At 62.4% G+C, this 57671-nt stretch carries 46 protein-coding genes, 1 tRNA gene and 3 riboswitches (1 of these 50 running past the window's edge); of the genes, 25 read left to right on the forward strand and 22 right to left on the reverse strand.

Annotated features, from left to right (window positions below; all coding sequences use genetic code 11):
• Window positions 1–60: 60 nt before the first annotated feature.
• Both PQR32_RS34395 and PQR32_RS34400 read right to left on the reverse strand, forming a co-directional pair.
• Window positions 61–882, reverse strand: coding sequence for a Cof-type HAD-IIB family hydrolase (locus PQR32_RS34395; protein WP_408237954.1), 822 nt, complete (start codon window positions 880–882; stop codon window positions 61–63).
• A 131-nt stretch (window positions 883–1013) separates the two neighbouring features.
• Window positions 1014–1895: a glucosamine kinase nucleotide-binding domain-containing protein gene (locus PQR32_RS34400; protein WP_408237957.1), complete on the reverse strand. Its 882-nt coding sequence runs from the start codon at window positions 1893–1895 to the stop codon at window positions 1014–1016.
• Between the two features lie 140 nt (window positions 1896–2035).
• Here PQR32_RS34400 and PQR32_RS34405 point away from each other — a divergent pair, with 140 nt between their 5' ends.
• Together PQR32_RS34405 and PQR32_RS34410 are read left to right on the forward strand one after the other, a co-directional pair.
• A complete protein-coding gene (locus PQR32_RS34405) occupies window positions 2036–2632 on the forward strand; it encodes a DNA-3-methyladenine glycosylase I (RefSeq protein WP_408237960.1) in 597 nt (198 codons plus the stop codon).
• A gap of 398 nt (window positions 2633–3030) precedes the next feature.
• The gene (locus tag PQR32_RS34410) at window positions 3031–3456 is read left to right on the forward strand and encodes a hypothetical protein (RefSeq protein WP_408237963.1); all 426 of its coding nucleotides are present in this window, start codon (window positions 3031–3033) and stop codon (window positions 3454–3456) included.
• Between the two features lie 199 nt (window positions 3457–3655).
• Here PQR32_RS34410 and rpsU read toward each other — a convergent pair whose 3' ends face one another.
• Window positions 3656–3868: a 30S ribosomal protein S21 gene (gene rpsU, locus PQR32_RS34415; RefSeq protein WP_006050883.1), complete on the reverse strand. Its 213-nt coding sequence runs from the start codon at window positions 3866–3868 to the stop codon at window positions 3656–3658.
• A 360-nt stretch (window positions 3869–4228) separates the two neighbouring features.
• The gene (locus PQR32_RS34420; protein ID WP_408237966.1) at window positions 4229–5170 is read right to left on the reverse strand and encodes an aldo/keto reductase; all 942 of its coding nucleotides are present in this window, start codon (window positions 5168–5170) and stop codon (window positions 4229–4231) included.
• 267 nt (window positions 5171–5437) lie between these two features.
• On the opposite strand from PQR32_RS34420, the gene PQR32_RS34425 reads away from it, so the two are divergent.
• From PQR32_RS34425 to PQR32_RS34470, 10 genes are all read left to right on the forward strand, one after another.
• On the forward strand, window positions 5438–6583 hold the full coding sequence (locus PQR32_RS34425) for a flagellin (protein WP_408237969.1): 1146 nt from the start codon (window positions 5438–5440) through the stop codon (window positions 6581–6583).
• A gap of 157 nt (window positions 6584–6740) precedes the next feature.
• On the forward strand, window positions 6741–8258 hold the full coding sequence (gene fliD / locus PQR32_RS34430; protein ID WP_408237972.1) for a flagellar filament capping protein FliD: 1518 nt from the start codon (window positions 6741–6743) through the stop codon (window positions 8256–8258).
• A gap of 3 nt (window positions 8259–8261) precedes the next feature.
• Window positions 8262–8576 (forward strand): flagellar protein FliT, encoded by a 315-nt coding sequence (gene fliT, locus PQR32_RS34435; RefSeq protein WP_408237975.1) that lies wholly within the window; start codon window positions 8262–8264, stop codon window positions 8574–8576.
• Window positions 8577–8842: 266 nt separating this feature from the next.
• On the forward strand, window positions 8843–11215 hold the full coding sequence (locus PQR32_RS34440) for a tetratricopeptide repeat protein (protein ID WP_408237978.1): 2373 nt from the start codon (window positions 8843–8845) through the stop codon (window positions 11213–11215).
• Window positions 11212–12357 (forward strand): dTDP-4-amino-4,6-dideoxy-D-glucose aminotransferase VioA, encoded by a 1146-nt coding sequence (gene vioA / locus PQR32_RS34445; RefSeq protein ID WP_408237981.1) that lies wholly within the window; start codon window positions 11212–11214, stop codon window positions 12355–12357. The genes PQR32_RS34440 and vioA overlap by 4 nt, the downstream gene beginning before the upstream one ends.
• Before the next feature lie 5 nt (window positions 12358–12362).
• Window positions 12363–13061 (forward strand): WbqC family protein, encoded by a 699-nt coding sequence (locus PQR32_RS34450; RefSeq protein WP_408237983.1) that lies wholly within the window; start codon window positions 12363–12365, stop codon window positions 13059–13061.
• Window positions 13058–14035 (forward strand): hypothetical protein, encoded by a 978-nt coding sequence (locus PQR32_RS34455; RefSeq protein WP_408237986.1) that lies wholly within the window; start codon window positions 13058–13060, stop codon window positions 14033–14035. Before PQR32_RS34450 ends, PQR32_RS34455 begins: the two co-directional genes overlap by 4 nt.
• The gene (locus tag PQR32_RS34460; protein ID WP_408237989.1) at window positions 14032–14556 is read left to right on the forward strand and encodes a GNAT family N-acetyltransferase; all 525 of its coding nucleotides are present in this window, start codon (window positions 14032–14034) and stop codon (window positions 14554–14556) included. The genes PQR32_RS34455 and PQR32_RS34460 overlap by 4 nt, the downstream gene beginning before the upstream one ends.
• 33 nt (window positions 14557–14589) lie before the next feature.
• On the forward strand, window positions 14590–15375 hold the full coding sequence (locus PQR32_RS34465; protein ID WP_408237992.1) for a phytanoyl-CoA dioxygenase family protein: 786 nt from the start codon (window positions 14590–14592) through the stop codon (window positions 15373–15375).
• 5 nt (window positions 15376–15380) lie between these two features.
• Window positions 15381–16118, forward strand: coding sequence for a class I SAM-dependent methyltransferase (locus tag PQR32_RS34470; RefSeq protein WP_408237995.1), 738 nt, complete (start codon window positions 15381–15383; stop codon window positions 16116–16118).
• 129 nt (window positions 16119–16247) lie between these two features.
• On the opposite strand, the gene PQR32_RS34475 is transcribed toward PQR32_RS34470, so the two are convergent.
• The 4 genes from PQR32_RS34475 to PQR32_RS34490 all read right to left on the reverse strand — a co-directional run bounded on the left by PQR32_RS34475 (window position 16248) and on the right by PQR32_RS34490 (window position 21073).
• The gene (locus tag PQR32_RS34475; RefSeq protein ID WP_408237998.1) at window positions 16248–17222 is read right to left on the reverse strand and encodes a SphA family protein; all 975 of its coding nucleotides are present in this window, start codon (window positions 17220–17222) and stop codon (window positions 16248–16250) included.
• A 100-nt stretch (window positions 17223–17322) separates the two neighbouring features.
• On the reverse strand, window positions 17323–18831 hold the full coding sequence (locus PQR32_RS34480; RefSeq protein WP_408238001.1) for a DUF1254 domain-containing protein: 1509 nt from the start codon (window positions 18829–18831) through the stop codon (window positions 17323–17325).
• Window positions 18832–18838: 7 nt separating this feature from the next.
• Entirely contained in the window at window positions 18839–20254 is a 1416-nt protein-coding gene (locus PQR32_RS34485) for a DUF1254 domain-containing protein (protein ID WP_408238004.1), read from the reverse strand.
• 24 nt (window positions 20255–20278) lie between these two features.
• Window positions 20279–21073, reverse strand: coding sequence for a hypothetical protein (locus PQR32_RS34490; RefSeq protein WP_408238007.1), 795 nt, complete (start codon window positions 21071–21073; stop codon window positions 20279–20281).
• A gap of 535 nt (window positions 21074–21608) precedes the next feature.
• Between PQR32_RS34490 and PQR32_RS34495 the strand changes: the two genes are divergently transcribed.
• On the forward strand, window positions 21609–22682 hold the full coding sequence (locus PQR32_RS34495) for an HAD family hydrolase (protein WP_408238010.1): 1074 nt from the start codon (window positions 21609–21611) through the stop codon (window positions 22680–22682).
• A gap of 82 nt (window positions 22683–22764) precedes the next feature.
• On the opposite strand, the gene PQR32_RS34500 is transcribed toward PQR32_RS34495, so the two are convergent.
• Together PQR32_RS34500 and PQR32_RS34505 are read right to left on the reverse strand one after the other, a co-directional pair.
• Complete coding sequence (locus PQR32_RS34500; RefSeq protein ID WP_408238013.1) at window positions 22765–23775, reverse strand: sodium:calcium antiporter; 1011 nt, start codon at window positions 23773–23775, stop codon at window positions 22765–22767.
• Between the two features lie 96 nt (window positions 23776–23871).
• A riboswitch (yybP-ykoY riboswitch) is annotated at window positions 23872–24047 on the reverse strand.
• Window positions 24048–24145: 98 nt separating this feature from the next.
• Window positions 24146–24334 (reverse strand): outer membrane beta-barrel protein, encoded by a 189-nt coding sequence (locus PQR32_RS34505; protein ID WP_408238016.1) that lies wholly within the window; start codon window positions 24332–24334, stop codon window positions 24146–24148.
• 108 nt (window positions 24335–24442) lie between these two features.
• Here PQR32_RS34505 and PQR32_RS34510 point away from each other — a divergent pair, with 108 nt between their 5' ends.
• Window positions 24443–24631, forward strand: coding sequence for a hypothetical protein (locus PQR32_RS34510; RefSeq protein WP_408238019.1), 189 nt, complete (start codon window positions 24443–24445; stop codon window positions 24629–24631).
• Between the two features lie 189 nt (window positions 24632–24820).
• On the opposite strand, the gene PQR32_RS34515 is transcribed toward PQR32_RS34510, so the two are convergent.
• The 6 genes from PQR32_RS34515 to PQR32_RS34540 all read right to left on the reverse strand — a co-directional run bounded on the left by PQR32_RS34515 (window position 24821) and on the right by PQR32_RS34540 (window position 30353).
• A complete protein-coding gene (locus tag PQR32_RS34515; protein WP_408238022.1) occupies window positions 24821–25909 on the reverse strand; it encodes a DUF4062 domain-containing protein in 1089 nt (362 codons plus the stop codon).
• Between the two features lie 352 nt (window positions 25910–26261).
• On the reverse strand, window positions 26262–26735 hold the full coding sequence (locus PQR32_RS34520) for a hypothetical protein (protein WP_408238025.1): 474 nt from the start codon (window positions 26733–26735) through the stop codon (window positions 26262–26264).
• 229 nt (window positions 26736–26964) lie between these two features.
• Entirely contained in the window at window positions 26965–27969 is a 1005-nt protein-coding gene (locus PQR32_RS34525) for a DUF4062 domain-containing protein (protein ID WP_408238028.1), read from the reverse strand.
• Window positions 27970–28155: 186 nt separating this feature from the next.
• Window positions 28156–28767, reverse strand: coding sequence for a hypothetical protein (locus PQR32_RS34530; protein WP_408238031.1), 612 nt, complete (start codon window positions 28765–28767; stop codon window positions 28156–28158).
• Between the two features lie 442 nt (window positions 28768–29209).
• Window positions 29210–30205, reverse strand: a complete 996-nt coding sequence (locus PQR32_RS34535) for a site-specific integrase (protein ID WP_408238034.1) — start codon at window positions 30203–30205, stop codon at window positions 29210–29212.
• Between the two features lie 72 nt (window positions 30206–30277).
• A tRNA-Arg gene (locus PQR32_RS34540) sits at window positions 30278–30353 on the reverse strand.
• A 276-nt stretch (window positions 30354–30629) separates the two neighbouring features.
• Here PQR32_RS34540 and PQR32_RS34545 point away from each other — a divergent pair.
• Window positions 30630–31529 (forward strand): c-type cytochrome, encoded by a 900-nt coding sequence (locus tag PQR32_RS34545; protein WP_408238037.1) that lies wholly within the window; start codon window positions 30630–30632, stop codon window positions 31527–31529.
• A 165-nt stretch (window positions 31530–31694) separates the two neighbouring features.
• Here PQR32_RS34545 and PQR32_RS34550 read toward each other — a convergent pair whose 3' ends face one another.
• Window positions 31695–33785, reverse strand: a complete 2091-nt coding sequence (locus PQR32_RS34550; protein WP_408238040.1) for a UvrD-helicase domain-containing protein — start codon at window positions 33783–33785, stop codon at window positions 31695–31697.
• A 299-nt stretch (window positions 33786–34084) separates the two neighbouring features.
• Here PQR32_RS34550 and PQR32_RS34555 point away from each other — a divergent pair, with 299 nt between their 5' ends.
• The 8 genes from PQR32_RS34555 (at window position 34085) to PQR32_RS34590 (ending at window position 45483) form a co-directional block, all read left to right on the forward strand.
• A complete protein-coding gene (locus PQR32_RS34555) occupies window positions 34085–35134 on the forward strand; it encodes an oxidoreductase (protein ID WP_408238043.1) in 1050 nt (349 codons plus the stop codon).
• A 197-nt stretch (window positions 35135–35331) separates the two neighbouring features.
• A complete protein-coding gene (locus tag PQR32_RS34560; protein WP_132376550.1) occupies window positions 35332–35682 on the forward strand; it encodes a hypothetical protein in 351 nt (116 codons plus the stop codon).
• A gap of 155 nt (window positions 35683–35837) precedes the next feature.
• Window positions 35838–35937, forward strand: a riboswitch (glycine riboswitch).
• Between the two features lie 34 nt (window positions 35938–35971).
• Window positions 35972–36125: riboswitch (glycine riboswitch) on the forward strand.
• A gap of 80 nt (window positions 36126–36205) precedes the next feature.
• The gene (gene gcvT / locus PQR32_RS34565; protein ID WP_408238046.1) at window positions 36206–37324 is read left to right on the forward strand and encodes a glycine cleavage system aminomethyltransferase GcvT; all 1119 of its coding nucleotides are present in this window, start codon (window positions 36206–36208) and stop codon (window positions 37322–37324) included.
• A 143-nt stretch (window positions 37325–37467) separates the two neighbouring features.
• A complete protein-coding gene (gene gcvH / locus PQR32_RS34570; protein WP_091797895.1) occupies window positions 37468–37848 on the forward strand; it encodes a glycine cleavage system protein GcvH in 381 nt (126 codons plus the stop codon).
• Window positions 37849–37921: 73 nt separating this feature from the next.
• Complete coding sequence (gene gcvP, locus PQR32_RS34575) at window positions 37922–40858, forward strand: aminomethyl-transferring glycine dehydrogenase (RefSeq protein WP_408238049.1); 2937 nt, start codon at window positions 37922–37924, stop codon at window positions 40856–40858.
• 139 nt (window positions 40859–40997) lie between these two features.
• Window positions 40998–42128, forward strand: a complete 1131-nt coding sequence (locus PQR32_RS34580) for an alginate lyase family protein (RefSeq protein ID WP_408238052.1) — start codon at window positions 40998–41000, stop codon at window positions 42126–42128.
• A gap of 30 nt (window positions 42129–42158) precedes the next feature.
• Window positions 42159–43547 carry an L-serine ammonia-lyase gene (locus PQR32_RS34585; RefSeq protein WP_408238055.1) on the forward strand — a complete coding sequence of 463 codons (1389 nt, stop codon included), beginning with the start codon at window positions 42159–42161 and terminating at the stop codon, window positions 43545–43547.
• A 217-nt stretch (window positions 43548–43764) separates the two neighbouring features.
• Window positions 43765–45483 (forward strand): thiamine pyrophosphate-binding protein, encoded by a 1719-nt coding sequence (locus tag PQR32_RS34590; RefSeq protein WP_408238058.1) that lies wholly within the window; start codon window positions 43765–43767, stop codon window positions 45481–45483.
• Between the two features lie 140 nt (window positions 45484–45623).
• On the opposite strand, the gene PQR32_RS34595 is transcribed toward PQR32_RS34590, so the two are convergent.
• Window positions 45624–46772, reverse strand: a complete 1149-nt coding sequence (locus PQR32_RS34595; RefSeq protein WP_408238061.1) for a branched-chain amino acid ABC transporter substrate-binding protein — start codon at window positions 46770–46772, stop codon at window positions 45624–45626.
• A gap of 87 nt (window positions 46773–46859) precedes the next feature.
• Window positions 46860–50789 (reverse strand): trifunctional transcriptional regulator/proline dehydrogenase/L-glutamate gamma-semialdehyde dehydrogenase, encoded by a 3930-nt coding sequence (putA, locus tag PQR32_RS34600; protein ID WP_408238064.1) that lies wholly within the window; start codon window positions 50787–50789, stop codon window positions 46860–46862.
• A 311-nt stretch (window positions 50790–51100) separates the two neighbouring features.
• Here putA and PQR32_RS34605 point away from each other — a divergent pair, with 311 nt between their 5' ends.
• Window positions 51101–51271, forward strand: coding sequence for a hypothetical protein (locus tag PQR32_RS34605; RefSeq protein WP_408238067.1), 171 nt, complete (start codon window positions 51101–51103; stop codon window positions 51269–51271).
• A gap of 365 nt (window positions 51272–51636) precedes the next feature.
• Here the strand turns inward: PQR32_RS34605 and PQR32_RS34610 are convergent, their stop codons facing one another.
• The 3 genes from PQR32_RS34610 to hemE all read right to left on the reverse strand — a co-directional run bounded on the left by PQR32_RS34610 (window position 51637) and on the right by hemE (window position 57040).
• Complete coding sequence (locus tag PQR32_RS34610; protein WP_408238070.1) at window positions 51637–53058, reverse strand: YeiH family protein; 1422 nt, start codon at window positions 53056–53058, stop codon at window positions 51637–51639.
• 170 nt (window positions 53059–53228) lie between these two features.
• Window positions 53229–55475: a primosomal protein N' gene (locus PQR32_RS34615; protein WP_408238073.1), complete on the reverse strand. Its 2247-nt coding sequence runs from the start codon at window positions 55473–55475 to the stop codon at window positions 53229–53231.
• A 464-nt stretch (window positions 55476–55939) separates the two neighbouring features.
• Window positions 55940–57040: a uroporphyrinogen decarboxylase gene (gene hemE, locus PQR32_RS34620; RefSeq protein ID WP_408238076.1), complete on the reverse strand. Its 1101-nt coding sequence runs from the start codon at window positions 57038–57040 to the stop codon at window positions 55940–55942.
• Between the two features lie 218 nt (window positions 57041–57258).
• Here hemE and PQR32_RS34625 point away from each other — a divergent pair, with 218 nt between their 5' ends.
• Window positions 57259–57671, forward strand: the 5' portion of a protein-coding gene (locus tag PQR32_RS34625) for a transporter substrate-binding domain-containing protein (protein ID WP_408238079.1). Its footprint extends 385 nt past the window's final position; the window shows 413 of its 798 coding nt (coding positions 1–413); it begins with the start codon at window positions 57259–57261; its stop codon lies beyond the right edge, outside the window.

A 57671-nucleotide genomic window follows, 5' to 3' on the forward strand; every position in this document is an offset into this window, starting at 1 on the left:
CGGGCCCCCACCACCCGCCCCGCGCCCATGAAGATGGACGCGGGCCGTTTTCATTTCCACTCAGGACATCAGTTCGTCGTCGAGCGAGAATAGCTTGCGCAGATGGTGCGCGACACCCGCTTCGAAGTTGTTGCCGATGCGCGGCACGTTCGGCAGACGCGTCATGAGGTCGGGATTGGCGTTGTTCATCATGAACGGATGGCCGGCCGTTTCCAGCAGATCGATGTCGTTCATGTTGTCGCCGAAAGCGACGCATTGCGAAGCATCGACGCCGAGGCGCTCGAGCACGATCTGCAACGCGCGGCCCTTCGATACGTTCGCGGTCATCACTTCCAGACAGTCCGGCAGCGAATAGGTCACGTACAGGGCGTCGCCGAATTCGCGCGCGAGATTCGCCGCGACCAGCGCGAGGTCGGCAGGCTCGCCGATGTAGAGGGCCTTCGCGATGTCGACGCCATCGTGTTTCGGCAAATCGGTCACCTCATAGGTGAAGCCCGAATCCTGGTGAAACTTCAGCAGATCCGGTGCGTCGCGGTCGATCAGCCACGCCTGATCGGCGAACAGGTTGACGATCACGCGGCCATGCGTGCCGGCGATTTCCGGCTGCACCAGTCGTTGCACGATGGCCGGAGGCAGGTCGTCGGCGTGAATCACCGTGTTGTCCGGCGCGTGGATGCGCGCCCCGTTCGACGTAATCAGATACGGATTGATGCCCAGCACGTCGCGGATACCGGCGACATCGCAATAATGGCGGCCCGTTGCAATCACGAACCGGAGCCCGTCGTTTTCAAGTTTGCGCACGGTGGCGACCGTGAACGGGTCCACCTGGTGATCCGCGTTGAGCAGCGTGCCGTCGAGATCCGTGGCGATGACTTTATACATAGTGTGAGCAGGCAGGCGGCGTCGAAGCTGCGTATTTTACCGTTGCCCGCCGCCTTCGCCGGAACGCGCCGGCCATACCGACGATTTTCAGCCGTAATCGCACGATTCGCACGCGCCGCGACTCGCCGTTTTCAGCCGTCGACGCGGAGCGCTTCACGCTGCGCCAATCGCAATCCGCCGTGCGCGGAGTCTGCCAGCGGTTCGCGTAACCGCGCCTGATAGATCTGCGGCACGTACTCGCGCAACGGCGCGCCGAGGCCGCCGCACAACGCGACCGGCAGGCTCGCCGACGGGTCCAGCGCGGCGATCATCTTGCCCACTTCGACGCCGGCCTCGCCGAGCAAACGCGCCGCGAACGGATGCGTGCGGTAAGCGATAAGGATCGGCGCGAGCCTCGCATAAGCTGTCTGATTGGCTTCGCAGAGCCAGACGACGAGACTGTCGCGGTCGTGCGCGCCGGTGTGGGCGACCAGCGCCTGGGCCAGATCGTCGTGGGTGCCGCGACCGTCGAGCGCCTGCTGTGCATGCACGATGGCCCGCAATCCGAGCCACGCGCCGCTCGCTTCGTCGCCCGATGGAAAACCGTAGCCGCTCACGAGGCGGCATTCGCCGTCGCCATCCAGCACGGCCGCGACGCTGCCGGTGCCGAGCGCGACGATCACACCATGCGCGCCGCCGTGCGCGCCCAGCAAGGTGGTGTAGGCGTCGCTTTCCACGGCGAGTCCCGCGAGCGCGGGCGCTTGTGCGCGAAACGCGGCCAGCCAGTCGCGATTGTTGACGCCTGCCAATCCGCAGCCGAGCACGCAGCGCGACCAGTCCAGCGCCATGCCGGCACTTGCAAATGCTTCGCCGCAGCCGGCCGCGATGGCCTGCCACGCACGTTCGACGCCGAGTCCCAAACCCGACGGCCCGCTTGCCGCCTGCGCCAGCTCGCGGCCTTGCGCGTCGCCGAGCACGACCCGCGTGCCGCTGCCGCCGCCGTCAATGCCGATCAGAAAGAAGTCTTTGTTCATGGAATCGAGTGAGTTCCGTGGATGAATAACGCATAGCGTGGCAGGTCAGTTTCAATCCGGCAATTAGCCGAATGGCCAGCTTGCAGTGCGCACGGCTTCGGCTATGCTGGCGGGCGACATCACAACGCAGGAGCGCGACAGTGACACAGCGATGCAACTGGGTATCGAGCGAAGCGCTCGCACAGTATCACGACACCGAATGGGGCGTACCCTCGCGCGACGACCAGCATCTGTTCGAAATGCTCGTACTGGAAGGCACTCAGGCAGGTTTGTCGTGGTCGACGATTCTCAACAAACGGGCCGGCTATCGCCGCGCCTTTGCCGACTTCGATATCGACAAGGTCGCGCGGTTCACGCCGAAACACGTTGAAGCGCTGGTGAAGGACGAAAGTATCGTGCGTCACCGCGGCAAGATCGAAGCGGCCATTACCAACGCCCGCGCCGTCCAGCAGATTCAGGCGGAGCACGGCTCGCTCGCCAACTTCGTGTGGTCGTTCGTCGATCAGACGCCGATCCAGAATGACTGGGCTTCCTACAAGCAGGCGCCTGCGTCGACCGACGTTTCGGACGCGCTGAGCAAGGGGCTGAAGCGTTTCGGCTGCAAGTTCGTTGGCTCGACGATCTGTTATGCGTTCATGCAGGCGGTCGGCATGGTGAATGACCACGAGGCGAGTTGCATGTGCCGCGCGCGATGCGCGGCGCTCGGCAAGAAAGGACGTAATCGCAAAGCGGGCTGAGGCGACCCGGATTCACCAGCGCTTAGTGCCGCTGTTCTAACAAAGGACGGCAACCCAGGGAAACTCCCAAGTACCACAGCGCGTGTCCGGTCATTACCTCGCTGCACAAGGCCAGGAGGACGAGAACGTGACGCGCCACGACGCCGGATTCCTCCCGATGCGCCCATCCGGTAAAGCCCTGCTGCGCTTCCTGGGCATCTCGGTCGTTATACGGTTATGAGTTGCGGCAGTTGGCGAACCCATACGGCATGGGGAGCATCGCGGAAAACGAGCCAAACCCGGGAATTGGCGGCTTTTCGCCGTGCTAGTCCTGGCTTCGCCGAATGGAGCACGCCCGATACTGCCAGTCATGCGCTCAAATAACGAATAACCGCTGCGTAACGCGTGGGAGACCAACCATGAAAACGCTCAACTTCCTGACGCATCAGGAGATTTTCGACCAGGCCGTGGGGCACTTGTTGGGCCAGAAGCGCGCCGCGCTGCTGCCGCGCGGCGGCGGCGCTTATCGCGGCTATTGCGGCGGCTGCCCGGTCGGCAGCTTCATCAAGCCGCGCGACTACATGACGGCGATGGAAGGCATTCCAGTGCGCTTCATCGGCAAAACGCCTGCTGAGATGCCCGCGTATATGGACGTCGGCGTGTCCGCGCTGAAGAAGGCGCTGCTGCGCTCGCGCATCAACGTGTACGACGCGGCCACCGTCGACCTGCTTAGTTGCCTGCAAAACGTACACGACGTATTCGGCACCTGGGAATGGCTTGAGCGTCTGGCCTCGATCGCCCGCCAGTTCAGCCTGTCCGCTGAACGGCTGAAGAGCGCGGCGTAAGCAGGACACAACTCGCCAAGATATCACTGCGGCGGCGCACTCCGGTGTCGCTACGCGCACCGTCAATCTTCCACTCACCGCGCCCCAAGGCGCGCAGCCCGCATTGGCCTGAGCGCCCACCTGAAGCGCCAAAAGCAAAACGGCGGTGTGGCTTCTTTCGAAGCTCACACCGCCGTTCGGCCGTGCGGAAAAGGCGTGCTTAGTGCAGCTTTTTCGGCAGCATCTGGCTGCGCAGGCGCTTGTGCAGGCGCTTCACAGCAGCAGCCTTCTTGCGCTTACGTGCCGTGGTCGGCTTTTCGTACGATTGGCGCTCACGCAGTTCAGCGATCAGGCCATTCTTTTCGATTGCGCGACGAAAGCGGCGAATCGCCACTTCGAACGGCTCGTTTTCTTTCAGAAGAATCGTCGTCATTTAATTCCTAACTCAATCACTTGATAGGGGTAAATTGCGTGGCGGCATACCGCTCACGCGCCGGCCCTCCGGTCGTTACGATTCATGGCCAGTAACAGGCAAACGCGGGCAGAACCCGGCCAAACCACGAATGAAACGAGAGGCAATGCGGCCACGGAGGCCGGAAAAGAGAGGTGGGGAGTTCACCGCGGAACGCGGACAGACATCATGCAAAAGCCGCGTCTGCTGCTGTTTCGCCAACCTTTCATCAACGAAAAGCATTGACGAAACAGGCAAAGATCTCAATTCACTCCCGATGATATCAGGAAACTCTCCATCCTACCAGGGGTTTAGGGATTGCGCCAGGTCACCGGTTGCGCGTCAGGCGCTCGCTTCATCCAGTTCGCGGAGATCGGCGCCCGTTAGCATCAGATGGACGGACGCCGCGAGGCTTTTGAGCTGGTCGACCGATGTCGCGCTGGCAATCGGGGCCGTAACACTGGGCCGCGCGATCAACCAAGCCAGAGCGACGGTGGCCGGCGTGCTGCCATGCGCGTCGGCAACCCGGTCTAGCGCGGCGAGAATTCGCAAACCGCGTTCATTCAGATATTTTTCGACCCGGCTGCCGCGCGCCTTATTGGCCAGATCCGCCTGCGAGCGGTATTTACCGGACAGAAAGCCGCTCGCCAGACTGTAGTACACCACCACGCCGAGCTGATTGGCGAGCGCCACCGCTTCGATATCGCGTTCATATTCCGCGCGGTCATACAGGTTGTACTCCGGCTGCAGCAGTTGATATTCGGGCAAGCCGTGCTGGCGGGAGACGGCGAGCGCCTCCTCGATCCTTGCGCCGCTGTAATTCGAAGCGCCGATCACCCGCACCTTGCCCGCCTCGATCAGCTTCTGATACGCGCCGAGGGTTTCGGCGAGCGGCGTTTCGGTGTCGTCGTCGTGAGAAAAATAGACGTCGATGTAATCGGTTTGCAAGCGCCTCAGCGAATCCTCGACCGCCGCCTGAATGTTGGCCGCCGACAGCCCCTTGCGTTGCGGATGCTTCGAGACCTTGGTGGCGAGCACGATCTTGTCGCGCTTGCCGCTCTGACGGAACCACTTGCCGATGATGCTCTCCGATTCGCCGCCCTGGTTGCCGGGCACCCACGCGGAATAGACATCGGCGGTATCGATAAAGTCGAGACCGGCATCGACAAACGCATCCAGAATCGAAAACGAGGTGGCTTCGTCGGCGGTCCAGCCGAAAACATTGCCGCCGAACATAAGCGGCGCGACCTGTAATTCCGAACGCCCAATCCTGCGCTTTTGCATGATTTCTCCAAGGTTTGTCGCAAGAGAAAAAGAGAATACGCCGTCTTTTCAATACCTGCAGTGAGTCCGCCGAGCAAGGCTGCAAGCGGCTTTCAGCGGCATTGCAATAAACCCGCATGGAAAACGTCTGGCGCGCCATTGCACAAAGTTCCTCAAGTTTTTTTTAGGGACGCCGTCAACCTTCACTGAGGCGGCCAGCAATGAACGAGTGCTTCCGCCGATGCCAACGTGGCGTATTGGGCTCAAGGCTTATTTAGGAGATTTTCCATGCTCGGAATCAATAGCAACATCAACTCGCTGGTTGCACAGCAAAACCTTAATGGCTCGCAAAGCGCCCTTTCGCAAGCCATCACCCGTCTGTCGTCGGGCAAGCGCATCAACAGCGCGGCTGACGATGCAGCAGGCCTGGCAATCTCGACGCGTATGCAAACGCAGATCAACGGCCTGAACCAAGGCGTGTCGAATGCGAATGACGGCGTGTCGATGATTCAAACCGCATCGAGCGCACTGTCCTCGCTGACCTCCAGCCTGCAACGTATCCGCCAGCTGGCCGTGCAAGCATCGACCGGTTCGCTGTCGTCGAGCGACCAGGCAGCGCTGCAGAAGGAAGTGTCGGCGCAGATCGCTGAAGTGAACCGTATCGCGTCGCAAACGACGTACAACGGCACGAACATTCTGGACGGCTCGGCAGGCAGCGTGACGTTCCAGGTCGGCGCGAACGTCGGTCAGACGATCAGCCTGGATCTGAGCCAATCGATGTCGGCAGCGAAGATCGGTGGCGGTCTGGTGCAAACGGGTCAAACGGTCGGCACGATCGCGGTCAGCCTGTCGGCGACCGGCACGTACACCAGCACGGGCGCGACGATCACGTCGGTCAACGTTCTGTCGGACGGCAAGGGCGGCTATACCTTCACGGACCAGAACAACACCGCCATCACGTCGGGCGTTGCAAACGCAATCTTCAGCGCAGGCACGGGCGCGGGCTCCGGCACGGCCATCACCAGCCTCGCCATCAGCACGGCAGCTCTGCCGACGACCGGCGCAGCTTCCGGGGCCGCCATCGCCGCCGTCAATCAGATCAACGCGATCAACGCGCCGCCGACGGTTTCGGGCCTCGACATCAGCACGGTCACGGGCGCGAACGAAGCGATGGTCTCGATCGACAATGCACTGCAGACCGTGAATACGCTGCAAGCTGCACTCGGCGCCGCGCAAAACCGCTTCACGGCAATCTCGACGTCGCAGCAAGCTGAATCGACCGACCTGTCGTCGGCACAATCGCAAATCACGGACGCCAACTTCGCACAAGAAACGGCGAACCTGAGCAAGGCGCAAGTGCTGCAACAAGCTGGTATCTCGGTGTTGGCGCAAGCTAACTCGAACCCGCAGCAAGTTCTGAAGCTCCTGCAGTAAGAGCTGACGCGGTAACGGCGATGCGCCGCGCGCAAGCAAGGCGCATCGCCGGGTTTCAAACGACGGGAGGCATGCCTCCCGCTGTGCATTTCCGTCCCTTAGTGATGTAGCATCGCGCACCACCTAATACAGATTTCCAGACGCCCGGAGCCTCTGCATGTCCTCGATCTCAACCTCGTCTTCTACAGCTAGCGCCAACGCCGCGCTGCAGTCGGCTGCTCAATCGATCATCAGCGGCTCGACGGGCAATTCGTCGATGGACGTGTCGACACTCGTCACGGCACTCGTGAACGCAAAGGTCGCCGGGCAAACCTCAGCTCTGGCGGCACAACAAACCACCGACAACACCACGCTGTCGGCGTACGGCGCATTGAGCTCCGCGCTCAGCGCACTGCAGTCGGGCATCACGAATCTCGCCAACGGCAACACGCTGGCGACGTTCGCGGCAACCGCGAGCGGCACCGGGCTGACCGCGACAGCGGGCGTCGGCGCCGTGGCAGGCAGCTATTCGATCGCCGTGACCCAGATCGCCAGCTCGCAAGCCCTGTCGTCGTCGGCCTTCGGCGCCACGACGCAACTGGGCACCGGCACGCTGTCAATTTCGATGAACGGCAAGTCGATGGATATCAACGTCGACAGCACCAACAACACGCTCTCGGGCATCGCTTCGGCGATCAACGCCAGCAGCAGCAACCCCGGCGTCACCGCGACGATCGTGACCGGCACGGACGGCGCCCACCTCGTGCTGCGCGCGGCGAACACGGGGGCGGCCAACGTCATCAACGTCTCGACCAGCAACATCACCAGCGACACCGGCCTGTCGAGCCTCGGCGTGACGTCGACCGCCAGCACCACGGGCGGCCAGTCGACCATTACGTCGGCCAATTCGGGCAGCGCCTGGACGCAGAGCGGCTTCGCACAGGACGCGGAGTACACGATCGGCGGAATCGCGGGCAGCAGCGCCAGCAACGCGGTGACCGGCGCCATTTCAGGCGTGACGATCAACCTGACGGCGGCGGCCGTGGGCACGCCCGCGGGCACCCCGCAGACGCTGACCATCGCGCAGGACACCACCGCGCAGAACACCGCGATCAACAATTTCGTGAGCCTGTACAACACCGTCGTCACGACGATGTCCACGCTCACGTCGTTCAGCTCCGGCTCGACATCGCAAGGGCCGCTCCTCGGCGACTCCACGCTGCAGACCATCAAGAACACGCTGGCCAATATTATCGGCGGCTCGGTTGGCTCGGGCAGCACCGGCACCACGCTGGCGGCGATCGGCATCACGCTGAAGGACGATCCGGCAGACGGCACGATGGTGGTCGACAACACCGCGCTGAACACCGCGCTGACGAGCAGCCCGGCCACGGTCGCGTCGCTCTTCAACTCGACCAACGGCATTGCCGAGCAGTTGAATGCCAGCATCACCACATTCACGCAGACCGGCGGCATCATCGACACGCGCAACACCGCGCTGAACGCCGACCTGAAGAGCATCACCACGCAACAAACCGCGCTCGCCGACTACACGACGCAATTGACCAATCAGTATCAGGCGCAATTCACCGCCCTGAACACGCTGATGGCGACCATGAACAACAATTCGCAATACCTGACCGCGCTGTTCGGTGGCACCAACAGCGCGGGCGCGCTGGCCACGAACAAGAGCTAAGCCATGAACCCGCACAACATGAACCAGACGGAATTGATCGAACGCGTGCTGTCGATCACGCGGCAAATCGAGCGGGCCGCCTCGCTGGCGGACTGGCCGGAAGCTGCCCGCCTGACTGAAACCCGCTCGCCGCTGCTGATGTCGCTCACCGCGGATCAGGAACCGGCCGCACTGGACATGATCCGCCAGATCCAGGCGATCGACGCGGCGCTGCTCGCGGACGCGGCAGTCACCCAGAACGAATTGCATATCGAGTTCGAAGCGGCGATCGGGCGCACCAAGGCCGCCGGTGAATACCAGCGGATGGCACGCCTCTAAAAAATTACCCGGAGCGGAGCCGCGCAAGGCGACATCCGCTCCCAAACAGCCGGTTCATCCGGCCGACCGAATAATAAGAACTACGTGCCGAAGTGAGGCGCGCTCGTTCCCTCAGCCCGCCTCGTGCGGGCTTTTTTCTTGCCTTCCGGCTTTCCGCCCTCCTTCCTCCATACGCTAAACAGGCGGCCTTTTTACCGTCATCTCCGCGCATCGGAAAGACCCGCCTCGTCGCACAATTTCTCCATAGAACATTTTGCGCCGAGACCATGACTCTCCTGTACGAGCAGCCGCCTGCTGAACCCCTGACGCCCGAACAACAACTCGATCAGGACATTGCGCTCGTGTTGCAGACGGCGCTCGACCATCACCACAAGGGCGAATTCGACGACGCGCAAGCGCTGTATCGGGCCATTCTCGACGCGAAGCCGAAGCACGCCGACGTGCTGTACAACCTCGGCGTGCTGCTCAGCCAGACCGAACGTACGACAGAAGCCCTGCCGCTCTTCGAGCAGTGCCTGGGATTGCATCCGCACAATGGCCAATACTGGGCCGCTTACATCAGCGCCCTGATCGACGCCGGCGAAACCGCTGCGGCGTGGCTGGCGCTCGAAATGGGCCAGAAGCAAGGCTTGAAGGGACCGGCAGTGGACGGCCTGATCGTGCGCATGGCCAACCCCGGCAAAGTCATCCAAACCGTGCCGGTTGCGACGCAGAAGCCGCAGGCTCAGCCTGCCGCCGAAACAGACGCATTGCCGGCCGCGGAAAGCACGCGCACGACCATCGCGTCGGGCCGCCGGATCAGTCAGCAGGAAACCAACCGTTACACGGCGCTCTACAACAAAGGCAATGTCGTCGAGGCGGTGAAACTCGCCCGCTCCCTGACGCAGCGCTTCCCCGCCGACGGCAACTCGTGGCGCTGGCTCGGCATCGCGTTGCACCGTCTGGGCTGTTATGACGAAGCGCTTGCCCCGCTGCGCAAAGCCGCTGAACTGATTCCCGAGGAACTCGAAAGCCGCACTGTGCTGGCCGATACGCTGCGCCTGAAAGGCTTGCACGCGGAAACCGAGCAGGAATGCCGCGCGATCCTCGCGATCAATCCGGACTACGCCGAAGCGCAGCGCATCTTCGGCATGTCGCTGGTTCACCAGGGACGCGTGGCCGAAGGTCTGGCCGCGGCACGGCGCGCGATCGAACTGGCGCCGGACACGTCCGGCATGCACAACACGCTCGGCGTGCTGTTGCTCGATCTGGGCATGGTGAGCGAGGCTGAAGAAAACTTTCGCGTCGCGCTGGAGAAAGAACCAAAAGATGCGATCGCGGCGGACAACTATCTGTTTTCGCTCACTCACAATCCCGCGGTCAAGCAGGACACGCTGTTCGCCGAACACGTCAAATTCGCTCAACAGCACGAAGCGCCGGTGCGCGCGCAATGGCCGCGCCATGTGAACAAGCGCACGCCAAACCGCAAGCTGAAAATCGGCCTCGTTTCCGGCGACTTGTTCCGTCACGCGGTTGCCTCCTATCTGCTGCCGATCATGGAGCGCCTTGCGACCGATCCGGGTGTCTCGCTTCACGTGTACAACAACCACATCGCGGTAGACGACTACACCCATCTGCTGCGCAAATGCGCGCATGAGTGGCATCAGGTCACCGGCATCCCCGACGCGCAGTTGGCGAACCGGATCCGCGACGACAGAATCGACATTCTGTTCGACCTGTCCGGCCATACGGGCCGCAACCGCCTTCTCACGTTCGCGCGCAAGCCCGCGCCGATCCAGGTCAGCTGGCTCGGCTATCCCGCCACGACCGGGCTAAGTGCGATGGACTATTACCTCGTGGACCGATTCGGCGTGCCGTTCGGCCCGGCGGAGCAAATGTTCTCCGAAAAGATCGTGCATTTGCCAGCGAACGCGCCCTTCCTGCCAGAAGAAAGCGCGCCGCCGGTCAACATCCTGCCGGCCATGCACAACGGCTATGTGACGTTCGGCAGCTTCAACCGCCTCAACAAACTGCGTCCCGACGTGATCGCGCTTTGGGCGGAATTGCTGCACGCGCAACCGTCGTCGCGAATGTTGCTGGGCGCGATTGCAACCGACGAGGATGAACAGCTTCTGATCGACTGGTTTGCCAACGCAGGCATCTCGCGCGAGCGCCTGATGTTCCGCCGCCGTTCGAGTATTCCGGTCTACCTGCAACAGCATTTTCACGTCGACATCTGCCTCGATACGTTCCCGTACACGGGCTCGACCACCGTGCTGAACTCATTGTGGATGGGCGTGCCGACCTTGACGATTGCAGGCGACACGTTGCCCAGCCGCGCAGGCACCACCTGGATGTCGCATGTCGGGCTGGAACAGTTTCTCGCCACGGACAAGGCGGATTTCGTCGCCAAGGGTGTCGCGTTGTCCTCCGATATCGCCACGCTCGCCGCGCTGCGCACGGGCTTGCGCGAACGCTGCATGGCGTCGGCGGCATTCCGGCCTGAGGTGGTCGCCGCAGGTTTGTCGCGCGCGTTGCGAATCATGTGGCAACGCTGGTGCGACGATCAGCCGCCCGTCGCATTCGAAGTCACGGCGGACGAAGCCATTGCCGCCACGGACGACACCACCGCGCCGTCCAAATCAGGGGAAAAGAAATGAACGCTGCCTTACCGCTTGGGGCCATCGCGCCGCAGATCGACGAGCGCATTTACGTTACCCAGCCGCATCTCCCGCCGCTCGAAGAATTCATTCCCTATCTTCAACAGATCTGGGACAGCAAGATCCTGACCAATGCCGGTCCGTTTCACCAACAGTTCGAAGCGGCGCTGTGCAAGTACCTCGGCGTCAAGCATCTTGCGCTGTTCACCAACGGCACGCTGGCGCTGCTCACCGCGCTGCAGGCGTTGCGCGTGACCGGCGAAGTGATCACGACACCCTATTCGTTCGTTGCCACTGCGCACTCGCTGGTTTGGAACGGCATCAAGCCGGTATTCGCCGACGTCGATCCGCACACGCTGAATCTCGACCCCGCCAGTATCGAGGCGGCGATCACGCCGCAGACCACCGCGATCATGCCGGTGCATTGCTACGGCAAGCCGTGCGACGTCGAAGCGATCCAGAAGATCGCCGACAACTACAATCTGAAGGTGATCTACGACGCGGCCCATGCTTTCGGCGTGCAGACCGAAACCGGCAGCGTGCTCGAGCACGGCGATCTCGCCGTGCTGAGCTTCCACGCGACCAAGGTTTTCAACACGTTCGAAGGCGGCGCGATCATCTGTCAGGATGCCAAGACAAAGCAGCGCATCGACCATCTGAAGAACTTCGGTTTCGTCGATGAAGTGACCGTGGTTGCTTCCGGCATCAACGGCAAGATGAGCGAGATCAACGCGGCATTCGGCTTGCTGCAACTGCAGCACATCGACGAAGCGCTGGCACGGCGCGCGCGGATCGATGCGATCTACCGCGAACGGCTGCGCGACGTACGCGGTATCAGCTGCGTGCCGAAAGCGGGCGAGAAAGTGGCGAACCACTCGTACTTTCCAATTCTCGTCGGCCCGGACTACCCGATCAGCCGCGACGCGCTGTATCAGAAGTTCCGCGACGAGAACATTTACGCGCGCCGCTATTTCTATCCGCTGATCTCGGACTTTCCGATCTATCGCGGCCTGCCTTCCGCGCGCCCCGAAAATCTGCCGGTCGCGCACGCCGCCTCGCAACAGATTCTGTGCCTGCCGATTTTCCCGGCATTGACGGACGATATGCTCGATCGCATCGTCGGGATCATCGCGGGTAGCTGAACGTCATGAAGCTCGCGATCATGCAGCCCTACCTGTTTCCGTACATCGGATATTTCCAACTGGCGGCGGCAGTCGACAAGTTCGTCTTCTACGACGATGTGAACTTCATCAAGAATGGCTGGATCAACCGCAACCGGATGTTACTGGGCGACCAGGTGCGTTATCTCACCGTGCCGCTCAGCGGTGCGAGCCCTTCGTTGAAGATCAACGAGGTACGGGTCGAACCGCGCGAGCGCTGGTTACGCAAGCTGCTCGAATCGATTCGGCATGCGTATGCCAAAGCGCCTCACTACCCGCAGGTCAGCGCGCTGATCGGACGGATCCTGACCGAGCCTCTCGCACCTGTTTCGCTGCTCGCGTCGCACACTGTCATGGAAATCTGCAAGTACCTCGAGATCGATACCGAGTTCGTCCCATCTTCGACGAAGTACGGCAATGCGCAACTCAAGGGCACCGAGCGGGTCATCGACATCTGCGCGAGAGAGCAGGCGAGCACCTATGTGAATCTGCCGGGTGGCCGCGCACTTTACGATAGCGTGGCATTCTTGGCGCGCGGCGTGGAACTCGCCTTCATCGAACCGAATCTGCGTCCCTATGCGCAGTTCGACGACGCTTTTCACCCCGCCTTATCGATTCTCGACGTCCTGATGTTCAATAGCAAAAACAGCGTCAGGGATATGCTGTCCGTCGAGGTGAACGCATGATCCCGCGCGAGCCGCGCGCAGTCGGCGGTTATTTCGAACTCGAACTTCCACGTGCCGGAGCGACGCTTCACGACGACGCGCTGCGTTTTCAGTCGTCGCGAGCCGCGTTTCTTGCATTGCTTCGGGCGATGCGACCGACTGCCGTCTGGCTGCCCTGGTACATTTGCGACGCGATGATCGAGCCTCTTCGCATGACCGGCACGCCGGTCAAACGCTATCGGCTCGACGCCGAACTGCGCGTGCAGTCTGTCGATATCGCGCACGGCGAGTGGCTCGTTTACGTCAACTATTTCGGCTTGTGCGCTCAACAGGTCGACGACGTGCTGAGCCGGTTCCCACGCGAGCGCGTCGTGATCGACAACGCGCAGGCGTTGTTCGCGCACTCCACCGATTGCCTCGCCACGCTGTACTCGCCGCGCAAATTCGTTGGCGTGCCGGATGGCGGATACCTCGTCACTCGGCAGCCGATCGCGATGCCGGAAGCGACCGACGATGCCTCGTTGCTGCGCTGCGCGCATCTGCTGACCCGGCTCGCGAAAGACGCGGAAGCCGGTTACGCCGACTACGCCGCGGCCGAAGAAAGCCTGAAACACCAGCAGCCATTGCGCATGTCGGCACTGACTGAACGGCTGCTCGCCGGCGTCGACTACGAAAGCATGCGCGCACGGCGAGTCGAAAATTTCGCCTATCTGCACGAGAAATTGCAGCGCTACAACCGCTTCACGTTTCATTACGACGAAGATGCGGTGCCGCTCTGCTACCCGTTTTTCGGCGCGCCGCCTGGCGTGCGCGAGGCCCTTCGAGCGCAACGCATCTATACGCCCACTTACTGGCCCGATGTCGCAACCGCCGAAGGCTCGCCGGACTTCGAACGCAATCTTCCTGACTCGACCTTGTGCCTTCCGTGCGATCAGCGGCTGACGCGCAACCATCTGGCGCCGATGGTGCAACATCTACTGGACCGACTCGCATGAGCGACAACGCGATATTCCTGCGCGAGATCGAACGCGGCGACCTGCCGACCATCAATACATGGCGCGCCGACAAGGCGCTGGTCAGCCTGTTGGGCGGCGCCTTCCGGTATGTGGGCACCGAGATCGACAATAAATGGTTCGATAGCTATCTCGGCTCCCGGGCGAATAACGTGCGTCTCGCCGTGTGCCTCGCGTCTAACCAGGAAGTGGTCGGCGTGACGTATCTGCTAGGCGTCGACTGGGTGAACCGTTGTGCGGAGTTCTCGATTCAGATCGGCGCCGAGACGGCGCGCGGGCGGGGCATCGGCGAGGCCGCCACGCGCCAGACGCTCGCACACGCATTCGGCGACCTCAACCTCAACCGTATTTCGCTGACCGTGCTCGCGTCCAATGCGCGCGCCATCGCGCTCTACGAGAAAGTGGGCTTTCGCGCTGAAGGTCTTTTACGCCAGGCCGCCTTCAAAGGCGGCCGCTATCTCGACGTCATGCCGATGGCCATCCTCGCCGCTGATCGACACTGAGCCTTTTACTTTTGCCGTTGCCTCGCTCTACTCATGAACACGACTGACGCTCGACATCACACTGAGCTCGCTACGGCGGGCTGGACGGTGCTTCCCGGACTGATTCACGCTGAATTGCTCGATTCGCTGGTGAAGGCGCTTGGTCCTTCGCTCGCGTTGCGCGACCAGATCAGGCAACGCAATGGCGTGCTGGAAAACAGCGCCGGCACCTTGCATCATCTGCTGATGGATGACCCGTGCTACGTCGAATTGCTAGCAGAACTCTCAGCGCTGGAGCCGGTTTTCAAGGGATACTTTGAGGGCAACTTCGTTCTGAATTCGTACGGCGGCGTGATCAACGAGCGCGACTCGCGCTCTTACGTGCAGAACGTGCATCGCGATATCCGCTTCGGCTCCGACACGCGGCGCTTCATGGTGAACGCGCTGGTGATGCTCGACGATTTCACGCTGGACAATGGCGCGACGCATATTCTTTCGCACTCGCAGAACCTCCAGCAGCAGCCCACCGACGAGCAGTTCTACGCGCAGGCGTCGCGCGCGACCGGCGAGCGCGGCTCGGTTCTGCTGTTCGACTCACGCATGTGGCACGCCACCGGCCGTAACACCACCGATGCGCCGCGCCGTGCGCTGACACTGACATTCACCAGCCCCTTCTTCAAGCCGCAGCTCGACTACGCGCGGCTGTTCGGATACCGCAATCTCGACCGCTGCAACGCATGGATGCGCCAGGTGCTCGGCTTCAACGCCCGGGTGCCGGAGTCGCTCGATGAGTTTTACGTGCCGGTGGAGCAGCGGTTCTATCAACGCGGACAGGATTGACGATCATGAACAGAGACTACGACGCGGAAGCGAAAGATCATCCCGAACATCGCTACGCTTATGACTTCGATTATCTGATGCATGAATACATGCTTCGGACATTCGCACCGTTCCTCGTCAGCGGCAACGCGCTCGAACTGGGGTGCTTCGAAGGCAACTTTACGCGACTCCTGACGCAGCGCTTCGATTCACTGGAAGTGGTCGAGGCATCGGCAGACTGCATTGCCATTGCGTCGGATAAGACGAAAGGCGCCGTCAAATTCCATCACTCGACGTTCGAGACTTTCGAGCCCGCGCGACGCTACGACAACATCTTCCTGATTCATACACTCGAACACCTCGATCATCCGGTCGAAGTCCTGAGCCGGATCGGCAGTTGGCTATCGAAAGGTGGCCGCCTGTTCGTGGCTGCGCCGAATGCGCGCGCCGGGTCCCGCCAAATCGCGGTCAACATGGGGCTGATCGACCATCACGCGGCCGTGACGGCGGCTGAAGCCGCACACGGTCATCGCGTGACGTATTCGATCGATACACTGCGAGCCGATCTGCGTGCGGCAAAGCTTCGCCCGGTCACCGAAGGCGGGGTCTTTTTCAAGGGTCTCGCCAACTTCCAGATCGATGCCGCACTACAGGCCGGCATCATATCCAGAGAGTATCTGGATGGCTGTTTTGAGCTCGGGCGTGTCTATCCCGACTTGTGCTCCAGCGTATACGCGATCTGCGAGCGCGGCACGGACGCCTGATCGATTTCGGTCCGCCTGCGAAGGGCATCCCACGGATGTCCCTTCGCATCCCCACGTTGCCGTTGTTCCGCGCGAGCCCGCCTCATGCTCGCCTGCAAGTGAGCGCCTCACGCCTCGCGAGCGGCAGCATTACTGAAAGGTCGCATTGACCGACAGCTGCACCGCATTGCCCTTCGGCCGGTTGCTGGTGTTGAATTCGTTGACCCAGCGCAGCGCAGCCGAAATGGGCGTTTTCTGGATCTTGCCCGACCAGGTGATCATCGGCCCGAGGCCAACGGAATGCCCCTGACTGCCGCCGACGACGTCCGCAATGCCGCCGCTGTCATGGCCGATCTGCTGGATATAGCCGCCCACCACGCCGACGCCCCAGCCGTTGCTGAAGCGCTTGAGCGCGAGCAGATCGAGCACGCTGACCGGCGCGTTGTGATAGTGGGTGTCGTTATTGGGCGTGTAGAACTCGAGGCCGTAATTCAACGACAGTTCGATGTTCTCCTTCGGCAGCAATTTCGTGTAGGCGACAGTCGGCGTGAAGGTCCACGTGTTCTGTCCGGCATTGGCTAGCCGGTTCGGGTTGTACGCACCGGTCGGTGCATAGATCTGCACGCTCAACGCTACATGGTCGGTCTTGGTCAGGTGATAGCCGGCAATGACCGGCGTAAAAAAGAAATCGGCAAACTGCGTGCCGTGGTCGTCCGGCAAGCGACCATGAAACGACGAGATGTTGGTGTACTGAACCGGCACCCCGAACGATGACGCAAAGTTCCAGCCGCCCACCGTGATCCCCCACGTCTTGACCGCGGCGAGGATGGTGTATTCGGCCGTCGCATTGACGCCGGCCGTCACCTGTCCGGCGATGGGAATCGACTTGCTCGCGCCGAGCGAGCCTTCGTAATAGATCGTGGCGGCTGACACGATCCAGTCGCTGGTGGGCGGCACGATGCCGCCGTACGGCGTCACCTGCTGGCCGGTGATCGGACGGCCTATGCCGCCTTCCGTCGCCCACGCCGTTTGGGAGAAACTCACGCCGACGGTGGTCAGAAGCGCGCCCCTGCACAATCCGGCGACGAGCCGCCTGGCTGCGAAGAAACAGTTAGGTTGACTCATAATCGTCCTCATCGAATAGAAGTTCGGCATTCTCACTCCTGCGGAACCGCATCTGGGCGGGCTGCGTCGGCAAGCCGCACTGCGCGCGTGCGCGCAGGCGTCAGGCTCCGCGCACGATTGGCGGCGGCGTCCAGTTGCCATCCAGCAGCGCTTGCTGCGGCCAGTAGCCGCGCAAGTACAGGGAGAACGCCTCGTTGGCCGGCGCCGGCAGCCAATTGGCGAATTTGTCGTCGCTGGGTCTCGCGTGTTGCACGTGGAGCGTAAGCGAGCCGTCTGCGTCGAACTTCAGGCCTTTGTTCTTTGTGCCGAGCGTGTGGCGGTTTTGTGGGTTGAGTGAAAGAAAGTGGTGCGAGTCATACAACGTCAGCGACCAGAAGCCTTTGACAGGCGGCAACCGGTCTTTATGGAAGGTCACAGTGTAGCGCCCACTGCCATCAAGACATTGGCCCAATGCATCGGTATCCGAATAAAAACACTTTATCTCGTTGGCCTTGTTGACAAAGATGTGCGACGCCGCTATTGCCGTTCGCGAGTAGTAATCCACCCCAAAGACCGCACCGTTGCTGAAGGTGTTCCAGTTTCCCGGAAGCCGCTTGCCGAACAGATTGAAGTTGGAGAGCGGTGCGATCAGATCCGCTTCGGCTCTCGCCGCTTCCTCGACGACGGCGCTCCTGAGTGCCCCGTCACGGCGCGCGGCGGCGATCAGCACGCGCGCCTGCGCATAGAGCGCCTCTTCGCCATGCTGCGGCGGCGCTTCGTCGAGCACGGCTGGCAGTATGTCCCAGAAGTGGTTCGGATCGACCCATTTGGTCTCTTCAGCGCTTGCGTGCGTCGCGCTACGGGCCGCGCTGAAACCGGGCAATGTTGACCAGTCGGTTTCCTTGAACTCGCCGTCGTATTCCGCGAGCGGATACAGGCCGATTCTGCTGATCAGCGATTGCACCGCGGCGCGATCTTCCGGCGTGTCGTCCATGAACACGCGCGGAATCAACATGCCTATTGCGGTAGGTGAGCGGAACATCTGGCGGATGCCCTTCGGCGCCTGGCCGTGCCAGTCCGGGCCGGCCAATAGATAAAAGCCGGGCCGCGAGCCGTACATCTTGCCGAGGCTCGCGAAGCTGTCGGTACGCAGATCGACGGCCTGATAGACCCAGAAGCGTCTGCCGAAATCCGGTACCTGGACGATCGCCGGCGTGGTGCGCAGATCGAGCATCGCGCAACCGTCGACCCCATCGCGATTCGGGCAGGCGACGTGCCGCGTTTGCGGTTGAACATAATCGCGCAGCATCGCGAGGCGGTTGGGCGGCGCGACCGGCATGACGCCGCCGTTCAGCCCCGGCCGCGGCACCTGCTGCATCGCCAGCAATCGGCGGTAGACATTCACCAGCGGCCATGCCCAGAAGTAGGTCTGGCGCGCCACCAGGCGCGCGTATTCCTCGGAGATCGTGTCGCCCGCTACGGGACCGGGTACGGACGCCGCGCCGCCCGTTGCCGCAGACCACGGACGCTGCTGCGTCTTCGCAAGAATCGGCGCGGCGACCGATGCCAGCACGGCCGCCGTCACCCATGTCGCCGCCTTCCTGTGCATGTCGGTGTCCGGGTCGTCCATGCCCGCCTCAACGCTTCTGCGGTGTCGGAAACGTCCAGCTGCCGTCGAGCACGGTCTGGTCGGGGCCGTAGATCCGCATGATGAGGTCGTATGCGCCTACGGGCGCCGGCAGCCAGTTCGATGCCTTGTCCGCGCCCGGCGGCGTGTTCTGCACGTAGATATCGAGCGAGCCGTCCGCCCCGTATTTCAGCCCCCTGGTGCGATCGCCAATCGAGTAGCGATTAATCGAATTCGCGATCAGATGGCGTGCGGGCAGGTCGTACAGCGTCATCGACCAGAAGAACTTCGCGGGCGGCAGATTCTTTTTGTCGAAGTGCAGCACGTAAGGCTGCGAGCCGAGCAGCTGCTTGTGTTCCGGATTGACGTGGGTGCCGACATACACCGCTTCTTCCTTGGTGTTGCCGTAGATACCCATCGCAGCGGCGACCGCGCGCGTGGTGTAGTCGTCTTTCAACTCCGCCCGGCTGCCGAACAGGTTGAACGAGCTGGTGGTGTGTTTTTCGGCATCGGCCAGGGCGGCTTTGCCGTCGGCGACACCCGCTTCGAGCGCCGCGCGGGTTTCCGGCGGCAACGCAGCCGGATCGAACGGCGCGCCCGGCGCAATGCCGATCTTCGAGAAGCGCGCCATCAATTCCTTCTCCGTTGGCGCGGGCGGTTGTGTGAACCGCAGCAGGAAGTTCAGATAGGCGATGAAGTCGACTGAGGTCGCCTTCGCTTCATCCCACTTCGGAAAATCGAGCTTCGCGACGGGCGGCGGTGCAGCCGTATGCGCGAAGGCGGACAATGGCGTGAGCTTGTACTGCTTCTGGATCGCCTGAACGTTTTTGACGTCGCTCGCGCCGTTGAGCGCCGTGCGGCCGAGCGTCAGGATCAAGTCCGTCTCGGAACGGAACACCTTGTCGATGCCCTTGGGCGTGTCGCCGTGCCAGTTCGGTCCGGCGAACAGATAGTGGCCCGCGCCGTTGCCTGTGGTGCGCGAACCGACGTACGCGAAGTTGTACGTGAACAGGTCGATCCACTGGAACACGTAGTAACGCTCTTTAGGCACCGCGGGTACCGTCAGCACCCACGGTTCACGGCGCAGATCGAGCCACGCCCACGAGTACGGCGTGTCGTTGTTCGGCGTGACGATTTCCTTGTTCTCGGGACCGTACGGCTGCGAGTAATTGCGGAATTTTCCGAAGCCGCCCACGTACGACTTCGAAGTGGGATCGACCGCCTGCTGATAGAGCGTCTTGTAGTTGAACAGCATGGGGTAGGCGTACAGGTAGGCATCGCGTGCGATGCCGCGCGCCTCGTCTGGCGAGGCGGTCACCGCGGCGGCCGGCGCGTTCGTCTGCGCCGTCGCCGGCACGTACGGCAGCACAGCCAACGCCAATCCAGCGACGCATACCTGAATTCCCAGGCGTTTTGAAAACGTCATTGCGAGGCTCCCTCGAGTTCTCGTCTATTTGCCGAAGGTCATGTTCAGGCCAGCGAAAATCGTGAATTGCGGCACACCCGCGCCGGAATGCGCGACCGAGTACTGCGGTTCGATGAACGCGTTGTAGATCGTCGAACCGCCCTTCCATGCCTTGCCCGCGCCGAGGCCGACGGGGATGTAGTAGCTGCCGTGCTGCAGGTCGAAGGTCCACGTGCCGGTCGAACGGATGTACCAGCCGCCGGGCAGATTGAAGATGCCAAAGGGCTGCGCGGTCAGCGATTGCGTGGTGGGCCGGCTGCTTTGTCCGGCGAACGAGTGTTGCCACTGCACGAGGCCGCCGATCAGTCGCGCCCGGGTGGCGCTCACGGCGACAGCGGCAAGACCCGCCTGCCACTTGCCGGTACCGAGACTCGGATCGGTCGCAGTCGGCATGGTGACCAGCGGTCCCACGCCGAGTTGCACGCCGCCTTCCGAGAGCAGAAAGATGTCGAACAGATTGAGGTCGCCGAGACCGGTGTTGTAGCCGCCGCTCGGGTCGGGCCGCGTGCTGAGCGGCACCGTGCCGCGGAAGATCTGCGGCACGCCGATCAGGCTGTTCGGGCCGACCGGCACGGTAGGGCGAAGCAGCAGGTCGTTGGTGTGCGCGCTCGCGCCGAACACACTCGGCGTGTAGTAATTCTGGATGTTGAATGAGGCGGCGAGATTGAGCGGGTTATTGCTCTTATTGGCGTCGTCGGCGGATGCCTGAGCAAAGACTGGCGACGACACGAACGCGGCGACGCATAACGCCCCCGCCCCAACCGCGCAGCTGTAACCCATTATCGAGCCTCGTTTTATGGGTATTTCTTATCGGCGAGCGCCTGCCTTTGCCTGACGCAAAATCATTTCGCAGGAAGGGCGTTCGGGTGACCGATTCAAGTCGAATTCATTTGCGCGTGTTTGCGCATCCCGGCAGCCACGCGCAGCCGGACGCGATATCACGCAAATAACGCGCGCTATGTCACTTGAACAATCTGGAAAGGCGGCGCAGCTGGATATAGGACTTGCATGAGCGCTCCTTGAAACGAGAAACGCCGCATCAAACGAAGCATGCGGAAAGGAGAAGATTCACCACGCTGGCATCGTTAGGAATACTAGCAACGATTTCAGAAATCACAGAGATAAATTTGTAACATGGCCGAAGAAGCCAGTCCTATCGCGTCCGACTTCCCCGCTTATTCAATTGGCATTTTGTCGTGCCGGGACAGGCTCACCCGTCATGTCGAAAAAATCCCACAAGGGCTGCAATAACCGCCTTAGCCCATTAGACTGGCGCTCGCTTGAAGTTCGACCCACCGCTTTCGATGAGGCTTTCATGATTCGCACGTTGCACCGGTACTGCATTGCCTTCACCGTTGTTCTTCTTTCCGCTTGCTCCGTGACGCCGCGCCAGGACAGTGGCGAGTCGCAGACCGGCGTATCGACGGCCGCCGCGTTGGCGTCATGGAACGACACGAAGACCAAACGCTCGATCGTCGACTTCGTTACGCTGGTGACGACGCCCGAATCCAAGGACTTCATCCCGCGTGCCGACCGGATCGCCGTGTTCGACAACGACGGCACGCTATGGCCGGAGCAACCCGCTTCCGTACAACTGGTGTTCGCGCTGCAACGTGTGAAGACGGTGGCCGGCCGGCATCCGGAATGGAAGCGCCAGGAACCGTTCCGCTCGATCCTCAAAGGCAACCTCAGGAATGTGGCTGCAAGCGGCGACGCCGGTTCGATGCGAGTGTTGGCGGCGGCCCACGCCGGCATGACGGGCGACCAGTTCGCCACACTCGTACACGAATGGTTCGATTCCGCGAGCGACCCGCGCTTTAACCGGCCTTACGCCGATCTCGCGTATCAGCCCATGCTCGAGTTGCTCGCCTATCTGCGCGCGAATGGCTTCAAGACCTATCTGGTGACGGGCGGCGACGTCGAGTTCGTCCGCGATGTGGCTCAGCGCATGTACGGCATCCCGCCTGAGCAGGTGATCGGGAGCACCGTCAAGTACCGCTACGGCCAGAGCAACGGCGCGGTCTCGCTGACGCGCCTCGCGCAGGTCGACACGTTGCTCGACGGCTCGGCCAAACCGCTGGCCATCGATCGTGTGATCGGCCGACGTCCGGTGATCGCGTTCGGTAACGCGGATGGCGACGCGCCAATGCTCGAATGGACCTCGGCAGGCGACGGCCCGCGCCTCGCCGCGCTTGTGCATCACACCGATGCGGAACGCGAATACGCGTACGACCGCGCGACGAAGAGCGGCAAGCTCGACAAAGGTCTGGACGAGGCCGGCGCGAAAGGCTGGCTCGTCGTCGATATGAAAGATGACTGGAGGACCGTGTTCAAGCCGGAAGGCGCGACGACGGCGGTAGCCGCTGCGACGACACCTGCGAAGAACTGAGCCTGAAACGCAGAAGGCCGCTGGCGAGCGGCCTTCTGCGGTTGTTTGAGTTTTCGCGCGATGACTGGCTTTGGCGCCTCGTCTAGCGACTCAGCGTAATCGCCAGATACGCGGCGTAAAGCACGCCGCAAACCAGCAACGCCCATACCGGCACGCCGCGCTCGCGCACGTTGATCCGCAGCCAGGCCGCCGCGGCGAGCGTGATCACGATGCCGGTCACCACTTCGATGCGCGGCACCCACGGCGTCAGCAGAATGCCGATCGCGGGCAACAAGGTGCCCTGAAACACCATCGCGCCCGTGATATTGCCAAACGCCAGCGTGTCCTTGCCGCGGCGAATCCACAGAATGCTGTTGACCTTTTCCGGCAGTTCGGTGGCGATCGGAATGATCAGCAGCGAGAGCAGCAGCGGCGACACGCCAAGCGCCTGCGACACGCCACGCACACCATGGATGAAGCCTTCCGCGCCCCACACCAGCAACGCGACGGCGAGCGCAAGTTGCACCACGATGGTCGCGAAGTTAGTCGGCACGCCGAGGCGCGAGATCAGCATCTTGCCCGGCGCTTCGGTGCCGTGGCCGGCATCGACCAGGTCATTCGATGCGCGGAAGGTCATCACCACATAGGTGACGTACACGCCGACTAGCGCCACGCTGAAGAGCGCGCGCACGATCATCTGCTCATGCGGCACGTACATCGCGGCGGCGGCCAGCACGAACGCGCACAGGAAATAGTTGAGGTCGCGCGTGAAACCCGTGCGCTCCGGCGCGACCCACCCGCGCGCGCCGCGCGAGCCGAGAATCGCGAGCGTCATGAGGAAGGTGGAGAGCGTGGAGAGCATCAGCGGCGCGCCGAGAATCGCGCCGACGCCGATCTCCTGATTGACTGCGCTATCGGTCGTGCCGCCGGCGATCGCGAGCAGCGGCACGAGTGTCTCGGGCAACGCGGTGCCGACGGCGGCGAAGAGCGAACCCGTCACGCCTTCGGAAATCTTGAGGCGTTCGCCCAGATGCTCGAGCGCATTGGTGAAGAGTTCGGCCGCCACCAGAATGACGACCAGCATGATGGCAAGTTCGATGAGGAGACCGGTCATGCGCGGCGCTCCGCATACACGCAGAGGCAGCGGCGCGGCGGACGGGCAGAAGGGGAGACGTGCTGGGTACGACGATGTTTCACAGGGCAACTCCGCGGTCGGACGTAGATGACAAACCAATGACGCACCGCCGCCCGTCCGACCAGAACGAGGCAGTGCGTCAATGGTCTCGCCAAACCGACCCGGTCGAACGCGCCATGACCCGCAGGCCAAGTATGTTGACGCGCTCTCCTTCAAAGGATGAAGGAAGGCTACTCCCCAGTGACCGGGGGATTCTAACGGCAGGGGGCGCTTTCAACAACCTTGTTGCGGGGAGGCGGTTGAAATATCAAGCTTAATAGGTTGGCCGCGCTCCCGCGAATCAAGCGGACTAGTCGAAATGATATTGCACGCCGATTGTGAAACTGTTGTTCTTTCTTTTGGTGCCGTCGTGATTGCTGGTATCGGTTGTCCATTCGCCCACCGCGCTGATGTGCCTGGCGAATTTATATTCGACTCCTAAACCCCAGTGGAGACGCGTGTCCGGCCAGTCAGTTGACCGACGAGGAAAGGGCGGCACGAAAGCGTGAACAAGACCAACGAGCGCGGCGCGGTATGGATTGGTTCATGTCCGTGCTGACGCGGTGAGGCGCAAGACAGATTTCATTCAACCAAAGGAGTATCAACCATGAACACCAACGTGGCGAACACGGTTCCGGCCACCAAGGTCTGTCCCGCAGTACCGGGCGAGATGGACACGATGAAAATGCGCGGCGATTTCAAAGGCGCAACAAACGGTGCGAAAGTCGTCCACCACTTTGCTGCAGAGCCGGTCGCGGCTGAACCGGTTGCAGTTGAACCCGAATCCCCCGCCTGAAGTCCCACGCGCGTCCCGCTATGCGCGAAACCCAAGCGCGTAGCACCTGCAACCGCCCGTTGAAGGCGATTATCTCTCCGCTGATCTGTCCGTGCTACCGGGCCAGTCCTACACTTCGCGGGCCAAGATGAATTGGAGAACACCGGATTGAACAGGCCGCAAGTCGTCCTGAGGCGCACGAAGGCGTTCCTACGAGTGCCCCTGAATTTTCCTCAACAACGCGTTGCCGTTTTCTTCGTGAATCTTCATCAACAACGCCTTGCCGTTGTTCGTGAGAAGCCACCCGGATCCCTTACTCAGAGGCTCTATTACACCCAATTCTACGAACCTATTCCTCATCAAGTTATAAGAATGCCTCTCGATAACTCCAACGAGATCATCGTGTTCTCGCACCAACCTGAAGATAGTACGGCCAACGAATTCGTCGCTTGGATCCCTGATCAATTCGAAACCAATCATTGAAAACAGCTGCAAGTAGGTGCCTTTCCAACGTACGTTCTGGATGTCGCCGCCTTTTCCAGAAAGGGCAACTACGAGTTCCAACGGCTCGTTAAGGGTGGACTTCGAGAAGTTGCCTGTAAAGCGGAGTGGTGATGCGACCTCCGGGTTAGCTGCGACTGCTTTGGCGGCCTGCGCTTTTGCTTCTAGCCACAAATGCCGTATTTCATCGCCCTCCTTTCTTTCTTGTCCCAATAGATGCTTCAAGTGGGCGTTTTCTGTTTGTAGTGCGCCCATCTTTTCCATCTGAGGAGAAAAGTCCGGGAGGCTCGACGCCCGCACCCATCCTTCCAATTTTCGACCTTCGGCTAGGTGATTGATAGACTTCTGAACGTGCCTGTGAATGTCCCTCGCGTCACTGACCTCGCTACACAGCTTGCTCTTAACTAGCGCGCGAAACTGGTTCAGCTTCATCGTATCGTTCTGCTCGATGGCAGCTGTACCAAGCTCTTTCACCTTGTTGTTGATCGCCTCGTCAGTCAAGTAGATCGCGAAGAACGGCTTCTCTGTCGCCACGGCGTGCTCATACTCAAGCTGAATGTAGCTCTTGCCTGACTCCGGGTCGATGCTGCCATAACGACCGCCGAGGATGAGCATGAAGATGTCGCTCTTGTCAATCCACGCCCTGATCACTTCCATCTGGGACCTGTCGGACGCGGCGAACAATTCCATGCCTGCTGGAATGTGCCCGGCATCTAAGATCGCTTCGACCGCAACTCGACGTTCGGCTTTCATGTCGGTGTACGTGGACGAAATAAACACCTGATACTTCTTATCCATTCTGAATCGGTCTCCAAGCCACGATTAACTGCTGAAGAGTCTATCACCGGCTAGGAACGGTACCGAGGATGCGAATAAAACGGCGGATTGGCCTTTCGCTGCGACTGGAATCTAGACTGCTGAACCCGTCGGGCAGAGGCAGCACCCGAATCCGCTGCGTGAAGTCCCGCCCGCGTCCTACTATGCGCTAACTTCCAGCGCATAGTACCTGCAACCGCCTTTCGTGGGCGGTTGTGCATCTTCTCTCGAAGAAAGGCCGCAGGAGCCATCCGCGCTCACGCCGTACCTCTCCGACCGTTCCGCGAACCAGCCTAGACACTGGATCGGACGCGCGCCGCTGTATCGGGCGAAGCTAGGCGCGCCTTGCAGGACGGACGCACAATGCCTCATGCTTCGTCTCGTCATACTCCCAAAACTCCACATCTGGCGGCACCAGATGACCGTAGTTCCTGAGGTAGTACGCCGCAAGCGTTAGCCGCCTTTTCGCGCACTCGTGACGAAGAACAAACATCACCTTCCTGTAGTGTTCCGGCGCGAGGCTGAAGTAATACATAGCCTCGTTCCACACTGTAATTTTTGCGGCAGGAATGTTTGAGCCGCCGGTCCAACGGTGAGACTTGCACTCAACAATGATCCGGCGCTCTGCGCAGCCTAGATCGAAAGCACGATTCTTTTTCTCCTCACCCGTACCAATCAACACCTTATGGTTCGGGTGTAAATCAATTCCTTGATCTGCATAGAATCGCCGCGCGTACGCCTCGAATTCCCGTCCCGCATGCGTGTTCGAAATAGCGCCTATGCGCTGATGTGTTAGCTGGCCGTTCATCTCGATACCCAATCGCGCCTTTAATTCGGGGATTGTGCTCAGCCGCAGCGGTGCCGGCTCGACAATTTAGTTGCTCTTCGACGATACGCGCAGCGGCGGCTCGCTTCGCCGATAGACTGCCGTGCGTCCCGCTCGCGTCCTTTCGCATGCGCAGCGAGTCGCAAGCGCCTGTCGTGCATATACGCGGCCTCGCCTCCTAAAGGCGGTTGCGCAAAGCGAGAAAGTCGTCCTATGCCTCCGCGTGCAGCTTCATCAACAATGCCTTGCCGTTTTGCGTGAGTGTCCAACACAGCGCGTTGCCAATCTTTTTCAGCTCCACCGCGCCCGCCGCGGCAAGCTTCATTTTCATCGATTGAAAGTCTGCTTCCTGCACACTCACTGTCTCGTATGCAGGAAGCAGTTCACGCAATATCTTGTCCAGATAAACCTGAACGGCGCTGTCAGACGGTTCTTCAAGCAGCTTCGCCGCGATTAAGGAAAAAATGCCCAAGTAAGTCCCGGTCCAAGAACTGCGCCCAATCTCAGGCATCGAATATTCGAGTTCGCGGACATACGAGAAGCGAAGTTCCAATGGAACATCCAGTTTCGATTCGGAGAATTCGCTCATGCCACCGGGAAGCAGAGAGGGTTCCGCTCTGGCGGTTCGCGCAGTCTCCTTCAGATGCGCGTTCTCCAATTGCAGTGCCTGGAGTTGGCTCATCAGAGGCGATAAGTCCGGAACGGTCGATGCGCGCACCCAACCTTCCAATCTGTTCGCGGCAGCTAGGTCGCGAATGGCTTTCGGGATGTGAATCTTGATGTCCTTTTTGTCTTCGACCTCGCTACACAACCTGCTCCTTACCAATTCGCGAAACTCGTTTAATTTCTTCGAGTCGTTCCGCTCAATCGCGTCCGTGCCGAGAGACTTCACTTTGTCGCTGATGGCCTTTTCCGTCAGATACAAGGCGAAGAATGGCTTACCGGTTTCTACGGCGTATTCATACTCAAGCTGAATATAACTTTTGCCCGTTGTTGGCTCGACACTTCCATACCGGCCACCGAGAATCAACATGAACATATCGCTTTTGTCGATCCATCCTTTGATGACTTCGATCTGCTGCTTGTCAGATGCGGCGAAGAGTTCCATGCCAGCCGGAATGTGACCTGCATCCAGAATCGCCTCAACCGCCGTCTGGCGCTCGTCTTTCATGTCCGTATAAGTGGACGAGATGAACACCTGAAATTTCTTATCCATTTTCGTTTTTGGTCCCAGAGACGCGATTAGGTGAAAGCAAGTCTATCAGCTAGAAATGCCGGCCCGCGCGCAGGTAAAGAAAACTACGGTTGACCATTCGCCATTGCACAACCGCCGTCTAAAGGCGGTCCACGTCCCACGCGGCCAGGCTCCAAGGAAATGCAGGACGTGCATAGGACTCGCGAATTAACTCACCGCGCCGGGCGGCGTATCTCTCACGAGCACAGAAAACGCGGTGACCTCGCCAAGCTGTGGAAACTCTTCACCTATGTCGCCCCACATCCGAACTGAGCCTCTATATAGAGCAAGCAAGTATTTGTGATATTTTCGGTAGAAGTCCGATAGATTCAGTTCTGCGCGCTCGTGCTTAACGTGACCCATTGCAGTGTTACGGGCACGACGAAGTGCTGTAGCAAAGTCTTTTAGTCCCTCAATCGACTCAGTGATGCCGGAGTTGTACGGAGCAGCACCAAGCGCGGCCGCATTGAAACCTGCTGTGGCGTTCCTAAACGCAATTTGCGCGCTCGCGGCGATTACCCCGTCTGCCGTCCCGCCTTTTAGCTCGGAAGTGTCACCGCGAGTACGTTGATCACACGCCAACAGAAACTCATAAAGGTGCAAGATAAAGCGCGCATACGCGTTGTATGCACGGTAAGAAACCTCTCGCGTTTCATCGCCTTGCTGAAGTCGCTGCCCTGCAGCTATGAAGTCCTGAAAAGCTTCTTTGCATCGCAAAAATTCATGCCTAATCATGAGACATAGATTCTGGTCTATTTCATCGCCATGCTTGAATTTCATGCGCTGCTAACTCAAGAAGAGGTGGGAAAGGAGACAGCCCTATTCGTCGCAGGTCATCCGGGTGTCCTCAGGCATCACGCCAGTTGGGCCTTCTGATCGCTGGCGGTCTGATCCGCCGTCTCCCGCCTTATGCTTGCGCTCCACCGTCCTCGGCATCGGCCAGTGGAAACGGTCCTCAGCACACCTTGTAGGGCATGCCGGATTGCCGTAATTCGACGTTCTTCCCCTTACATCACCCCGTAGGATCAGACAATCACCGGATGCCGCCAGCGCGAACGGTTGGGGTATTCAAAAATTGGGTCAACATGCGGCCCTCCTCAAGAAACCCCACTATTGGGTTCATTTAGTTTCCCACAACCCGATAAGAAATTGAACGTCAGGAAAACAAAAAAATAGAGCCGCCTGTAGTTAGGCGGCTCCAATTAACTCATGAGCGGAAAGATCACCCTAGCTTCCGCGCAATATCCTCAGCACGCGGCGCGGCGTACCGCTGGATCATTGATAGCGTTTTGTGCCCGCTGACCTGCGACACCTCCACGATGTTTAAGCCGCGCTCCAGCATGCGGCTGACGCCCTCGCGGCGCAGGTCGTGAAACCGCAGCCCCTCAATCTTGACGCGTTTTGTTAGCCGAACGAAGGCGTGCTTGAGGCTGCACCGATCCTTACTGAACGCGCTGAACACGTGATCGCCCTCGCGCGGTATCGCATCCAAGACCTCGACAGCGCGGGTCGATAGCGGGATGGTCCGTGGATGCCCGTTCTTTGTGATCGGAAACCGGGCCACTCGCCTCTTCAGGTCAACGTTATCCCACGTGAGCGCGAGTAGTTCGCCTTGCCGCGCGGCTGTCTCGATAGCGAGGATGATCACAGGCTTCAGTTGCTTGATCCGCGATCCGTCGCAGCCCTTCAGCAGCAGTTCTTCCTCGCCCGATTTCAAACGCCTGTCTCTCGGAGCAGGAGCCTTCGGGCGCTTTATCTGAACGTCAGGGACCGGGACGCCCCAATCGATTCTCGCCCGATTCAGCGCGGCCCGAAGTATGTTGAGTTCGCGCAGGACCGTTCCGGCTGAAACCTGCCGCAGACGCTCATCCCGATAGGTGGCGAGAACGGAAGGCGATAGCTCGCTGATCAGAGTCTTTGTGAACGGCCACTCGCGCAGCCAGATATTGATGCGTTGTGCCTCCAGATCGCCGCCTCTAAGCATCGGGCATACCTCTTCCCGATAGCGCTTGAGGATGTCGCCCAGTGTCGAGTCTGATTGGACAGGCGCGGCTAGACCTTCGCCGGTATCGAACGCGCGCTCGATCTGACGCGCCCACTTCTTGGCGTCGGTAAGGCTCTTGAACGTTTTGGATTGGGTCGGAAGACCCTTGCGGCGGCACTTCGCCTGGTAGGTGACTTCGCCGGAAGCGGTCACGCGTTTTGAGAATGTAGCCATTGCTGCGTCCCTTTTCGAGTCCCTTGGACGCGAACGGCACAGCGAGAGATGACCTAAGTGCTTGAATTCACTTGGTGCGCCCGGCTGGGATCGAACCAGCAACCCCTGCCTTCGGAGGGCAGTACTCTATCCATTGAGCTACGGGCGCTTCAACACGAAAGCGCGGCAACCAGAACGGATGCGACGCCAAAGCGAGACCGAAAGGATACCCGGTTTCGGCCATACCGTCCACCGGACGGCCGCAACGGCGGTATCCGGCGCCTTTCGGCCGACCCTCGCGATGCGGGTAAACGCCTGCTGAACACCTCGCCGCGCCCCTCGCCGTCGTCGAAATGTTCCGTCTATAATCGTCCGTGGCTGATTAAAGAACAAGAAGTTGCCGTCACGCTGTACCGCTCACATACCCCACGGAGACGAGACAAGCATGAGCGAAGCACCACACGGAGCCCCGATCAAAACCCCCGGACAGCTCGTCGCCGCGATCATTGCCAGTTTTGCGGTACCGATCGTCATCATCGTTCTGCTAGTGATCTACGTCGACAATTCGACGCGCACCGGCGCCGGCACCGACTCTCTCTCCGAAGCCGAGGTCACCGCCCGCATCAAGCCGTTTGCCCAGGTCGACATTCGCGACGCCAACGCGCCGCGCGTCTACAAGAGCGGCGAGGAAGTCTATAAGGCGGTGTGCTCCGCGTGTCACGCGTCGGGCGCGGCAGGCGCGCCGAAATTCACGAATACCGCCGACTGGGCTCCGCGCATCGCGCAAGGCTTCGACACGCTGCTGCATACGGCGCTCACCGGTAAAGGCGCGATGCCGCCGCGCGGTGGCACCAGCCCGGACGACTACAGCGATTTCGAAATCGCCCGCGCGGTCACTTACATGGCGAACAATTCCGGCGGAAGTTTCCCTGAACCGGCTCAGCCAGCGGCGGGCGCAGCAGCGGCGGCGTCCGGTGCAGCGGCTGCGGCACCGGCCGGCGCTTCGGACGCGGGTGCGGCTCAGGCCGCCGCAGCGATGGCCGCCATGGCCAGCGTGCCGCAAGCGGCCGCGCCGGCAGCGGGCGGCACACAAAGCGCGGACGCGTCGCAAGCCGGCAAGGCGCTGTATCAGCAGGTTTGCCAGGCCTGCCACGCGGCCGGCGTGCTGAACGCACCGAAGTTCGGCGACAAGGAAGCGTGGGCACCGCGTCTGAAAGAGCCGATGGACACGGTCTATAACTACGCACTGCACGGTAAGGGCGCGATGCCTCCGAAGGGCGGCTCGACTGCTTCCGACGCGGATGTGAAGGCCGCTGTCGATTACATGGTTAGTGCGGCGAAGTAAGACGCTCGCGCCGTTTGCCGCAGCACAAAAAAATCCCTGCACCGCGTCGACGCGGTGCAGGGATTTTTTATATCTCAGCTGGCGGACAAGCCTACGTCATATGCGTGATGCGCCAGGTTAGGCGCTATCCGGAGCCACCGCGCACTCAACGTTCGCGGCCCCCGCTCAAGGCTTCTGCAACAGCGCCTTCAAACTTGCGAGCCGGTCTTTCGGCGACATCGGCGCTTCTTCGGGCGTCGGCGGCGGGGCGTCGTCGAGCAGCATTTCGGGAATGAAGCGCGACGGCTCGCACACCACCGTCTCTCTCGCACGCTTGCGCTTCTTGCACCAGTTCAGATGAAGACTTCGCTGCGCACGCGTGATCGCCACGTACATCAGCCGGCGTTCTTCTTCAATGCGCGCGTCGTCGATCGGCTCGTCGTCCGGACCGCCGCGATGCGGCATGATGCCCTCCTCGACGCCCACCAGAAACACGTGCGGATACTCCAGCCCTTTCGACGCATGCACCGTCGAAAGCCGCACCGCGTCGGGATCTTCCTCGCGGCCTTCGAGCATCGACATCAGCGCCACGGTCTGAATCAGGCCGAGCAGACTCTTGCCGGTATCGCCGAGACCGTCGGCGGTGTCGTAGCCCGTGGCTTCGTCAGCCGCAGCGCCCGCGGGCTCCGCCTTGGTGCCTTTGCGCTTGAGCCACTCCATGAACTCCAGCACGTTTTGCCACTTGGACTGCGCCTGACGTTCGTCGAACGCATCGTAGAGATAGGCCTCGTAATGGATCGCGTCCATCAGTTCGTCGAGCAGCGTGCCGGCGGCGTCCTTCTCGGCGCGATCGGTGAGGCGTTGCATGAAGTCGCAGAACACGCGCATGGGTTCGATCTGCCGCGGCGACAGACGCGCCTCGATGCCGCCCATATACACCGCCTCGAACAGCGAGACCTTGGCCTGGCCCGCGAACGAGCCGAGCGCCTCGAGCGTCGTGTTGCCGACGCCGCGGCGCGGCGTGGTGATCGCGCGGATGAACGCGGGGTCGTCGTTCGCGTTGGCAATCAGACGCAGATAAGCGCAGATGTCCTTGATCTCGGCTTTGTCGAAGAACGATTGGCCGCCGGACAGCACGTACGGAATCCGCTCGCGCCGCAGCACCTGTTCGAAGATGCGCGCCTGGAAATTGCCACGATACAGGATCGCGTAATCGCGGAAATTCGCGCGCCGCTCGAACTTGTGCGCGGACAGGCGAAACACCACGGACTCGGCCTCATGTTCTTCGTCGTTGCACGGCGTGACGGTGATGGTGTCGCCCATGCCGTGTTCGGACCAGAGCTTCTTTTCGAACAGCTTCGGATTGTTCGCGATCACGTTGTTGGCGGCGGTCAGAATGCGCACCGTCGAGCGATAGTTCTGCTCCAGCTTGATCAGATGCAGCTTCGGAAAATCCTTGCTGAGCTGGCCGAGATTTTCGAGCGTCGCGCCGCGCCAGCCGTAGATCGCCTGATCGTCGTCGCCAACCGCCGTGAACGCTGCGCGCTTGCCGGCCAGCAGTTTCACCAGTTCATACTGGCAGGCGTTGGTGTCCTGATACTCGTCGATCAGCAGATAGCGCAGCTTGTTCTGCCAGCGGTCGCGCACCTGCTCGTTCTTCTCGAAGAGTTCGGCGGGCAGACGGATCAGGTCGTCGAAATCGACCGCCTGATAGGCATGCAGCGTCGCCACGTAATTGCGGTAGACGATCGCGGCCTGATGTTCGTCCTCGTTCGCGGCGATCGCGATCGCCTGCTCGGGCATGATCATGCCGTTCTTCCACAACGAGATGATCGACTGGATCTTGCGGATAAAGCCCTTGTCCGTCGAACCGACCTGCTCCTGGATCATGCCGAAGCAGTCGTCGGAATCCATGATCGAGAACTGCGGTTTCAGACCGACGTGTTCCGCTTCCTGCCGCAGGATCTGCACGCCAAGCGAGTGGAAGGTGCAGACCGTCAACTGGTTGACCGGCACTTTGCGGCCTTCCTTTCCGGGCGTGGTCAGCGTCTTGCCTTCGAGCAGCTTGCCCACGCGCTCGCGCATTTCCAACGCGGCCTTGTTCGTGAACGTGACGGCGGCAATGTGGCGCGGCTCGAAGCCCTTGGCCTCGATCAGGTGCGCGATCTTCTGCGTGATCACGCGCGTCTTGCCACTGCCTGCGCCGGCGAGCACGAGACACGGACCGTCAAGATAACGGACCGCTTCATTTTGAGCGGGGTTCAGGCCTGCGGACATCGTCTGTGGATGGGTAATGCGGTTGAGGGCGGCGCGGCGCGGCGATTGCCGGCCGAAGGCCCGGGGGCATGCTGCGCGGCCCCGGCGGCCGGAACGGGCGCCCCGCACGGTGCGAAGGTGTTCCGGCCCGCTGCGGTTCGCGCGAGAGGAGCGATGTTAACACGATTGTGCTGACGGATAGCGGCGACCGACGCCCACCACGACGCCGACGATCCACCTTCAGGACATGCCACAATTGCGGTGTTGCGCGCCGTCGCCGCGGTGGCAAAGCGGCGCGCCGTTTTTGCAGGAAGACACGCATGTCCGCATCGCTGAAGATTGGATTGATGGGCTACGGTTTCGCCGGCGCGACCTTTCATGCGCCGGTGATCGAGCACTGCGGCCGCGCGAGCGTCGCGGCCATTGCCACGAGCCAGCCGGAGCGCGCGCTCGCCGACTATCCGCACACGAAGGTGGTGGCCGACCTCGACGCGCTGCTGGCGCTCGAAGAAATCGACTGCATCGTGATCGCCACGCCGAACGACACGCACTTCGACCTGGCGCGCCGTACGCTGGAAGCGGGCAAGCACGTGGTGGTCGACAAGCCGGTCACGCTGAATGCTGCGGACGCCCACACGCTGGCCAACATCGCGCTCGCCCGGAGCAAACTCTTCATACCGTTTCACAACCGTCGCTGGGACGGCGATTTTCTGACCGTGCGCGATTTGCTCGCGGGCGGCGGGTTGGGACGGATCACGCAATACGAATCGCACTTCGACCGTTTCCGACCGGAGGTGCGGCAGCGTTGGCGCGAGGAAGCGTCGCGGGGCGGCGGCTTGCTGCTCGACCTCGGACCGCATCTGATCGACCAGACACTAGCCCTGTTCGGCGCGCCGCAAACCGTGTCGGCGACGGTGCGCACGCATCGCGACGATGCCGGCGCGCCCGATTACGTGCATATCCAGCTCGGTTACGGTGATTTCGAAGTGGTCTTGCACGCCAGCGCGTTGACGGCGCTGGTCGCGCCGCGCTTCGCCATCCACGGTACGCGCGGCAGCTATATGAAATTCGGCCTCGACACGCAGGAAGATCAGTTGAAGGCAGGCCTGCGGCCGGGCGACGACGGTTTCGGCGCAGGCAATGCCCCGGGTGTGTTGCGCGTGCAGGAAGGCGATCAGGAAGTCGAGCGCGAATTGCCGACGCGCAATGGCGACTACAGCGGGTTCTATATCGCGGTGGCCGACGCGATCCAGAACGGCGTGAAATTCCCGGTGAGCGCACAGGATGCCGTCGACGTCATGACGGTTATCGAGCTTGCCGCTCGAAGTTCGGAAGAAGGCGTCCGGCTGCCGTTCGAGCGGATTCGCTGACGGTTTGGCCTGCGCGTCGAAACGGCTTGTGTACCTAAACTGCACTCACCGTGCCCGCAGTGCGGGCCAAAAACCCTGACAAACCCGAAAGGAACATAACGTTACAAATCAGGCCGCGCCGCCGGTCAGCGCGGCCCGGTAGTCATCCGTTGCTACCAGCGTAGCACCATAAAACGACAATGACTTCCGGAGTGTCCATGCCCCGTACTATCCGCGCGCTCGCCGCGTGCGCCTTGCTCAGTTCCCTCGCCGCCTGTGTGGTGGCGCCTCAACCCCAGCCGGCGCCTCGCCCCAACCCGCAACAGATCGCAGATCAGCGCCTGCGTCAGGTCGACGGCCGCATCGACAATCTCAGCCGCCGGATCGACAACCGAGTGAATCAGGGCTACTACCCGCCCCCGCAAGGCGGCGCGCTGCACCATCGCCTCGACGTGATCCGTCAGGAAGCGCACGACATGGCCGCGCAACACGGCGGCGGCCTGTCCAGCGACGAACAGCGCGTGCTGAATCAGGAACTGGACAACGCGGCACACGCCATCGGCGAGTAAGCGCGCCAGCATCAATTCCAACTTCAGCACCGAAGCAGCACGGGCGCGGGCACCACGTCCCGCGCTTTTTTTTGACAAGCGCGAAGGCGGTGCGCCAACCGCCGCGCCGCTCGCGGGCCTTTATTTGACAAGCCTCCGGCCCTCGCGTACATTCGCCGCACGCGTCGGGAGAGCGTGCTGGCCGCAGAAAACCGCAGCCGCGCCGCCGAAGGGGCACACCCGCAAACTCTCAGGCAAAAGGACCGACCGCGTCGAAAAACCCGCGTCCAGGCAACACCGAGGCACCGGTTTTTCGCACTCTGGAGAGCGGCAGTAGCCGTCTGCATCGATTAATCGAGCGGATTCTGGCAGGCTGCCCACCGAAGGGGCGCGCGTTTCACCGTGACACGTCAACGTGACCACGGCAACGCAATCTCTCAGGTATCGAGGACAGAGGGGCCATGCAACGCATCGCTCGCAGCCGCCAGGCCGCGAGGCGTAGCGCCGCATGGCCTTTTTTGTTTCGCGAGACGCCCGAGGCCCCATGACCGAACTCAAACACACCCCGCTCAACGCCACCCATCGTGCGCTCAATGCCCGCATGGTCGACTTCGGCGGCTGGGACATGCCCGTCAACTACGGCTCGCAGATCGACGAACACCGCGCCGTGCGCACCGACGCCGGCATGTTCGACGTCTCGCACATGTGCGTCGTCGATTTCACCGGCGAGCGCGTGCGCGCCTTCTTCGAATACGCACTGGCGAACAACGTCGCCAAACTGCAAACGCCCGGCCGCGCGCTGTACTCCTGTCTGCTGAACCCGAATGGCGGCGTGATCGACGACCTGATCGTCTATTACTTCGGCGAAGATCACTTCCGCGTGGTCGTCAACGCCGGCACCGCTGACAAAGACATCGCCTGGTTCGGCCAACTCAACGCCGAAGGCAGCTTCGGCCTGACCATCACGCCGCGCCGCGACTATGCGATCGTCGCGGTGCAAGGCCCGAACGCGCGCGAAAAAGTCTGGCAAACCGTGCCGGCCGCGCGCGCCGCCACGGAAGCTTTGAAGCCCTTCAACGCCGCCCGTATCGAAGACACGCCGTTCGGCGAATTGACCGTCGCCCGCACGGGCTACACCGGCGAAGACGGCTTCGAAATCATCGTCCCGGCGGATCACGTCGAAGCGCTGTGGAACGCGCTGCAAGCTCAAGGTGTGCGTCCGGCCGGTCTCGGCGCGCGCGACACGCTGCGCCTCGAAGCCGGCATGAACCTGTACGGCCAGGATATGGACGACAACGTCTCGCCGCTCGACGCCGGCCTCGCCTGGACGGTCGACCTCACCTCGCCGCGCGACTTCGTCGGCAAGGGCAAGCTGGAAGCGAGCGGTTCGCAGGCTGCGTTCGTCGGCCTGATTCTGCTGAAGGAAAACGGCAAGGCAGCAGGCGTGCTGCGTGCTCATCAGAAAGTCGTCACGCCGCAGGGCGAAGGCGAAATCACCAGCGGCACGTTTTCTCCGACCATGCAGGAATCGATCGCCTTCGCGCGCGTGCCGAAAGGCGTGCAGCCGGGCGATACCGTGCACGTTCAGATTCGTGACAAAAACGTTCCTGCAAGCGTGGTAAAACTGCCGTTCGTGCGCAATGGCAAAGTGCTCGCGGTTTAAGCAAACCGGCGCGTGCGCAATCCTCTCAAGAAAACGCCGGGCCGCCCCCAGTTTTCTTGTTCCCCTTCGGGAGACCTGGCGCAAAGCGACAGGTTTGGGGGCCCTTTTAGTCACTACCGAATCACACCGCATAGGAGCATCCGATGAGCATCCCGGCCGATCTGAAATACACCGAATCGCACGAGTGGGTCCGCACCGAAGCGGACGGCACGCTGACGGTCGGCATCACCGACCACGCGCAGGAAGCGCTCGGCGATATCGTCTTCTTCGAAGTCCAGGAACTGGGCAAGACCGTCACCGCGGGCGACACAGTCGCCGTCATCGAATCGGTGAAAGCCGCTTCGGATATCTACGCGCCGGTCTCGGGCGAGATCATCGAAGCGAACACCGCCGTGGCCGACACGCCTGATTCGGTCAACACCACGCCGTACGAAAGCTGGCTCTTCAAGATCAAGCCGGCCGCGGACGCAACGCAAGACCGTCTGATCGACGCCGACGCGTACACCAAGTCGATCGGCGCCTGATTCACCTTTACGTTTAACCCGACAGGTGCGGCGCGTCCTTTTCAAACGGACAGCCGCACAGCCAGGAACACCCATGAAGCTCGAACACCCGGATCGTCTGATGAACCGCACTCCTCTCTCGCTCGCCGCGCTCGAAGTGCATGACGCCTTCGCCGAACGGCACATCGGCCCGGATGCGGCCGACCAGCACGCGATGCTCGAAGCCCTCGGCTTCGCGTCGCGCGCCGCGCTGATCGACGCCGTCATTCCGAAGACGATCCGCCGCACCGAAACGCTGCCGCTCGGCCCCTTCGCGCAACCGAAGAGCGAAGCGGAAGCGCTCGCCGCACTGCGCGAACTCGCGGACAAGAACCAGGTGTTCCGCTCGTACATCGGGCAGGGCTATTACAACGCGCACACGCCGACGGTGATCCTGCGTAACGTGCTGGAAAATCCGGCGTGGTACACCGCGTACACGCCGTATCAGCCGGAAATCTCGCAAGGCCGTCTGGAAGCGCTGCTGAATTTCCAGCAGATGATTGTCGACCTGACGGGTCTGGCGATTTCGAATGCATCGCTGCTCGACGAAGCCACGGCTGCGGCTGAGGCGATGACGCTGCTGCAACGCATCGGCAAGCCGAAGTCGAACGTGTTCTACGTCGCCGACGACGTGCTGCCGCAAACCATCGAAGTAGTAAAGACGCGCGCCACGCCGGTGGGCATCGAAGTGAAAGTGGGGCCGGCTGCGGACGCGGCGAACGCGAATGCGTTCGGCGTGCTGCTGCAATACCCGGGCGTGAATGGCGACGTGCGCGACTACCGCGCGCTCACCGAAGCGATCCATGCAGCGGGCGGCCACGTGGTGGTCGCCGCCGACCTGCTCGCGCTGACCGTCCTCACGCCGCCGGGCGAATGGGGCGCGGACGTGGCCGTCGGCAATACGCAGCGCTTCGGCGTGCCGGTAGGCTTCGGTGGTCCGCATGCGGCTTACCTCGCCGTGCGCGACGAATTCAAGCGCCAGATGCCGGGCCGCCTCGTCGGCGTGACCGTCGACGCGCAAGGCAACCCCGCCCTGCGCCTCGCGCTGCAAACGCGCGAACAACATATCCGCCGCGAAAAGGCCACCTCGAATGTGTGTACGGCGCAAGCGCTGCTCGCGATCATGGCCAGCATGTACGCCGTCTATCACGGCCCGCACGGTCTGAAGACGATCGCACTGCGCGTGAATCGCATCGCCGCATTGCTGGCGGAAGGCGCGAAGCAGCTCGGCTACACGCTCACCAACGAAACCTTCTTCGACACGCTGACGTTCGAATCCGGCGCGCGCACCCAGGCGCTGCACGGCGCCGCGCAAGCGAAGCGCATCAACCTGCGCCGCGTGAGCGACACGCAAGTCGGCCTGTCGATCGACGAAACCACCACGCGCCGCGATCTCGCCGATCTGCTCGAAGTATTCGCGCAAGCTGCAGGCGCGAAAGATGTGCCGCAAGTCGACACGCTCGATGAAAAGCTCGCCGCGTCGAACAGCGCATCGGTGCCGGCCGCGCTCGAACGCACCAGCGCGTACCTCACGCACCATGTGTTCAATCGTCATCATTCGGAAACGGAAATGCTGCGCTATGTACGCAGCCTGTCGGACAAGGATCTCGCGCTCGACCGCTCGATGATTCCGCTCGGCTCCTGCACGATGAAGCTGAACGCGACCTCGGAAATGCTGCCGGTCACATGGCCTGAATTCGGCCAGATCCATCCGTTCGCGCCGGCTGAGCAAACCGTCGGCTACCGCGAAATGATCGATCAGCTCGAAGAGATGCTGGTTGCGGCCACCGGTTACGCGGCGGTGTCTCTGCAACCGAACGCCGGCTCGCAAGGCGAATACGCGGGCCTGCTGATCATCCACGCATATCACGCGTCGCGTGGCGAAGCGCATCGTAACGTCTGCCTGATTCCCGCTTCCGCGCACGGCACGAATCCGGCGTCGGCGCAGATGGCCGGCATGCAGGTGGTCGTGGTGGCGTGCGACGCGCAAGGCAACGTCGATATCGAAGACCTGAAGAAGAAGGCCGATCAGCACGCCGACAAACTCGCGGCGATCATGATCACGTATCCGTCCACGCACGGCGTGTTCGAGCAGAACGTGCGCGAAATCTGCGAGATCGTGCACGCGCACGGCGGCCAGGTGTATGTGGACGGCGCGAACATGAACGCGATGGTCGGTCTGACCGCGCCGGGCCAGTTCGGCGGCGACGTGTCGCACCTGAACCTGCACAAGACCTTCTGCATTCCGCACGGCGGCGGCGGGCCGGGCGTCGGTCCGGTTGCGGTCGGCGCGCATCTCGCGCAATTCCTGCCGAACCAGATCTCGTCGGGCTATGAACGCGCGCCGAACGGCATCGGCGCGGTGTCGGGCGCACCGTACGGCTCGGCATCGATCCTGCCGATCTCGTGGATGTATATCGCGATGATGGGCGCGAAGAACCTTACCGCCGCGACCGAAACCGCGATCCTCAACGCGAACTACGTCGCCAAGAAACTGGCGCCGCACTATCCGGTGCTGTATTCGGGCCCGGGCGGATTGGTCGCGCACGAATGCATTCTCGATCTGCGTCCGATCAAGGAAACCAGCGGCATCACCGTCGACGACGTCGCCAAGCGTCTCGCCGACTACGGCTTCCACGCGCCGACGATGAGCTTCCCGGTGCCGGGCACGCTGATGGTCGAGCCGACCGAATCGGAATCGAAGGAAGAACTCGACCGTTTCGTCGAAGCGATGATCGCGATCCGCAAGGAAATCCGCGCCGTCGAAGAAGGCCGCTCGGATCGCGAAGACAATCCGCTCAAGCACGCGCCGCACACGGCGGCGGTGGTGATCGCGAATGACTGGAAGCACGCGTATGCGCGCGAAACCGCGGCGTATCCGCTGCCCACGCTGATCGCGAAGAAGTACTGGCCGCCGGTCGGCCGCGCGGACAACGTGTACGGCGACCGCAACCTGTTCTGCTCCTGCGTGCCGATCGCCGACTACGAGTAAGCTGGATCGTTGCCGCGTATCGCCCGTTGCCTCGAAAAGAGGCGGCCGGGCGGTGCGTGGTTCGGTCCTCGGTTCTCTGTCGCTCCTGGCCGCAAACGGCTAACATCACACACCGAATCAGCCTAACGAGGAGTTTCGCATGGCGCGAAAGGTGCGATTGATGCAAAGCCGGACCGAACCAAGGCGAGCCCGGACGTGGCGGCAAGCCTGCACGCTGCTGTTGGCTGGCGCAGCCGTGCTGCTGCCGCTGCGGCAAGCGCAGGCCGCGATGAATTTTTGTGCGGCGCCTGGCCTGCAAACCAGCGAACGCACGAACGCCGATCCCGGCGTGAAAGCGCTGGTGAGCAATGTGCAGGCGCATCTGAACGACCAGCCGCATGCGCTGGCGAAACTGCATACCGAAGGCACGCTGCCGCACGAAGGCATTTACGACCAGAGCGTCGAGGCGGAGAAAGATCTCGATCTGTTGCGCGACGCCGCGCTCGCCTGGCGCGCCACCAGCGACGACCGCTATCTCAAACTCGTCGACCGCCTGCTGTTCGCCTGGGTCACGACCTATCAACCGAGCTTCAATCCCATCGACGAAACCCGTTTCGAAGGTCTGATTCTCGCGTACGACATGACGGCAAGCGCGTTGCCGGTGAAAACGCGCAATGCGTCGATGGCGTTCCTGACGAAACTCGCAAACGGCTACATCGGGCAGATCGACGCGCAGCCGCGCCCCCTCAAAGGGACGTTTCGGAACAACTGGCAGAGCCATCGGATCAAACTGATTGCGATGGCCGCGTTCACGCTCGACAACCGCAAGATGATCAACGCGGCGCAACGTCTGTTCGTCGAGCATATCGGCGACAACATCGAGCCGGATGGTTCGACGATCGATTTCAGCGAACGCGACGCGCTGCATTACGTCACCTACGATTTGCAGCCGCTCGTGACAGCCGCGCTCGCCGCGCGCCGCCATAACCGTAACTGGCTGCCGGAAAAGGGCGCGGACGGCGCCTCACTGCAAGTCGCGCTCAACTGGCTGGAACCGTACGCGGCCGGCAGCAAGACGCATGAAGAATTCGTGCATTCGAGCGTTCCGTTCGATGCAAGACGTCGCGAGGCCGGCTTGCCCGGCTATTCGGGTCAATGGGACCCGAAGAACGCGACGGAACTGTTTCACCTGGCGGCGCGCCTCGACGGGCGCTATACGCCGATCGCGCTACAGCTCGCACCGACGCCGCCCGCGTGGCTCGCCGTGTGTTTGCCGCTGTCGGCGCGGTAAACCAACTTTATGATCAGCAGGGAGCAGTAAATGGCAGTCAGCGTGTTCGACCTCTTCAAGATCGGCATTGGTCCGTCCAGTTCGCATACGGTCGGGCCGATGCGCGCGGCCCTGATGTTCGCACAGGGGCTCGAACGCGATGGGCTGCTCGCTGCGACCGCATCGGTGAAAGTGGATCTGTACGGCTCGCTCGGCGCGACGGGCAAAGGGCACGGCACGGATCGGGGCGTCATGCTCGGCCTGATGGGCGATGCACCCGACACCGTGGACCCGGACACGATCGCGCAGCGGCTTGATGGCGTGCGCGTGTCCCGCAAGCTGGCGCTGCTCGGCACGCACGAGGTGCCGTTCGTGCAGAAAGACCACATTTCGTTTTATCGTCAGGCGCTGCCCGAGCATCCGAACGGCCTGAAGTTGCGCGCGTTCGACGCGCAGGGCGAGACGTTGCGAGAGTCGACCTATCTGTCGGTGGGCGGCGGCTTCGTGGTGACGGCCGGCGCGCCGAACACCAAGGTGTTGAGCGCCGTCGATCAACTGCCGTACTCGTTTCGCAGCGGCAACGAGTTGCTCGCGCTGTGCGAATCGACCGGTAAGAGCATCGCTCAACTGATGTGGGAAAACGAGCGCGTCTGGCATACGGAAGAAGAGACGCGCGCGGGCTTATTGAAGATCTGGGAGGTGATGCAATCGTGCGTATCGCGGGGTTGTGGCATCAACAATCCGGATGCCGACGGTAACTTGCCCGGTCCGTTCCAGGTGAAGCGCCGCGCGCCGCAGTTGTATCGCGCGCTGTCGGGCAATCCTGAACTGGCGTTGCGCGATCCACTGTCGATGATCGATTGGATCAATCTCTATGCGATCGCCGTCAACGAAGAAAACGCCGCCGGCGGACGCGTGGTGACAGCGCCGACTAACGGCGCGGCCGGCATCATCCCGGCCGTGCTGCATTACTACACGCGCTTCATGCCGGGCTCGAATCAGCAAGGTGTGATCGACTTCCTGATGACCGCCGCGGCGATCGGCATTCTGTACAAACTGAACGCGTCGATTTCCGGCGCCGAAGTGGGTTGTCAGGGCGAAGTAGGCGTCGCGTGCTCGATGGCGGCGGGCGCGCTCGCCGCAGTCATGGGCGGCACGCCGCGGCAGGTCGAAAACGCCGCGGAAATCGGCATGGAGCACAACCTCGGACTGACGTGCGATCCGGTCGGCGGCATGGTGCAGATTCCGTGCATCGAACGCAATGCGATGGCATCGGTGAAGGCGGTCAATGCGGCGCGCATGGCTTTGCGCGGCGATGGCAGCCACTACGTGTCGCTCGATTCCGTGATCAAGACCATGCGCGAAACTGGCGCGGATATGAAGACCAAGTACAAGGAAACGTCGCGCGGCGGGTTGGCGGTGAATATCGTCGAGTGTTGAGTTGCGCGCTTTGCGGGCTTTACGACGAATGACGACGCGGGCAATCAGGCCCGCGTTTTTATTTGCGTGTCACGTTTCGCGCGAGCACTACGGTTGCGCTGCGCCGTGACAGCGCGGGCGCGCTCGGCGTAAGCTGTCGAAGCGCCGCATCGGCCAGCGTCCTGCCGACGCAGCATTCTCACACCGCACTCATGCACTGCCTGGAGGCTTCATCGCAATGTCGCAGCCGAATGCTCCTGTTTCTGGTCCCGCCGCCGTTCAAACCACTGGTGCGCGTCTCGTCGTCGATGCTTTGCTCACGCACGGTGTCGAACGCGTTTTCTGTGTGCCCGGCGAGAGTTTTCTCGCTGTGCTCGATTCGCTGCACGACGAGACCGAACGTATCCAGACCATTGTTTGCCGTCACGAAGCAGCCGCGGCGAATATGGCGGAGGCCGTCGGCAAACTGACCGGCCGGCCGGGCGTCGCGCTCGTCACACGCGGACCGGGCGCCACGCATGCGTCGATCGGCGTGCACACCGCGTTTCAGGATTCCACGCCGATGATCCTGCTGATCGGCCAATGCGCGCGCGAGCATCTCGACCGCGAGGCGTTCCAGGAAATCGACTATCGGCGCATGTTCGGTCAGATGGCGAAGTGGGTCGCGCAAATCGACGATCCGAAGCGTATTCCCGAATATCTGAGCCATGCGTTTCACACGGCAACGTCCGGACGGCCCGGGCCCGTGGTGTTGTCGTTGCCGGAAGATGTGTTGAGCGATGCATGCGAAGCCGTGGCCGGCGCGCCGGCGTATCAGCGCGTCGCGGCCTCACCGTCAGCGGCGCAGATCGAGAAGTTGCGCGTATTGCTCGAAGACGCGCAACGGCCGATGGTGATCGCGGGCGGCAGCGGCTGGACGCCCGATGCCTGCGCGGACTTTCGACGCTTCGTCGAAAACTGGCAATTGCCGGTCGGCCTCGCATTCCGCTTTCAGGACACGCTCGACAACGAGCATCCGAACTATGCCGGCGACGTCGGCCTCGGCATCAATCCGGCGCTCGCGCAACGTATCCGTGACGCCGACGTGCTGCTTGCGATCGGACCGCGCTTGGGCGAAGCGACGACCAACGGCTACACGCTGCTCGACATTCCGAAGACCAAACAGACGCTCGTGCATGTGCATCAAGGTGCGGAGGAATTGGGCCGTGTGTATGCGGCGGATCTGCCGATCGTGTCCGGCATGCCGGAGCTGGCGGCAATGCTTGCGGAGCTGGAGCCTTCGTCCGAGCAACTCGCCTGGTCGGGCGCAGCGAGCGAGGCGCATCAGGCGTGCCTCGACTGGCGCAAGCCGCGTCAGACTCCCGGCGATGTGCAGATGGGCGAAGTGATCCAGCAGTTGCGCGCGCATCTGCCGGACGACGCGATTCTCACCAACGGTGCGGGCAATTACGCGACGTGGCTGCATCGGCACTTCTCGTATCGCCATTACCGTTCGCAGCTTGCGCCGACGAGTGGCGCGATGGGCTACGGCGTGCCGGCGGCGATCGCGGCGAAGTCGATGTATCCGCAACGCGCTGTCGTCGCGCTGGCCGGCGACGGCTGCTTCATGATGGCCGCGCAAGAACTCGCGACGGCGATGCAGTATGACCTGCACGTGCTATTCATCATCGTGAATAACGGTCACTTCGGGACGATTCGCATGCATCAGGAGCGGCATTATCCTGGACGGGTACATGGCACCGGGCTCACAAATCCGGATTTCGCGGCATTCGCGCGGTCGTTCGGCGCGCATGGCGAGACAGTGGAGAGGACTGAGGATTTTCTGCCGGCGCTGAAGCGTTCGATGGAGGCGAAGTGCGCGGCGGTGATCGAGATTCGCATGCCGCAGGAAGCGAGCACACCGGGTGCGACATTGGAGCAGATTCGCGAGCAGGGAAGGAAGATGCGAGGGGAGTAATGGCGTTGCCGTGCCATCGGCACGCGCCGTCACGAAGTACCAAACAAAAGCCCTGCGGTTTTCGAACCGCAGGGCTTTTTTGCACCGGTTGCCACGTCAAACCGTCACGCGGCAGCCGAGTGCTCCAGCAGAAAAGCAGCTTACTTCCCACCCACGCTCTGCAGCGTCGTCCACTTGCCGTCGACAACCTTGTACAGCGTGATGCCGCCGTTTTTCAGATCACCCTTGCCGTCGTAAGCAAGGTTCGCCGACGTCACTGCCGGCATCGAGGTCTTCGCGAGCACCGGCAGGTACTTGGCCGGATCGGTCGAGTTCGCCTTCTTCATTGCGTCGAACATGGCCATTGCGCCGTCGTAAGCGTACGGCGAGTACGTTTGCACGTCTTCGTTGAAACGCTTCTTGTACTTCGCGACGTAGTCCTTGCCGCCCGGCATTTCTTCCAGCGGCAGGCCGGCAAGCGATGCCACCGTGCCGTTCGCCGCGTCACCCGCGATCTGGATGAACGTCGGCGTGTGGACCATTTCGCCGCCCATCAGCGGCGCCTTGATGCCCAGTGCCTTCATCTGCTTGACCATCGGTGCCGCTTGCGAATCCGCGCCGCCGTAGTAGATCAGATCCGGTTGGACCGACTTCAGCTTGGTCAGGATCGACTTGAAGTCAACGGCCTTGTCGTTCGTGTATTCACGATCGACGATCTGGCCGCCCGCCGCCTTCGCTGCCTTTTCGAACTGATCCGCGAGACCCTGACCGTAAGCCGTGCGGTCATCGACGATCACGATCTTCTTCATGCCCAGCGTCTTGACCGCGAACGTGCCTGCGACCGAACCTTGCTGCGTGTCGGACGTCATCATGCGGAACGTGGTCTTGAAGCCTTGTTGCGTGTATTCCGGCGCCGTCGCCATTGCGATTTCGGGAATGCCCGCGTTCGCGTAAATGCGCGAAGCCGGAATCGTGGTACCCGAGTTGAAGTGGCCGAGCATGCCCTTGATGCCGTCATCCACCAGCTTTTGTGCAACCGTCGTGCCCGTGCGCGGGTCAGCCTGGTCGTCGGCCGAATCCAGCACGAAGCGGACTTGCTTGCCGCCGATCACCGGCTTGGTCGCGTTCATGTCTTCCACTGCCAGCGTAATGCCGTTCTGGAAGTCCTTGCCATAGTGCGCCTGCGCGCCCGTCATGGGGCCGGCAAAGCCGACCTTCACATCTTCCGTCGATTGAGCATTGGCCGTCCCCGCCAGCGACATCGCTGCAACCAGTGCAGCGCCTGCCAGCTGTTTCATCTTGTGTTGCATAGCTTCTCCTTGGTACCAGGTGTGGATGGAGCGGTTTCGGGGTCGCCGTACCGCTTCCGTTTTTTTGAAAAGATCAATGAGGTTCGCTCAACCGATCGTCATCAAATTCGCATTACCGCCTGCTGCTGCCGTATTCACGCTGACCGAGCGTTCCGTCAACAGACGCTCGAGCGCGTAATCCTCATCGCCGCTTTCCAGCGCGCGTGCCGCAACGCCCTGCACCGACACGATCGGACCCGGACGCTTCGCGACTTCCTTCACCAGCGCCAGCAGTTCGTCGCTATCGCCTTCGAACAGCACGGCGTCGAACGGCGTATCTGCGCTCTTCTTCACGCTCGCATGTGACTTCAGCGATGCGGGCAGCTGCGCCACCAATTGTTCACCAGCCGCGCCTTCGAACAACGCGCGATTTCCCGTAGCCAGCGCTGCAGCGAACTGCACGCGCGCACCGCTCGCCGTCGACGCGATACACAGCACCGTGCCGCGCGCGCCGAGCGTGTACGTATTGCGCTCGCCAGTCGGTCCCGACAGTACCGCGGTCGCGCCCGCCGGCACATGCGACAGATAGCCGTCGCAGCGCGCGGCCAGTACCGGCTGCTGTTCGGCGATCAGCCAGTCGCGATATGCCGTCAATGCAGCGGACGGATTGTCGCTGTTTTCAACTGCTTGCGGTACATCCGCGACCAATGCCTGTGCGAGCGACTTCGGCAAACCGGCCGGCCGCGTCGCCAGCAAGCGCTGCAAATACAGCGCGCCGCCCGCTTTCGGACCCGTGCCCGACAAACCTTCGCCGCCGAACGGCTGAACACCCACCACCGCGCCGATCACATTGCGGTTCACATAAATGTTGCCGACGTGCGCGCGGCTGATCACGTGAGCGATGGTTTCATCGATCCGCGTATGGATGCCGAGCGTCAGGCCGTAGCCGGTCGTCCGAATCTGTTCGAGCAATTTGTCGAGCTGGCTGCGGCGGTAACGTACCACGTGCAGCACCGGGCCGAACACTTCGCGCTTCAGCTCGTCGATGCTGTCGAGTTCGATCAGCGTCGGCGGTACGAAGGTGCCTTGCGCGCAACCGTCCGGCATCGGCAGTTGCTCGACCTTGCGGCCTTTCTCGCGCATCGCCGCGACATGCGAGTCGATCCCACGCTTCGCGTCGAGGTCGATCACCGGGCCGACGTCGATCGACAGACGGTCCGGATTGCCCACGGCGAGTTCGCGCATCGCGCCGGTCAGCATCTCCAGCGTGCGGTCAGCGACATCTTCCTGCAGACAAAGAACGCGCAGCGCGGAACACCGTTGACCGGCGGAGTCGAACGATGATTGCAGTACGTCCGCGACCACCTGTTCAGCCAGCGCCGACGAGTCGACGATCATCGCGTTCTGGCCGCCGGTTTCGGCGATCAGCGGAATCGGCTTGCCGTCCGGATCGAGGCGGCTCGACAGCGTCTTGTTGATGAGGCGCGCGACTTCGGTCGAGCCGGTGAACATCACGGCGCGGGTGCGCGGATCGGCCACCAACGCAGCGCCGACCGTTTCTCCGTTACCCGGCAGCAGTTGCACCGCGCCCGCCGGCACGCCGGCTTCGCGCAGAATGCGCACGGCTTGCGCGGCGATCAGCGGCGTTTGTTCGGCCGGCTTGGCGAGCACGGTGTTGCCGGCAGCCAGCGCCGCGGCCACCTGGCCCATGAAAATCGCCAGCGGGAAATTCCACGGACTGATGCAGACCACCGGACCGAGCGGGCGATGCGTGTCGTTGGAGAACTCGTCGCGAATCTGCGTGGAGTAGTAGCGCAGGAAGTCGATCGCTTCGCGGATTTCCGCGACCGCGTTGGCCAACGATTTGCCGGCTTCGCGCACTACCAGACCCATCAGCGTATGCATCTGCGCTTCGAGCAGATCGGCGGCACGTGCGAGGCAATCGGCGCGCGCTTCGACCGGCGTGGCTTGCCAGATAGGCGCGGCGGCCACGGCGTGCGCCAACGCTGCGCTCACATGTTCCGGAGTCGCTTCGACGACCGTGCCGACGAGGTCACGATGATCGGCCGGATTGCGCACATCGCGCGCAACGCCCACGGCGATCTCGTTGTCCTCGAGCATCGGCGCGGCGCGCCACGGATGATGCGCGCTCGCCAGCAACGCCGACGATAGCGACGCCAGACGATGCTCGTTCGACAGATCGAGGCCCATCGAATTGAGACGCTCGGCGCCGTACAGATTGCGCGGCAGCGGAATCTTCGCGTGCGGCGCGCCGAGCGGCACGATCTTCGCGGCTTCGTCGACCGGGTCGGCGATCAGATCCTTGATCGCGACGCTTTCATCGGCAATGCGATTCACGAACGACGTGTTCGCGCCGTTTTCCAACAGACGGCGCACGAGGTACGCGAGCAGCGTTTCATGCGTGCCGACCGGCGCGTACACGCGGCACGGACGGTTCAGCTTGTCGCGGCCGGTGACTTCTTCGTACAGCGGCTCGCCCATGCCGTGCAGGCACTGGAACTCGTATTGGCCGGGGTAGTAGTTGTTGCCCGCGAGGTGATAGATCGCCGACAGCGTGTGCGCGTTGTGCGTGGCGAACTGCGGATAGACCGCATCCGGTGCGCTCAGCAGCTTTTTCGCGCACGCGAGGTATGACACGTCCGTGTAGATCTTGCGCGTGTACACCGGATAGCCTTCGAGGCCGTCCACTTGCGCGCGCTTGATTTCGGTGTCCCAGTACGCGCCCTTCACGAGGCGCACCATGATGCGGTGACGGCTGCGACGCGCGAGGTCGATGATGTAATCGATCACGAACGGGCAGCGCTTCTGATACGCCTGCACCACGAAGCCGATGCCGTTCCAACCCTGCAACTCCGGATCGAAGCACAGCGCTTCGAGCAGATCGAGCGAAATTTCGAGGCGGTCGGCTTCTTCGGCGTCGATGTTCAGGCCGATGTCGTAGCGGCGCGCGAGGATCGCGAGCGAGCGCACGCGCGGCAGCAGTTCGCTCATCGTGCGTTCCTGTTGCGAACGTGAATAGCGTGCGTGCAGCGCGGAGAGCTTGATCGAGATGCCAGGGCCTTCGTAAATGCCACGGCCGCCGGCAGCCTTGCCGATCGCGTGGATCGCCTGTTCGTACGACGCGTAGTAGCGCTGCGCATCGGCTTCGGTGGTGGCCGCTTCGCCGAGCATGTCGTACGAGTAGCGGAAGCCGCGCGCTTCGTATTTGCGGCTGTTGGCCAGCGCTTCGGAAATGTTCTCGCCCGTGACGAATTGCTCGCCCATCAGGCGCATCGCCATATCCACGCCCTTGCGGATCAGCGGCTCGCCGCCCTTGCCGATCAAACGCGTGAGCGCCGACGAGAGACTCGTTTCGCTATTGGTCGTCACCAGCTTGCCGGTGATCATCAAGCCCCAGGTCGCGGCGTTCACGAACAGCGACGGCGCCTGGCCGACGTGCGATTTCCAGTCGCCCTTGCTGATCTTGTCGCGGATCAGCGCGTCGCGCGTGGCGCGATCGGGAATGCGCAAAAGCGCTTCGGCGAGGCACATCAGCGCCACGCCTTCCTGGCTCGACAGCGAGAACTCGTGAATCAGACCTTCGACGCCACCGCCCTTGCTCTTCGTGCGCAGCGTTTCGACGAGCTTGCCGGCCATCGTCTGCACATCGCCCGCGAGATTCGCCGGCAAGCGCGCCTGACCGAGCAGGAACGGCACGCATTCCGGCTCGGGACGACGGTAAGCGGCCGTGATCGCCGCGCGCAGCACCGACTGCGGTTGCACGTTCTGCGCGAACTCGAGGAACGGGTGCGACGCACCGTCTTCTTCCTGCTCGACCGTGGCGCCGTCGGCGAGATCCGCCGAGCCCGTCACGCCCGATAGCTCAGGCGGCAACTGACCGTGCTCGATCTTTTCGAGGTACGCGAAGATGGCCTGCTTGATAAGCCAGTGCGGAGTGCGTTCGAGACGAGTGGCGGCATCTTTCAGCCGGGAACGCAGGAGGTCGTCGACCTTGACGCCAAGGGTGGTGCTAGCCATGTTTCCTTCTTCGGATACCAGAATGCGCTGGCGAAAGACTAAAAGTTGGGCGAATCGTACGCCTCCCAATAAAAAGGTGCAACCATGTTCAACGCATGGTTGCACCCTGCTGGGAGCCTTGTGCGGCGGGGGTTTGCGCCAGATGGCGCTGCGCGCGGGCGCGGCGGTTGCGCTTAGTACTTTCCCTGGCGTGATTCTTTTCGCTTTTACCCTTATCAGAACAGGTCGGCGCGCCGTTATACGGAACATAGCGGCATGCGGCCTCCGGGCACGCACAAAAAAACGGTACGGGGTTTTAGAGGACAGGCGAAATGGAAAAGTGGCTGGTGATAGTGGGCATCTGGGCGATGTGCGCGACTTGCGCGGTGCTGTTCATGCGCGGCGCGACGCGTGGGCCTGGCAGGCGCGAGCCCGCCGAGGGACACGGGCCCGCGGCATCGCGCGCATCGGCGGGCGACGCGCGGACCGCGCTAAACGAGTGAATTCAACAAGTAATGGTCGCGTCCGGCGTTCCGTGCCGGACAGAGCGATACCGATCTTCGGCTGAGCGGCAGGACGCTGGCACCGCCTGGCTCGACGCGGTGGCGCGGCTTAGGCGCGCGTTATTGTTGATGAACCGGTTCGAACTGCGCGCAGCTGTCGCCAGGCGAAACGAGCTGGTCGTGGAGCCGGCACAGCCGGCTGTCCGCCACGCTCGCGCCGAACGCAGAACCGAATACTGCGAGACCCGGAATGCCCTGCTCCAACGAATCCCGATTCTCAGCGCGATGCCGGCAGCCCGCACAGCACGGCGCACGCGTTTCTTCGCGCGCCTGCGCCGTGTTGTCGATGCGGACCGCGCCGCTCGTCACGAGCCCTGCCCCAGGCTATTCCAGTACGGCGCGAACACGTGCGCGGACAACGCGTAGCCGATGGCGATATTGACAACCACGCCCACCGTGAACGCCAGGAACGGCTTCACTCCGGTGGCCGTAAGCGAGCGCAAGCGCGTGGTCAGCCCGATGCTCAGGAAGCAGAACGTGAACGCCCACGTGCGCAACGCAGTGATCGGCGCGACGAATTCGGGCGTCACCACCTTGCGGTAATCGGCCAGTGAATAGTGGCTGGCGATCCACGTCACCAGCGCCGATGCAATCACGAAGCCGATCACGAACTTCGGAAAGCGTGCCCAGATCTCGCCGGCGTTGGCCTTGGCTTTGACGCCGCTGTCCTGCGATTCCCAGCGCGTCGTCGCGACGATCGCCAGCACGAACGCCCAGATGCCGATCCAGATATCGCGGCCGACCACTTTCATCAGCGTGAACGCCTGCAACGACGCTTCGGGCGCGCCCGCAATCGCGCCGCCCGCGTGTTTTGCGAAATCGCCATACGCTTGCGCGGCCGCGATGCCGGCGGCGTCGGCGAATTCGGACGTGCCGATCCAGGCGCCCGCGACCGCGGTCGACAGTCCGAGCGAGCGGGACGCGAACGGCAACACGAAGATCATCACGATCGCCCACAGCACGACCAGCGTGATCGCCACCGACGCCTGTTCGCGCTTGGCCCGCACCGCGCCGGCAATCGCGATCGCCGCCGAGACGCCGCACACCGCGCCGCCGACGCCGAGCACTGCGGCAAAACGCCGGTCGAGGCCGAACGCCTTCGCGGCAAAGAAGATCACGAAGAACGTGACGAGCGAGACGATGGTCGCCTGCCCGACCGCGACCGGTCCCGCCCACACCAGCAGAGTGAACGGCAACGTCGCGCCGAGCAGCACGATACCGACCTTGATATAAAACTCGACGCGCAAGCCTGCCGAAAACCATTCAGGCAGCGTGAATACGTTCGAGATCAGGAGGCCGAGCGCCAGCGCGACGAGCGGCGGCTCGAGGTTGTACTTCGACGCGTTGACCCAAGCGCCCAGTGTGAAAATCAGCGCCGACGCGATGAACAGGATCAGGAATGACGCCAGGAAAGCGCCGACCCGCTGCTTGAGCGCTGCCAGGCTCACGCCGAATAGCAGCGCGAACGCGATAAACAGCGCGGCATAGTTCGGTAAATGCTTGCCCACGTCCTGCGCGGCCTGCGCCACGCTCGACCATTTGGCCGGCGCCACCGCTAGCCACTTGATGCTGCTGCCCGACGCGAACAGCGCCCAGGCGACCACGATCACCAGCAGGCCGACCCACACCGCCCACCAGTCTTCAGTCGAAAAAAGTCCGCCACCGTGCGTGCTTTGCCGATTCGTCGGCGTCACGCCGGGTTGCAGCGTCGGATTGGTATCGCTCATCGCCATGCCCCGAGGAAGTTGAGGTGCACCGGCGCGGGAATGTTGGAGTTTTGCCTGAAGGTGCGCCGATCCGGCGAAATATAGGCGAGCGGCGTCGCAAAACGAAACGACCATTCGCTCTAAGAATATGACCGAAAGGAGTAACGGCAGCGTCGGCCCGGCGACACGCCCTAAATGTCGAGCGGATCGACTTCGAGATTCCAGCGCAGCACGCCTTTCAGACCGCGCAGCAGCGGCTGCCATGCACGCAAGGTCGCCTGCAGCGCGGCTCGCGACGCGCTCTCGATCAGCAACTGCGCGCGATGCACATGCATCACCTTGACGATGGTGAGCGGCACGGCATCGTAGACGGTCACGCGTTCGGCGGCCGGGATGCCGGTCAGCTCGGCCGCCGCCTGTTGCAGGAAGGCGAGCGCGGCCTCGAGCGTGCGGCCTTCGGCGCGCAGCAAAGCCTGATAGACGAACGGCGGCAGATGCGCGTCGCGCCGCTCGGCCAATGTGGAGTTGGCGAAGCCGACGTAATCGTGGCGGCCCAGCGCGTGGTAGAGCGCGTGGCGCGGATAGCGCGTCTGCACCAGCACTTCGCCGGGCAAACCGGCGCGGCCTGCCCGGCCGCTCACCTGCATCAGTTGCGCGAAGAGCCGCTCGCTAGCGCGGAAGTCGTGGGAAAACAGCGCGGTGTCGGCGTTCAGCACGCCGACCAGCGACACGCGCTGGAAGTCGTGGCCCTTGGCGATCATCTGCGTGCCGACGAGGATGTCGACTTCGCCCGCGTGGACGTCAGAGAACAGCGCCTGCGCGCTGCCTTTACGGCGCGTGCTGTCGGCGTCGATACGCAAGACGCGGGCGCCGGGCACCGCGCTCGCCAGCGTTTCTTCGACGCGCTGCGTGCCGCGGCCCATGGGCGCGATGTCGACGTTGCCGCACTCCGGGCACGAGCGCGGAATGCGCGCTTCCCAGCCGCAGTGGTGACAGCGCAGCGCGCGCTCGGGCTTATGCAGCACGACATAGGCGCTGCATCGCGGGCAACCGGCGACCCAGCCGCAGGCATCGCAGGCAAGCTGCGGCGCGTAACCGCGACGGTTCAGGAATACAAGGCTTTGCTCGCCGCGTTCGAGCCGCGCCTTCAGCGCGGCGATCAGCGGCCCCGACAACCCTTCCACCGATGCCCGCCCGCGTCGTCGCTCTTCTTCCAGATCGATCAGTTTGACGGTGGGGAGCACGGCGTCGGCGACGGCACGGCGCGACAACGTGAGCCGCTTGTAGCGCCCTTGGTCCGCCTGCCACCAGCTTTCCAACGACGGCGTGGCGGAACCGAGCACGACCGGCAAGTCGAGTTGCTTGGCGCGATAGATCGCCAGATCGCGCGCCGAATAGCGCAAGCCTTCCTGCTGCTTGTAGGCCGGATCGTGCTCCTCGTCGACGACGATGATCGCGAGCTTGGGCAGCGACGCCAGCACCGCCAGCCGCGTGCCGAGCACGATGCGGGCGCGGCCGGTGTGCGCGGCGAACCAGTTGCGGGCGCGCTCGCCTTCCGCGAGACCGCTGTGTAGCGTGACGATCGACGTGCCCTCGAGTGCGGCAAAGCGTGCTCGGAAGGCCGCCTCGAACTGCGGCGTCAGGTTGATTTCGGGCACGAGGACGAGCGCCTGCGCGTCCGGCTTCGCGGCCAGAATCTCGGCGAGCGCGCGCAGATAGACCTCGGTCTTGCCGCTGCCCGTCACGCCGTGCAGCAGGAACGGCGCAAATCCGTCGGCGTCGCGGATGGCTTCGACCGCGGCCGCCTGTTCGTCGGTGAGCGTGGGCAGAACCGGCGCGGGAGCGTCAGGCGAAGCGGCGGTGACAAGCACGGCGGCGGCTTCGATGATGTCCAGCGCGACCCAACCCTCCGCCCGCCACGCGCCGAGCGTTGCGATCGCTTTGGGGTGCAGCGCGCGGGCGTCGGCGGCGAGCAGGAAGTCGGTCTCAGCCAACGCCTGCGCCAGCTTCCGCAAGGCGCTCGCCCGGGTCGGCAGGACGTCGGGCAATGCCGTGCGGCCTTCAGGCGTGAGGCAGTATCGCTCTTCCGGCGCGAACAGGCGCGACCAGCGCGACGCATCGCGCAGCGCCTGCGGTAACGCGGGCAACGCGACTTCCCCGAGACCACGCTGGTAGTAGTCGGCAGCGAAGGCGGCCAGCTTCAGCCATTCCGACGACACCGGCGGACAAGCGGTGCATACGCTGCTCACCGAGCGAAGACGATCGGCCGGCACGTCGCTGTGAGCGGTCACTTCGCAGACGAGCCCTACGACATGGCGTTTGCCGAACGGCACGCTGACCAGCATGCCCGGCACGACGAGTTCAGGCGCGTCGCAACGGTAGTCGAACAGGATCGGCAGCGGATGGTCCAACGCGACGCGGACGAACACGTCACTCACGCGTCAGCGGAGATCAGGAGAATGGGCGCGACACGACGCCGCATCGTGGTGCCCATTGAGCAGACGGCGAACCCGTCGAAGTTAAAGTAAAACTTCAATTTCGGCGCTAAGTTTTGGATTCGGCTGAAGAATTGCAATCGGTCCGCGTGCCTGTGGATAACTTTGTTGAGAACTTTGCCCGGACAGCCCGGGAACCGCGCCACAGCGGCCTTCTGTGGGATTCCGCACACTCTGTACTGATGCCGTGAAACCCTTGCCAGACAAGGCTTAGATCAAATGCGCCCGCAATGAGCAAGGGCCAGGACACGACTAAAGCTTCTACCGCGCCGCAGCGTGACGAATGTGCATAAGTCAAGTCTTGACTTTCGCAGGACCGCCATCTGACGGCCTGCTAGCCGCAAATTTTCCCTTAGGCCGAGAGCCCAGTTCGCTGCGCCGCAACAAAAATGGCAACGATTACGGCTTCATGCCGGTGCATGAGCGCCGCTGCGAATTGCCCGGCTGTGACGATGCACTTCGTCCACCAGCTCGGCGACGTTCTCCGGCGGCGTGAACTGCGAAATGCCGTGACCGAGATTGAACACATGGCCCGGGTGATTCCCGAAGCTGTCGAGCACCGCGCGCGCTTCCATGCGGATCGAAGCCGGCGGCGCGAACAGCACCGAGGGATCGATATTGCCTTGTAGCGCCACCTTCCCGCCCACGCGCTCACGCGCCTTGCTCAGATTCACCGTCCAGTCGAGGCCGACCGCATCCACGCCGATCTCGGCGATCTCGTCGAGCCACAGGCCGCCGCCCTTCGTGAACGTGATCACCGGCACTTTTTCGCCGTCGTGGTCGCGCTTCAAATGGCTCACCACCTGCTGGATGTACTGCAACGAAAAACGTTGATAGACGCCGTCCGCCAGCGCCCCGCCCCACGTGTCGAAAATCATTACGGCTTGCGCGCCGGCTTCGATCTGCGCGTTCAGATACGCCGCGACCGCGCGCGCGTTGACGTCGAGAATGCGATGCATCAGGTCCGGACGCGCATAAAGCATCGACTTGACCGTACGGAAGTCCGCCGAACCGCCACCCTCGACCATGTAGCACGCGAGCGTCCACGGACTGCCCGAAAAGCCTATCAGCGGCACACGCTGACGGCCTTGTGCGTCGGTGAGCGCGGTGCGGATTTCGCGCACGGCATCGGTCACGTAGCGCAGCGTGGCGTCGATGTCCGGCACCGCGAGGCGCGCGACGTCGTCTTCCGTGCGTACCGGGCGGACAAACTTGGGGCCCTCACCGGTCACGAACTCGAGGCCGAGACCCATGGCGTCGGGCACGGTCAGGATGTCGGAGAACAGGATCGCGGCGTCGAGCGGATAACGCTCGAGCGGCTGCAACGTGACTTCCGTCGCGAACGCCGGGCTCTTCGCCAGACCGAGGAAACTGCCCGCGCGACCACGCGTGGCGTTGTATTCCGGCAGGTAGCGGCCAGCTTGCCGCATCAGCCAGATCGGCGTGTAGTCGGTCGGCTGGCGCAGCAGCGCGCGCAGGAAAGTGTCGTTCAGGAGTTTATGGGCCACGTTGCGTACGACTGAGGGCAAAGGGGCATTTTACCGGACCCGGCACGCCGCATCGTGCTTGATCCGGCCAATAACTGTTGTGCGCGTCGCTCGCGGCCGGTTTTCCGTGAGCCGGCGACAACGTCACGACCTGGCTGAATGGCCAATGTTCAAGCGCGAATTGCCGGGCTATTATCCGACGGACTTACCAGACAATTACATACAACCAAGGAGACTCGATGAACAAGGCAGCACTCGCACTGCTCGGCGCGCTGGCTGGGTTTTTGATGCATGCAGGCGTGGCCGGGGCACAGACCAGCGCCACTGCCGCGGCGCCCTCGCGGCTCGACGAAATCCTCGCGCGCGGCACGCTGCGCGCCTGCACGACCGGCGACTACAAGCCGTACTCGTTCTACAAGGCGGACGGCCAGTTCGAAGGCATCGATATCGACATGACGGAGTCGCTCGCCAAATCGCTCGGCGTCAAGACGGAGTACGTCAAGACGTCGTGGTCGAACCTGATGAACGACTTTGTTGCCAAGTGCGACGTCGGCGTGGGCGGCGTGTCGCCGACCCTTGAGCGGCAGAAGCGTGCGTTTTTCACCGAGGCCTACATGGTCGACGGCAAGACGCCGATTGTTCGGTGTGACGA

The organism is Paraburkholderia dipogonis (assembly GCF_046027395.1).
GTDB classification, from domain to species: domain Bacteria; phylum Pseudomonadota; class Gammaproteobacteria; order Burkholderiales; family Burkholderiaceae; genus Paraburkholderia; species Paraburkholderia dipogonis_A.

Coding starts and splice junctions, on each gene's coding strand:
- PQR32_RS34550 (WP_408238040.1), bottom strand. CDS start 33,785: ATGTCCGCAGGCCTGAACCCCGCTCAAAATGAAGCGGTCCGTTATCTT.
- PQR32_RS34520 (WP_408238025.1), bottom strand. CDS start 26,735: ATGAACGGCCAGCTAACACATCAGCGCATAGGCGCTATTTCGAACACG.
- fliT (WP_408237975.1), top strand. CDS start 8,262: ATGAACCCGCACAACATGAACCAGACGGAATTGATCGAACGCGTGCTG.
- PQR32_RS34610 (WP_408238070.1), bottom strand. CDS start 53,058: ATGAGCGATACCAATCCGACGCTGCAACCCGGCGTGACGCCGACGAAT.
- PQR32_RS34450 (WP_408237983.1), top strand. CDS start 12,363: ATGAAGCTCGCGATCATGCAGCCCTACCTGTTTCCGTACATCGGATAT.
- PQR32_RS34455 (WP_408237986.1), top strand. CDS start 13,058: ATGATCCCGCGCGAGCCGCGCGCAGTCGGCGGTTATTTCGAACTCGAA.
- PQR32_RS34525 (WP_408238028.1), bottom strand. CDS start 27,969: ATGGATAAGAAATTTCAGGTGTTCATCTCGTCCACTTATACGGACATG.
- PQR32_RS34460 (WP_408237989.1), top strand. CDS start 14,032: ATGAGCGACAACGCGATATTCCTGCGCGAGATCGAACGCGGCGACCTG.
- PQR32_RS34590 (WP_408238058.1), top strand. CDS start 43,765: ATGTCGCAGCCGAATGCTCCTGTTTCTGGTCCCGCCGCCGTTCAAACC.
- PQR32_RS34530 (WP_408238031.1), bottom strand. CDS start 28,767: ATGAAATTCAAGCATGGCGATGAAATAGACCAGAATCTATGTCTCATG.
- PQR32_RS34475 (WP_408237998.1), bottom strand. CDS start 17,222: ATGAGTCAACCTAACTGTTTCTTCGCAGCCAGGCGGCTCGTCGCCGGA.
- PQR32_RS34495 (WP_408238010.1), top strand. CDS start 21,609: ATGATTCGCACGTTGCACCGGTACTGCATTGCCTTCACCGTTGTTCTT.
- PQR32_RS34560 (WP_132376550.1), top strand. CDS start 35,332: ATGCCCCGTACTATCCGCGCGCTCGCCGCGTGCGCCTTGCTCAGTTCC.
- fliD (WP_408237972.1), top strand. CDS start 6,741: ATGTCCTCGATCTCAACCTCGTCTTCTACAGCTAGCGCCAACGCCGCG.
- PQR32_RS34400 (WP_408237957.1), bottom strand. CDS start 1,895: ATGAACAAAGACTTCTTTCTGATCGGCATTGACGGCGGCGGCAGCGGC.
- PQR32_RS34440 (WP_408237978.1), top strand. CDS start 8,843: ATGACTCTCCTGTACGAGCAGCCGCCTGCTGAACCCCTGACGCCCGAA.
- PQR32_RS34490 (WP_408238007.1), bottom strand. CDS start 21,073: ATGGGTTACAGCTGCGCGGTTGGGGCGGGGGCGTTATGCGTCGCCGCG.
- PQR32_RS34515 (WP_408238022.1), bottom strand. CDS start 25,909: ATGGATAAGAAGTATCAGGTGTTTATTTCGTCCACGTACACCGACATG.
- PQR32_RS34465 (WP_408237992.1), top strand. CDS start 14,590: ATGAACACGACTGACGCTCGACATCACACTGAGCTCGCTACGGCGGGC.
- rpsU (WP_006050883.1), bottom strand. CDS start 3,868: ATGACGACGATTCTTCTGAAAGAAAACGAGCCGTTCGAAGTGGCGATT.
- PQR32_RS34595 (WP_408238061.1), bottom strand. CDS start 46,772: ATGCAACACAAGATGAAACAGCTGGCAGGCGCTGCACTGGTTGCAGCG.
- gcvT (WP_408238046.1), top strand. CDS start 36,206: ATGACCGAACTCAAACACACCCCGCTCAACGCCACCCATCGTGCGCTC.
- PQR32_RS34485 (WP_408238004.1), bottom strand. CDS start 20,254: ATGACGTTTTCAAAACGCCTGGGAATTCAGGTATGCGTCGCTGGATTG.
- PQR32_RS34555 (WP_408238043.1), top strand. CDS start 34,085: ATGTCCGCATCGCTGAAGATTGGATTGATGGGCTACGGTTTCGCCGGC.
- PQR32_RS34425 (WP_408237969.1), top strand. CDS start 5,438: ATGCTCGGAATCAATAGCAACATCAACTCGCTGGTTGCACAGCAAAAC.
- PQR32_RS34410 (WP_408237963.1), top strand. CDS start 3,031: ATGAAAACGCTCAACTTCCTGACGCATCAGGAGATTTTCGACCAGGCC.
- PQR32_RS34580 (WP_408238052.1), top strand. CDS start 40,998: ATGGCGCGAAAGGTGCGATTGATGCAAAGCCGGACCGAACCAAGGCGA.
- vioA (WP_408237981.1), top strand. CDS start 11,212: ATGAACGCTGCCTTACCGCTTGGGGCCATCGCGCCGCAGATCGACGAG.
- PQR32_RS34535 (WP_408238034.1), bottom strand. CDS start 30,205: ATGGCTACATTCTCAAAACGCGTGACCGCTTCCGGCGAAGTCACCTAC.
- PQR32_RS34395 (WP_408237954.1), bottom strand. CDS start 882: ATGTATAAAGTCATCGCCACGGATCTCGACGGCACGCTGCTCAACGCG.
- gcvH (WP_091797895.1), top strand. CDS start 37,468: ATGAGCATCCCGGCCGATCTGAAATACACCGAATCGCACGAGTGGGTC.
- PQR32_RS34510 (WP_408238019.1), top strand. CDS start 24,443: ATGAACACCAACGTGGCGAACACGGTTCCGGCCACCAAGGTCTGTCCC.
- PQR32_RS34480 (WP_408238001.1), bottom strand. CDS start 18,831: ATGGACGACCCGGACACCGACATGCACAGGAAGGCGGCGACATGGGTG.
- PQR32_RS34470 (WP_408237995.1), top strand. CDS start 15,381: ATGAACAGAGACTACGACGCGGAAGCGAAAGATCATCCCGAACATCGC.
- PQR32_RS34545 (WP_408238037.1), top strand. CDS start 30,630: ATGAGCGAAGCACCACACGGAGCCCCGATCAAAACCCCCGGACAGCTC.
- putA (WP_408238064.1), bottom strand. CDS start 50,789: ATGGCTAGCACCACCCTTGGCGTCAAGGTCGACGACCTCCTGCGTTCC.
- PQR32_RS34585 (WP_408238055.1), top strand. CDS start 42,159: ATGGCAGTCAGCGTGTTCGACCTCTTCAAGATCGGCATTGGTCCGTCC.
- PQR32_RS34605 (WP_408238067.1), top strand. CDS start 51,101: ATGGAAAAGTGGCTGGTGATAGTGGGCATCTGGGCGATGTGCGCGACT.
- PQR32_RS34500 (WP_408238013.1), bottom strand. CDS start 23,775: ATGACCGGTCTCCTCATCGAACTTGCCATCATGCTGGTCGTCATTCTG.
- gcvP (WP_408238049.1), top strand. CDS start 37,922: ATGAAGCTCGAACACCCGGATCGTCTGATGAACCGCACTCCTCTCTCG.
- PQR32_RS34420 (WP_408237966.1), bottom strand. CDS start 5,170: ATGCAAAAGCGCAGGATTGGGCGTTCGGAATTACAGGTCGCGCCGCTT.